56 protein-coding genes (1 of these 56 cut by a window edge) are annotated in these 55,665 nt (G+C 63.4%); 24 read left to right on the forward strand and 32 right to left on the reverse strand.

Going from position 1 to position 55,665, the window contains the following annotated elements; all coding sequences use genetic code 11:
• The 4 genes from IVB29_RS12920 to IVB29_RS12935 all read right to left on the reverse strand — a co-directional run.
• On the reverse strand, positions 1-622 hold a 622-nt coding region (locus tag IVB29_RS12920), incomplete at its 3' end, for an N-acetylmuramoyl-L-alanine amidase (protein ID WP_247503756.1).
• An 89-nt stretch (positions 623-711) separates the two neighbouring features.
• Positions 712-1,923: a GGDEF domain-containing protein gene (locus IVB29_RS12925; RefSeq protein ID WP_247503758.1), complete on the reverse strand. Its 1,212-nt coding sequence runs from the start codon at positions 1,921-1,923 to the stop codon at positions 712-714.
• 586 nt (positions 1,924-2,509) lie between these two features.
• Positions 2,510-3,121 carry a LysE family translocator gene (locus tag IVB29_RS12930; RefSeq protein WP_247503759.1) on the reverse strand — a complete coding sequence of 204 codons (612 nt, stop codon included), beginning with the start codon at positions 3,119-3,121 and terminating at the stop codon, positions 2,510-2,512.
• 54 nt (positions 3,122-3,175) lie between these two features.
• On the reverse strand, positions 3,176-3,550 hold the full coding sequence (locus IVB29_RS12935) for a response regulator (RefSeq protein WP_247503760.1): 375 nt from the start codon (positions 3,548-3,550) through the stop codon (positions 3,176-3,178).
• A 128-nt stretch (positions 3,551-3,678) separates the two neighbouring features.
• Here IVB29_RS12935 and IVB29_RS12940 point away from each other — a divergent pair, with 128 nt between their 5' ends.
• Positions 3,679-4,509, forward strand: coding sequence for an SDR family NAD(P)-dependent oxidoreductase (locus tag IVB29_RS12940; protein WP_247503761.1), 831 nt, complete (start codon positions 3,679-3,681; stop codon positions 4,507-4,509).
• A gap of 130 nt (positions 4,510-4,639) precedes the next feature.
• Here the strand turns inward: IVB29_RS12940 and IVB29_RS12945 are convergent, their stop codons facing one another.
• Entirely contained in the window at positions 4,640-5,446 is an 807-nt protein-coding gene (locus IVB29_RS12945; protein ID WP_247503762.1) for a lytic murein transglycosylase, read from the reverse strand.
• 237 nt (positions 5,447-5,683) lie between these two features.
• Here IVB29_RS12945 and IVB29_RS12950 point away from each other — a divergent pair, with 237 nt between their 5' ends.
• The 3 genes from IVB29_RS12950 to IVB29_RS12960 all read left to right on the forward strand — a co-directional run bounded on the left by IVB29_RS12950 (position 5,684) and on the right by IVB29_RS12960 (position 10,748).
• On the forward strand, positions 5,684-8,926 hold the full coding sequence (locus tag IVB29_RS12950; RefSeq protein ID WP_247503763.1) for a P-loop NTPase fold protein: 3,243 nt from the start codon (positions 5,684-5,686) through the stop codon (positions 8,924-8,926).
• A 72-nt stretch (positions 8,927-8,998) separates the two neighbouring features.
• Positions 8,999-9,946, forward strand: coding sequence for an OmpA family protein (locus IVB29_RS12955; protein ID WP_247503764.1), 948 nt, complete (start codon positions 8,999-9,001; stop codon positions 9,944-9,946).
• 565 nt (positions 9,947-10,511) lie between these two features.
• Positions 10,512-10,748 carry a hypothetical protein gene (locus tag IVB29_RS12960; protein ID WP_092029786.1) on the forward strand — a complete coding sequence of 79 codons (237 nt, stop codon included), beginning with the start codon at positions 10,512-10,514 and terminating at the stop codon, positions 10,746-10,748.
• A 103-nt stretch (positions 10,749-10,851) separates the two neighbouring features.
• On the opposite strand, the gene rpoD is transcribed toward IVB29_RS12960, so the two are convergent.
• On the reverse strand, positions 10,852-13,014 hold the full coding sequence (gene rpoD, locus IVB29_RS12965; protein ID WP_247503765.1) for an RNA polymerase sigma factor RpoD: 2,163 nt from the start codon (positions 13,012-13,014) through the stop codon (positions 10,852-10,854).
• Positions 13,015-13,389: 375 nt separating this feature from the next.
• Positions 13,390-15,405, reverse strand: a complete 2,016-nt coding sequence (gene dnaG / locus IVB29_RS12970) for a DNA primase (protein WP_247504302.1) — start codon at positions 15,403-15,405, stop codon at positions 13,390-13,392.
• Positions 15,406-15,566: 161 nt separating this feature from the next.
• On the opposite strand from dnaG, the gene IVB29_RS12975 reads away from it, so the two are divergent.
• On the forward strand, positions 15,567-16,130 hold the full coding sequence (locus tag IVB29_RS12975) for a chlorite dismutase family protein (RefSeq protein ID WP_247503766.1): 564 nt from the start codon (positions 15,567-15,569) through the stop codon (positions 16,128-16,130).
• Between the two features lie 52 nt (positions 16,131-16,182).
• Here IVB29_RS12975 and IVB29_RS12980 read toward each other — a convergent pair whose 3' ends face one another.
• The 3 genes from IVB29_RS12980 to IVB29_RS12990 all read right to left on the reverse strand — a co-directional run bounded on the left by IVB29_RS12980 (position 16,183) and on the right by IVB29_RS12990 (position 18,409).
• Complete coding sequence (locus IVB29_RS12980; RefSeq protein ID WP_247503767.1) at positions 16,183-16,581, reverse strand: gamma-glutamylcyclotransferase family protein; 399 nt, start codon at positions 16,579-16,581, stop codon at positions 16,183-16,185.
• A gap of 94 nt (positions 16,582-16,675) precedes the next feature.
• Positions 16,676-17,497 (reverse strand): transglutaminase family protein, encoded by an 822-nt coding sequence (locus tag IVB29_RS12985; RefSeq protein WP_247503768.1) that lies wholly within the window; start codon positions 17,495-17,497, stop codon positions 16,676-16,678.
• The gene (locus IVB29_RS12990; RefSeq protein WP_247503769.1) at positions 17,498-18,409 is read right to left on the reverse strand and encodes a transglutaminase family protein; all 912 of its coding nucleotides are present in this window, start codon (positions 18,407-18,409) and stop codon (positions 17,498-17,500) included.
• Positions 18,410-18,501: 92 nt separating this feature from the next.
• Between IVB29_RS12990 and IVB29_RS12995 the strand changes: the two genes are divergently transcribed.
• On the forward strand, positions 18,502-19,308 hold the full coding sequence (locus IVB29_RS12995) for an N-formylglutamate amidohydrolase (RefSeq protein WP_247503771.1): 807 nt from the start codon (positions 18,502-18,504) through the stop codon (positions 19,306-19,308).
• Here the strand turns inward: IVB29_RS12995 and IVB29_RS13000 are convergent.
• The 4 genes from IVB29_RS13000 to IVB29_RS13015 form a co-directional block, all read right to left on the reverse strand.
• Positions 19,305-20,288 carry a DUF3592 domain-containing protein gene (locus tag IVB29_RS13000; RefSeq protein ID WP_247503772.1) on the reverse strand — a complete coding sequence of 328 codons (984 nt, stop codon included), beginning with the start codon at positions 20,286-20,288 and terminating at the stop codon, positions 19,305-19,307. The genes IVB29_RS12995 and IVB29_RS13000 overlap by 4 nt on opposite strands.
• A 79-nt stretch (positions 20,289-20,367) precedes the next feature.
• On the reverse strand, positions 20,368-20,985 hold the full coding sequence (locus tag IVB29_RS13005) for a LysE family translocator (protein ID WP_247504303.1): 618 nt from the start codon (positions 20,983-20,985) through the stop codon (positions 20,368-20,370).
• Between the two features lie 50 nt (positions 20,986-21,035).
• Positions 21,036-21,578, reverse strand: a complete 543-nt coding sequence (locus IVB29_RS13010; protein ID WP_247503773.1) for a hypothetical protein — start codon at positions 21,576-21,578, stop codon at positions 21,036-21,038.
• Between the two features lie 2 nt (positions 21,579-21,580).
• Complete coding sequence (locus IVB29_RS13015) at positions 21,581-23,026, reverse strand: hypothetical protein (protein WP_247503774.1); 1,446 nt, start codon at positions 23,024-23,026, stop codon at positions 21,581-21,583.
• 116 nt (positions 23,027-23,142) lie between these two features.
• On the opposite strand from IVB29_RS13015, the gene IVB29_RS13020 reads away from it, so the two are divergent.
• The 3 genes from IVB29_RS13020 to IVB29_RS13030 are packed head-to-tail and all read left to right on the forward strand — an operon-like array spanning position 23,143 to position 24,429.
• Positions 23,143-23,457: a helix-turn-helix domain-containing protein gene (locus IVB29_RS13020; RefSeq protein ID WP_247504304.1), complete on the forward strand. Its 315-nt coding sequence runs from the start codon at positions 23,143-23,145 to the stop codon at positions 23,455-23,457.
• Positions 23,450-23,920, forward strand: coding sequence for an SRPBCC family protein (locus IVB29_RS13025; protein WP_247503775.1), 471 nt, complete (start codon positions 23,450-23,452; stop codon positions 23,918-23,920). The genes IVB29_RS13020 and IVB29_RS13025 overlap by 8 nt, the downstream gene beginning before the upstream one ends.
• The gene (locus IVB29_RS13030; RefSeq protein WP_247503776.1) at positions 23,917-24,429 is read left to right on the forward strand and encodes an SRPBCC family protein; all 513 of its coding nucleotides are present in this window, start codon (positions 23,917-23,919) and stop codon (positions 24,427-24,429) included. The genes IVB29_RS13025 and IVB29_RS13030 overlap by 4 nt, the downstream gene beginning before the upstream one ends.
• 18 nt (positions 24,430-24,447) lie before the next feature.
• On the opposite strand, the gene IVB29_RS13035 is transcribed toward IVB29_RS13030, so the two are convergent.
• Complete coding sequence (locus IVB29_RS13035; RefSeq protein WP_247503777.1) at positions 24,448-24,627, reverse strand: hypothetical protein; 180 nt, start codon at positions 24,625-24,627, stop codon at positions 24,448-24,450.
• Between the two features lie 370 nt (positions 24,628-24,997).
• Positions 24,998-25,771, reverse strand: a complete 774-nt coding sequence (locus IVB29_RS13040; RefSeq protein ID WP_247503778.1) for a DUF2189 domain-containing protein — start codon at positions 25,769-25,771, stop codon at positions 24,998-25,000.
• Between the two features lie 292 nt (positions 25,772-26,063).
• On the opposite strand from IVB29_RS13040, the gene IVB29_RS13045 reads away from it, so the two are divergent.
• Positions 26,064-28,292, forward strand: coding sequence for an ATP-binding protein (locus IVB29_RS13045; RefSeq protein ID WP_247503779.1), 2,229 nt, complete (start codon positions 26,064-26,066; stop codon positions 28,290-28,292).
• On the opposite strand, the gene IVB29_RS13050 is transcribed toward IVB29_RS13045, so the two are convergent.
• The 7 genes from IVB29_RS13050 to IVB29_RS13080 form a co-directional block, all read right to left on the reverse strand.
• Positions 28,293-28,736, reverse strand: a complete 444-nt coding sequence (locus IVB29_RS13050; RefSeq protein ID WP_247503780.1) for a hypothetical protein — start codon at positions 28,734-28,736, stop codon at positions 28,293-28,295.
• Between the two features lie 2 nt (positions 28,737-28,738).
• The gene (locus tag IVB29_RS13055) at positions 28,739-29,092 is read right to left on the reverse strand and encodes a nuclear transport factor 2 family protein (RefSeq protein WP_247503781.1); all 354 of its coding nucleotides are present in this window, start codon (positions 29,090-29,092) and stop codon (positions 28,739-28,741) included.
• A 111-nt stretch (positions 29,093-29,203) separates the two neighbouring features.
• The gene (locus IVB29_RS13060) at positions 29,204-29,671 is read right to left on the reverse strand and encodes a MarR family winged helix-turn-helix transcriptional regulator (RefSeq protein ID WP_247503783.1); all 468 of its coding nucleotides are present in this window, start codon (positions 29,669-29,671) and stop codon (positions 29,204-29,206) included.
• A 9-nt stretch (positions 29,672-29,680) separates the two neighbouring features.
• Positions 29,681-31,291: an acyl-CoA synthetase gene (locus IVB29_RS13065; RefSeq protein ID WP_247503784.1), complete on the reverse strand. Its 1,611-nt coding sequence runs from the start codon at positions 31,289-31,291 to the stop codon at positions 29,681-29,683.
• 115 nt (positions 31,292-31,406) lie between these two features.
• Positions 31,407-32,543 carry an epoxide hydrolase family protein gene (locus IVB29_RS13070; RefSeq protein WP_247503785.1) on the reverse strand — a complete coding sequence of 379 codons (1,137 nt, stop codon included), beginning with the start codon at positions 32,541-32,543 and terminating at the stop codon, positions 31,407-31,409.
• Positions 32,544-32,631: 88 nt separating this feature from the next.
• Positions 32,632-33,087: a GatB/YqeY domain-containing protein gene (locus tag IVB29_RS13075; RefSeq protein WP_247503786.1), complete on the reverse strand. Its 456-nt coding sequence runs from the start codon at positions 33,085-33,087 to the stop codon at positions 32,632-32,634.
• Positions 33,088-33,120: 33 nt separating this feature from the next.
• The gene (locus tag IVB29_RS13080) at positions 33,121-33,849 is read right to left on the reverse strand and encodes an alpha/beta hydrolase (RefSeq protein ID WP_247503787.1); all 729 of its coding nucleotides are present in this window, start codon (positions 33,847-33,849) and stop codon (positions 33,121-33,123) included.
• 146 nt (positions 33,850-33,995) lie between these two features.
• On the opposite strand from IVB29_RS13080, the gene carA reads away from it, so the two are divergent.
• Positions 33,996-35,186, forward strand: coding sequence for a glutamine-hydrolyzing carbamoyl-phosphate synthase small subunit (gene carA / locus IVB29_RS13085; protein WP_247503788.1), 1,191 nt, complete (start codon positions 33,996-33,998; stop codon positions 35,184-35,186).
• A 123-nt stretch (positions 35,187-35,309) separates the two neighbouring features.
• Positions 35,310-35,831, forward strand: a complete 522-nt coding sequence (locus tag IVB29_RS13090) for a hypothetical protein (protein ID WP_247503789.1) — start codon at positions 35,310-35,312, stop codon at positions 35,829-35,831.
• Between the two features lie 110 nt (positions 35,832-35,941).
• Here IVB29_RS13090 and IVB29_RS13095 read toward each other — a convergent pair whose 3' ends face one another.
• Positions 35,942-36,466 (reverse strand): DNA starvation/stationary phase protection protein, encoded by a 525-nt coding sequence (locus IVB29_RS13095; protein WP_247503790.1) that lies wholly within the window; start codon positions 36,464-36,466, stop codon positions 35,942-35,944.
• Positions 36,467-36,570: 104 nt separating this feature from the next.
• Here IVB29_RS13095 and IVB29_RS13100 point away from each other — a divergent pair, with 104 nt between their 5' ends.
• A complete protein-coding gene (locus IVB29_RS13100) occupies positions 36,571-37,272 on the forward strand; it encodes a class I SAM-dependent methyltransferase (protein ID WP_247503791.1) in 702 nt (233 codons plus the stop codon).
• 243 nt (positions 37,273-37,515) lie between these two features.
• On the opposite strand, the gene IVB29_RS13105 is transcribed toward IVB29_RS13100, so the two are convergent.
• Positions 37,516-37,887, reverse strand: coding sequence for a helix-turn-helix transcriptional regulator (locus IVB29_RS13105; RefSeq protein WP_247503792.1), 372 nt, complete (start codon positions 37,885-37,887; stop codon positions 37,516-37,518).
• A 114-nt stretch (positions 37,888-38,001) separates the two neighbouring features.
• On the opposite strand from IVB29_RS13105, the gene IVB29_RS13110 reads away from it, so the two are divergent.
• The 3 genes from IVB29_RS13110 to greA all read left to right on the forward strand — a co-directional run bounded on the left by IVB29_RS13110 (position 38,002) and on the right by greA (position 43,468).
• Entirely contained in the window at positions 38,002-39,171 is a 1,170-nt protein-coding gene (locus IVB29_RS13110) for an MFS transporter (RefSeq protein ID WP_247503793.1), read from the forward strand.
• Positions 39,172-39,317: 146 nt separating this feature from the next.
• Positions 39,318-42,782, forward strand: coding sequence for a carbamoyl-phosphate synthase large subunit (carB, locus tag IVB29_RS13115; RefSeq protein ID WP_247503794.1), 3,465 nt, complete (start codon positions 39,318-39,320; stop codon positions 42,780-42,782).
• A gap of 212 nt (positions 42,783-42,994) precedes the next feature.
• Positions 42,995-43,468 carry a transcription elongation factor GreA gene (gene greA, locus IVB29_RS13120; protein WP_092029605.1) on the forward strand — a complete coding sequence of 158 codons (474 nt, stop codon included), beginning with the start codon at positions 42,995-42,997 and terminating at the stop codon, positions 43,466-43,468.
• A gap of 245 nt (positions 43,469-43,713) precedes the next feature.
• Here greA and IVB29_RS13125 read toward each other — a convergent pair whose 3' ends face one another.
• On the reverse strand, positions 43,714-44,193 hold the full coding sequence (locus IVB29_RS13125) for an Lrp/AsnC family transcriptional regulator (RefSeq protein ID WP_027547667.1): 480 nt from the start codon (positions 44,191-44,193) through the stop codon (positions 43,714-43,716).
• Between the two features lie 266 nt (positions 44,194-44,459).
• On the opposite strand from IVB29_RS13125, the gene trxB reads away from it, so the two are divergent.
• The 5 genes from trxB (at position 44,460) to IVB29_RS13150 (ending at position 48,321) form a co-directional block, all read left to right on the forward strand.
• Complete coding sequence (trxB, locus tag IVB29_RS13130; RefSeq protein WP_247503795.1) at positions 44,460-45,425, forward strand: thioredoxin-disulfide reductase; 966 nt, start codon at positions 44,460-44,462, stop codon at positions 45,423-45,425.
• Positions 45,426-45,430: 5 nt separating this feature from the next.
• Positions 45,431-46,354: a LysR family transcriptional regulator gene (locus IVB29_RS13135; protein WP_247503796.1), complete on the forward strand. Its 924-nt coding sequence runs from the start codon at positions 45,431-45,433 to the stop codon at positions 46,352-46,354.
• A 451-nt stretch (positions 46,355-46,805) separates the two neighbouring features.
• On the forward strand, positions 46,806-47,714 hold the full coding sequence (locus tag IVB29_RS13140; RefSeq protein ID WP_247503797.1) for a 4-hydroxy-tetrahydrodipicolinate synthase: 909 nt from the start codon (positions 46,806-46,808) through the stop codon (positions 47,712-47,714).
• Positions 47,715-47,877: 163 nt separating this feature from the next.
• Positions 47,878-48,024 (forward strand): hypothetical protein, encoded by a 147-nt coding sequence (locus tag IVB29_RS13145; RefSeq protein WP_008135850.1) that lies wholly within the window; start codon positions 47,878-47,880, stop codon positions 48,022-48,024.
• A 99-nt stretch (positions 48,025-48,123) separates the two neighbouring features.
• Positions 48,124-48,321: a hypothetical protein gene (locus tag IVB29_RS13150; RefSeq protein WP_177196284.1), complete on the forward strand. Its 198-nt coding sequence runs from the start codon at positions 48,124-48,126 to the stop codon at positions 48,319-48,321.
• A gap of 71 nt (positions 48,322-48,392) precedes the next feature.
• On the opposite strand, the gene IVB29_RS13155 is transcribed toward IVB29_RS13150, so the two are convergent.
• Together IVB29_RS13155 and IVB29_RS13160 are read right to left on the reverse strand one after the other, a co-directional pair.
• A complete protein-coding gene (locus IVB29_RS13155; RefSeq protein WP_247503798.1) occupies positions 48,393-49,070 on the reverse strand; it encodes a ParA family protein in 678 nt (225 codons plus the stop codon).
• A 412-nt stretch (positions 49,071-49,482) separates the two neighbouring features.
• Positions 49,483-49,836, reverse strand: coding sequence for a hypothetical protein (locus IVB29_RS13160; RefSeq protein WP_247503799.1), 354 nt, complete (start codon positions 49,834-49,836; stop codon positions 49,483-49,485).
• 422 nt (positions 49,837-50,258) lie between these two features.
• Between IVB29_RS13160 and IVB29_RS13165 the strand changes: the two genes are divergently transcribed.
• On the forward strand, positions 50,259-51,203 hold the full coding sequence (locus tag IVB29_RS13165; protein ID WP_247503800.1) for an AEC family transporter: 945 nt from the start codon (positions 50,259-50,261) through the stop codon (positions 51,201-51,203).
• Positions 51,204-51,245: 42 nt separating this feature from the next.
• Here IVB29_RS13165 and IVB29_RS13170 read toward each other — a convergent pair whose 3' ends face one another.
• Positions 51,246-52,013: an outer membrane beta-barrel protein gene (locus IVB29_RS13170; protein WP_247503801.1), complete on the reverse strand. Its 768-nt coding sequence runs from the start codon at positions 52,011-52,013 to the stop codon at positions 51,246-51,248.
• A 347-nt stretch (positions 52,014-52,360) separates the two neighbouring features.
• On the opposite strand from IVB29_RS13170, the gene IVB29_RS13175 reads away from it, so the two are divergent.
• Both IVB29_RS13175 and IVB29_RS13180 read left to right on the forward strand, forming a co-directional pair.
• Positions 52,361-52,633, forward strand: a complete 273-nt coding sequence (locus IVB29_RS13175) for a hypothetical protein (protein WP_247503803.1) — start codon at positions 52,361-52,363, stop codon at positions 52,631-52,633.
• 130 nt (positions 52,634-52,763) lie between these two features.
• Positions 52,764-53,747 carry an SHOCT domain-containing protein gene (locus IVB29_RS13180; protein WP_247503804.1) on the forward strand — a complete coding sequence of 328 codons (984 nt, stop codon included), beginning with the start codon at positions 52,764-52,766 and terminating at the stop codon, positions 53,745-53,747.
• Between the two features lie 101 nt (positions 53,748-53,848).
• Here IVB29_RS13180 and tenA read toward each other — a convergent pair whose 3' ends face one another.
• From tenA to IVB29_RS13195, 3 genes are all read right to left on the reverse strand, one after another.
• Positions 53,849-54,523 (reverse strand): thiaminase II, encoded by a 675-nt coding sequence (gene tenA, locus IVB29_RS13185; RefSeq protein ID WP_247503805.1) that lies wholly within the window; start codon positions 54,521-54,523, stop codon positions 53,849-53,851.
• A 100-nt stretch (positions 54,524-54,623) separates the two neighbouring features.
• Complete coding sequence (locus tag IVB29_RS13190) at positions 54,624-54,947, reverse strand: hypothetical protein (RefSeq protein ID WP_247503806.1); 324 nt, start codon at positions 54,945-54,947, stop codon at positions 54,624-54,626.
• A gap of 209 nt (positions 54,948-55,156) precedes the next feature.
• Positions 55,157-55,665 carry the 3' portion of a RelA/SpoT domain-containing protein gene (locus IVB29_RS13195; protein ID WP_247503807.1) on the reverse strand. The gene runs 211 nt beyond the window's last position, so only the last 509 of its 720 coding nucleotides appear in the window; its start codon lies beyond the right edge, outside the window; the stop codon is at positions 55,157-55,159.

The raw sequence follows: 55,665 nt of genomic DNA on the forward strand, positions 1-55,665 counted from the left end.
CCCCCCAAGTCCGCGCCAGCGTCGCCAGCCAGCAGCCCTCGCAATAACGCGAATCCTTGTAGTCGATCCAGTTGTGCGCATAGACGTGGTCGAGCGGAATGTCGTAGCGCGCACGCAGCACTTTTACGAGGATCTTCCACGTCGCGACCTGCGCGTCGGTGGGGCCAGCCGTGACATCGGGATAATTGCCGGCGAACTCGACGCCGATCGAATTGTCGCGCACCACCTGACGATAGGTCGAGCGATTGTCGATATACTTGTTATCGTTGCGGTTGGCGCCGTCGCCATGGGTCGGCACCAGGTTTTCGGCGACCGCCCAGTACACCGTGCCGTCGGTCTCGACCCACAGGGTGACGCCGCGTCGCGTCGGGTTCTTCGATTGCTCCGCCGCGCCGCCGCGCGCCGAACCTGCCGGCCCCTCGGTCTGGTGCACGATGATGTTGCGCCAGGCATGAGCCTTGGCCACGTCGCCCCACGGCGCGAGCCAGATGATCTTCAGGCCGGGAATATCGGGCGTACCGGGGCTGCGCGCGAGCTTTGCAAGCTCGGCGTCCGTTGCAGCTGCGGGTGCGATCAGAAAGAGAGCGGCGAGAACAGCCGCAAACAGGCGGGGCATCATCATCAGGATCCAACAGCGGACCCCAGCGTACAGCATGATCCGGAAAAGTGCGCGGCGGTTTTCCGAATAGATCATGCTCAAGCAACAAGGCTTTACGCGAATTTGCGCGTGGCCTCATTGAGCCCGGCCGGCTCGGGCGAGAGCGGCGGCGCCGGATCGTAGACGGCAAGATCGTTCTTGCCGTTCTTCTTGGCGGCATAGAGGGCGTGATCGGCATGCGCGATCAGGCGGTCCGGGAATTGGCCAATGCCGCGGTCCCACTCGGCGACGCCAATCGAGATCGCGATCGGGATGTCCTTAGGCGTGCAGGCGGCGGCGTCCTGGCGGCAGACCTCGAGCACGCGGCGGGCGATTGCAGCGGCCTCGCGCAGCGACGACGACGGCAGCACCACGCAGAACTCGTCGCCGCCGGTGCGGGCGAGCATGTCGCCGGGCCTGAGCCGCGTCTGCGCCATCAGGGTGAAGTGGCGCAGGCACTCGTCGCCCGCGGCGTGGCCATGAGTGTCGTTGATGGTCTTGAAGCCGTCGAGGTCGATCACCAGCAGCGAGAACGGCTCGCCGCTGCGCTCCGAGCGGGCGCATTCCTCGTACAGGCGCTGCAACAGATGCCGCCGGTTGGCGACGCCGGTGAGATCGTCGAGCAGCGCGAGGTCGGCGACCTCGTTGCGCAGCCGGTCCATCGCCATCAGCAGGAAGCCGAAATTGAGCGTCATCGACAGGAACAGCAGCCCGAGCACCATCACGGCATGGGCCTGACCGCCCGCCACCGACGAGAAATCGCCGCCGAGCAGATTGCCCACCGAACGAACCATGAAGATCGCGATGATGGTGAGGATCACGATGCCGGACAGCCGGGCGCCCGGACTGACGCGTCCTTCCGGCGGCGCCAGCAGCAGACGCAGCGACAGCACCAGCGGCAGCGCCTGGCCGAGCGTGTAGCTCGCCATGCGCAGCTGCATATGGTCGACCACGACCATGAAGAAGACCACACCGCCGAGGCTCAGGGCGCCCGTGACGACCATGATGCGCCACGAGACTGGCCGACCATAGAAGCGCTGGATGCCCATGGCGGCGAAGCAGCTCGCCGCGATGACACCGGCGGCGCCGAACAAAAGCGGCAGCGGAGAATCGACGAAGAGACGGACCAGCGCCGTCATCGCGCCCGTGGCGCCGACGAAGGATGATGCCATCCAGAACCGCGCGGCCGCGAATTTCGGATAGGAGCGCGTCACATAGGCCCAGATCAGGCCGAGCGCCAGGAAGTTGACGACGAAGACCGTCCAGAGTGTCGGCACGTTCAGCATGGCGATCGCAACGCGCGCAGCGTCGCGCCCCAAATCTCTGGCAGCCGTTCGTCCATGACCCGTCCCCGTCTTCTTGCGGAGAACAATGCGCGGGTTGCACTTAACGGAATCTCACTGCGATCCGTCAAAGCGCGCCGTTGGTTTTGGATTCATGAACGCCGCGGCGATTGTCGGATCGTTAGGCATATCGTCGGCGACGCAATGCGGGCGCTGTGATGCGGATTCGCGGGCAAAAATCACTCGAAAATGCATCTGAGCTGTGGATAACGCGATGACGCGGATGTGACAGCAGGGGGCAGAGACCTGCGAATCTGCTGAATTTGTCGTCGAGGATGTTGCGAGGCTGGCCCTCCGCCGAGCATCCCTCGTGTCGCGTTTAACCATGAACCCCTAAGAGGATACTATGGCTAAGAAAGCGAAGAAGGCGAAGAAGGCGACGAAGAAAAAGGCCAAGAAGGCAGCGAAGAAGAAGTAGCCAGCCTGTTCTTTTGCCCGGGTGGAGTCTCGCTCCGCCCGGGCTTCGGGTAGCGTTGAGAGAGTTTGAAGGCAGCGGGCACAGGGCCCGCTTTTTTATTGCTTGAAGAACCTACCGCTCCGCGAACGCGAGCTTGGCACCGAGCGCGGCAAACCCGGCCGCAAAACTGCGGCGCAGCCAGGCCATCACGCCGGGACGGGAAATGACGCGCTCGCGCACCGACGCCGCACAGAGGCCGTAGAGCACGAACACGGCAAAGGTCATCGCCATGAAGGCGCCGCTCAACTCCAGCATCCGCGCCAGAACATAGGTTTCGTCCACGGCGATGAACTGCGGCAGGAAGGCGAGAAAGAAGATCGACAGTTTCGGATTGAGGATGTTGATCAGGAAGCCGGTGACGATGACCCGGCCGCTGGAGCGTTCCTTGATCTCGCCCTCGACCGCCAGCGCGCCTGTTTCGCGCAGCGCTTGCCAGGACATGTAGAGCAGATAGAGCACCCCGCCCCATTTCAGTGCGGCGAAGGCGAGCGCGCTGGTGTGGAGCACGGCGGCAAGGCCCAGCATCGCCGCCACCATGTGTGGCACGATCCCGAGCGTGCAGCCGAACGCCGCCGCGACACTGGCGCGCGAGCCGCGGGTCAGCGCCGCGGCCAGCGTGTAGAGCACGCCGGTGCCGGGTGAGGCGACGACGATGAGCGAGGTGAGCAGGAAGGACCAGGACATGACCGGACCCTATCACCCCGCCGCGCGGCGAGAAAGCCAGCGCGGGTCGGTCGTTCAGGACAATTGCGCGATCTCGGCTTCGCGCAGGACATCCAGCGGTGCCCAGGGCTTGGCCCAGAATTTTGCACCGTCAGGCAAGGGCTGCATCAACGGGCGTCCGGAGGTCACGACGACATCGAGCTTCGGATTGCGGTCCTTGGCGACATGGGCAAGCTCGACCCCGTTCATGCGGCCTGCGAGTTGCACGTCGGTCAGCATCAGGCTGAGAGCTCCGGCGTTCTTCTCCAGCACCCGCTCTGCGGCTTCCGCACTCTCGCACTGGATGACCTGGTAGCCGCTCTCTTCCAGCAGGAGACTGAGCATCTCCCGCTGCATGGCGTCGTCTTCAACGATGAGGGCTGTTGCGCGAAGTGGCTTTGATTGTCCCATTGATGGCTCCCAATGCTGCTGCCTCCGTCCAGGTCACTCACGTTAAAGACGCAACTCGGATACAGTTCGGTTCCATTCTGAAAAAATGTAAATCCTCGTTCGCTATCCGGAACTTGACGGGAGGCATCATGACGGTGATTCGCGGCGCCGCCGCTATCACGGGAGCGGCGAGCGGCATCGGCCGTGCGCTCGCCATCGAATTGGCAAGCCGCGGCTGTGATCTCGCGCTCGGCGATCGCGACGAGGCCGGGCTGAAGGCGCTCGCCGGCGAAATCGGCAAGCAACGCAAGGTGACCGTTCATCGCGTCGATGTCAGCGAAGCCGGCGACATCGCACAATTCGCGACCGATGCCGTCGCGGTGCATCCACAGCTCGGCATCGTCATCAACAATGCCGGCGTGGCGCTGATGGGGACGTTCGAGGAGATCGACCAGGCGCAGATGCAGTGGCTGTTCGACATCAATTTCTGGGGCGTGGTGCACGGCACGCGCGCCTTCCTGCCGCATCTGAAGACGAGGGGCGAGGCGCATATCGTCAACGTCTCCTCGATCTTCGGCATCATCGCGCCGCCGGGACAATCAGCCTATGCGGCGGCCAAATTCGCGGTGCGCGGGTTTTCCGAGAGCGTGCGCCATGAGCTCGCGGTGGCGGGCAGTCCCGTCAAACTGTCGGTCGTGCATCCCGGCGGCATCGCCACCGCGATCGCCCGCAATTCGCGCACCGGTGTCGGCGTCACCGACAATGCCCGCCGCTCGCAAATGATCGAGCGGTTCGAGACTGCGGCAAAAACCACGCCGAAGGATGCCGCGCTGCGCATCATCAAGGGCATCGAGAAGAACGAGCCGCGTATCCTGATCGGCAACGACGCTCGCTTCATGGACCTGTTGCAGCGTTTTCGCCCGGGGACCTATTGGGCGCCGTTGCAAAGGAAGCTGGAGAAGATGGCGAAGGGGAAGTGAGGTCAGGGGCGCGATGGCGTGACCCCACGCTCCGCTGTCGTAAGGTGGGCAAAGCGAAGCGTGCCCACCACTTCCGGAATGGTGGGCACGGCGCAAGTGCGCCTTTGCCCACCCTACGAGTTCAGTGCTCTCACTGCCCCGCCAGCCGATCGGCAAAATACCCGATCGTCTTGCGATAGATCACCGCCCTGTTCCACTCCCGCATCGCATCGAAATTGGGGGTGCCTTCGCCGTAGGGCTGGCCCATCTTGAAGCCGTTGGTGTGGAGCAGGTTCGCGGTCGAGGCGAGCACGTCGGGAACGCTGTGGCGGAGGTCGACATGGCCGTCGCCGTCGAAATCAACGCCGTATTTGATGTAGGACGACGGCAGGAACTGGGTCTGGCCGATCTCGCCGGCATAGGCGCCGATGAGGTCACGCAGCGGCAGGTCGCCGCGCTGCACGATCTTGAGGGCGGCGAGCAGCTCGCCCTGAAACAGATCAGTGCGGCGGCAGTCATGCGCGAGCGTGGCGAGCGTGCGGATTACCGGCAGCTTACCGATGTCGCCCTTGCCGAAATCGCTCTCCAGCCCCCAGATCGCGACCAGGATATAGCGTGGCACGCCGAACTGCTGCTCGATCCGCGCCAGCAGCGCGGCGTGACGCTGGAGCAGCGCCTTGCCGCCATTGATACGGCCGGGGCCGACGCGGGTCGAGACATACTGCTCAAAGCTCTTGTTGAAGGTGTAGCGCTGGCGCCGGTCGAAGGTGAGCACGGCGCCGTCAGGGGTCACGCCGCTGAGCGCCGCGTTGGTCGTGCTCGCCGAAACGCCGGCCGCCTGCGCCTCCGAGGCCATGGTGGCGACGAAGCTGTTGAAGTCGCCGCCGCAGCGCGCGGCCTGCGCCGAGCCGCCGGCCAGACCGACGAAGCAAACAGCGGCGAGAGCGTATCTCAGCATAGCAAAAATTCCTCATATCCCTTTACGCGAAGCAGCGCGCGATCATGCCCGGGAACACCAGACCGGTCAAAGCGCTGTGGTGGCGACGCTGCGCGCCCGCACCTCGCGCCATCCTGACGCAGGTTGCAAGACGGATGAACCTGAAGCGTCTCGTCCAGACAAATCATCAAGCGCAGGACGTGTATCGCATGGATGCGCCCACGGGTTGAGTTGCCGTTTCGTTCCGGAAGGCGCGCCATGGATGCTTCAGCGCCGACGTCAACGTCCACCAGCGGTCTGTCCCAGGGCACGTCCCGGATCGACCGACGCATCATGCTGCGCCGACTGTACCTGAAGGCGACCATCACTTTCGCTGTCGGTATCCTCTGCGTCGTCGGCTTCACCGATCGCTCGATCCGCACCGATCCGTTCACGCCCAATCCGGGCTGGGCTGAATGGTTCTTCAAGCCACAACCCGATCCACGTCTGGCCGTCATGCCGGTCGTGCCGATGGGAGCAGCCGGCGTGCTGTCATGGCGGCCGAAATCGACGGCCTGGCTCACCGAGCGTCCGGTCGGGCTGCCGGACCTGGCACCGCAAAAGGCTGCGTCTCATTGGTTGGGGCTCGCGCCCGCCTATGCCGGCGATATCCCCGATCTGAAAGTCGCGCCGAAGCCAAAACCGGGGCCGCCCCCTCAAGCCGAACCGTCGAAGATCCCAAACCAGGCCCAGCAGTCACGGCCGCCGATACCGCCCATCCAACAGCAGCAATTGCTTGATCTGGAGGATTCAAAACAGCCTTCCCGGCCCACGGCTCCAACGGGGCCCATCAGGCTGGTCCCCGACCCGAGCGCCGATCCTAACTTTGCGAACCTCCCTGCCCGCCAGCCTCGATCGGAGGCTGCCTATTGGGCCGGCTGCGATACGGACGGCGTCTTGTGCCTGCGGCTGGAAGGCATCGACGGCTCCTTCAGCCGGGATGGCGGACAAAGCTGGAAAGGGTTTCCGACCGACGGCAATCCCGCGCCATTCGTCGCGACTGGTGGAGAGAAGCTCTTGCTGGTCCCGGCCGGTGATGCGTTGGATGGCGCAGGACCGACCGACATACGCAATCAGGCGCAGCAGTCGGTCATCAACACGCAGGTGCCGTTCGCGTTGTCGGGGTATGCCGTCGATGACGAAATTCGCGGATATCGCGCGTCGCGCGTCAACGCGAAGCTGCAAAGCGGCGTCAGGGAATTCCTGCGCGCAACGTCACCGCGAATGAACTTCTTCGGCCTGCTGCCCCCGGACGACCAAGTCGACCTGCCCAATCGCACCACCAGGATGTTCACGCTGTTCGCGCAGGGCCGTCTCGCCACTACGACATTCAAGCTGTTCACGCCAGCCGGCCAGGTCGAGCACAACACGCAGTTCGTCACCCTTCCGACACAAGCGAACCTCCGCTCGCTTCACTTCCAGCCTGACCAGCGCTTCGGCTGGATCTCGTCGGGCTGGGAGGACGGCAACGAGGAAAGCGCGCTTCCGGCGATTTTCCAGACCTCTGACGGCGGCAAGACCTGGGACCGTCTGTGGTATCGATCGCAATTTGCGCCCTGGATGCTGTTCGGCGCGCTTCCGGGATTGGCACTTGCTTTCTTCTTCACCGGCCTCGCCTGGAAGGATCTCCCCAGCAGCAAAGTCGACGAGGGTATCTCGGCGACCGGCACGTCCGACACGCCGATCGGGTGGAACGACTTCGACGTGCTCGGGATGAAGCCGCTGGCGCTCGCGCTGTCGCGGTTCGTGCGCAACACCAGCACCTCGCCGCCCCTGACGATCGCGATCACCGGTCCGTGGGGCACGGGCAAGAGCTCGCTGATGAATTTGGTGGCGGAAGATTTGCGCCAGCGCGGCTCGAACCCGGTCTGGTTCAACGCATGGCATCACCAGAAGGAAGAGAACATCCTCGCGGCGCTGCTCGAGAACATCCGCGGCCAAGCCATTCCGCCTGTCTGGCGCTGGTCGGGCCTGTGGTTCCGGGCGCGCCTTCTCTACGTGCGTGCGGGACGGGACTTCGTTCCGCTCCTGCTCGTTGCTGCGTTGGTCGTCAGCGTCGCCTGGGCGTTCAAGTGGGCAGCCATCGGCAACTCGGTCGCGGCCTGGATCAAACCCGACGCCGATTGGCCGAAGCTGGCGCAATTGACGGATTCTGCCAGCAACTGGCTCGATCACGCCGCCTTCGTCGGCGCCGGGACGATCTTGCTCGTGATCGTCAAGATCTACGCAACCATGAATCTGAAACCATCGGAGCTGATGGCGACATTGCGTGGCAATTCCAAGCTGGCCGATTTCAGCGCCCAGCTCGGCTTCCGCTACAAATTTGCCAAGGAGTTCGATGTCGCGGGCCGAGCCTTGCGGACCTCGACCAATCCGGGGCTCGTCATCTTCATTGACGATCTCGATCGCTGCTCGCCCGAGAATCTCATGGAGGTGCTGGAATCCATCAACTTCCTGACCACAGCGGGGCCCTGCTTCATTTTTCTCGGCATGGACGAACCCAAGGTGGTCGAGATCATTGCCAAGAAATATGGCGACGATCAGCAGCGCGCCCGGCAATATCTGAAGAAGCTGCTCAACCTCACCATTCCCGTGCCCGACGCGGACGTTCGCAACAGCATCGAGCTGTCCTCGGGACACGATGTGCCGACCGAGGGCAGCTCACCATGGCCGGACCGGATTCGAAAGACGCTTCGTTACGTGCCCGATGTGGGCATCCCCGCGATGGTGCTGCTCTTGATGATCTGGCTTCTGGCTACATGGGCGAACAATTTGCAGAGTGTCGTTTCGCCGCCCGCGGCGAAGCCGCCCCAAGTCGCGGCAACGTCCACGTCCACCGCTGTCGAGACCGCCGCCGCGGTCGCGCCGAACCCAGCGCCCATCCCCGGCGATGCCGCACAGAAGAAAGTGCCGACAGCGACCGCCGATCAGCTCATTCTGCCCCGCGGCGTGCCGCCTTATCTCGGTCTCGCCGTCGCACTGCTGCTGATCGCGATGCTGGGAGCCCGGCGCATCACGATGGTGCGCGAGGACAAGGTGGAGGACTCCAAGAATTTCCGTGCCGCACTGGCGATCTGGCATCCGGCCGTGTTTGAGGCCGATCCCACGCCGCGCGGTGTCAAACGTCATCAGAACCGGCTGCGCCTCCAGGCGATGCGGCTGCGGCCGGCCCACGAGACACCCGATGTTCTGGATCGATGGTTCGCGGTCAAGCCCACGAGCCCTAGCAGCGCCAATATCAGCGAGCCCACGCTGGTTGCGCTCGGCGGCATCGTCGCGCTGTGTGATGATATTCCGGATTGGTCGGTGCAGCCGAACGCGACCGCCACAACCGGAGCGCCCGCGCCCAAGCAATCCATCATCGGGCCATGCGTCAGCGCCTTCGCGATGAGGTTCCCGCAGGATTGGCCACCGACGCCAGAGGCGATTGCGGCCTTCAGGGCGTTACGGCGCTCGCTTTAGGCTTTCTTGGAACCAGCGGCGGCGAGCGCGCGACCAACAGCGGCGCCTCCTTTTCTCCCCCAACCAACAGAGATGCCTATGCCCTTGCGAAACATTTTCGGACTGTCCGTCCTCGCCATCCTGGTTGCAGCTCACGCCATCGCCCCGGCCTCCGCGCAAACGCGCGATGTCGCGGGCGCGCGCGACTATCCCGGCATCGGCCGCTTCAGCGGCAGCGTCATCACCGGCTATGTCATGAAGGATTTTGATGCAACGCGGATGCAGGCCGCCGCCTTCAAGGACGGCCAGCCAACCGATGCGCGGCGGCTCGAGGGTCGCGTCTTCCGCATCGCCTACCGCACCAATCCCGGCCCTTCGATCCTGGAGGTGTCGCGCAATTTCGAGACGCAGCTTGCGAAGGCCGGCTTCGAGACCCTGCTGGCCTGCGACACCGATGCCTGCGGCGCCATCCCCTTTACCGAGGCGATCGACACGCTGCCGGTGCCGCAGATGTGGGTCGACGGCTTCAACTACCGCTATTTCGCCGGCCGCAAGACCGAGGGCGGGCGCGAGACTTTTGCCAGCGTCATCGTCAGCCAGAACAACCAGGACATCACCGCGCAGGTCACCGTCGCCGAGCTCGGCGCCATCGCGAACAAGATGGTCGATGCCGCAGCGATGGCGAAGGGTCTTGGCGAGACCGGCCACATCGCGCTCTACGGCATCTATTTCGACACCGACAAGGCCGTGCTCAAATCCGAGAGCCGCCCGACGCTGGAGCAGATCGCAAAGCTGCTTGCGAGCCAGCCGCAGCTCAACGTCTTCATCGTCGGCCACACCGACAGCCAGGGCGCCTATGAGTACAATCTCGACCTCTCGAAGCGCCGCGCCGATGCGGTCGCAGCCGAGCTGGTGAAGAGTTTTCGCGTCGCGCAGACGCGGCTGCGCAGCGCCGGTGTCGGATTGCTGGCACCTGTCGGCTCCAATGCCACGGATGCCGGGCGAGCGCTGAACCGGCGCGTGGAGCTGGTGGCGCCGTAGGAACTCACTCACGCAGCGCCCGCGCACGCATTGAGATCTGCAACACGAAGTGGAACTCATTTGCGTGCAGCGAATGAGAGTCCATGCAAGCATTTGGAATAGATGCAGCTCTGCGCGCTTCGACACGCCACGCGCGAACTCTCGCTGCATTGCAAGGCGGCCAAAATGAATAAATTGCTTCGACCGTCAAATCATCTGCGGTGAAAGCGCGTTGAAGCAGCATGCACGATCGACGCATGTCTGATGCGCTCGCTGCGACATCAACGCCGCCACGATTTGCCTTGCCATCCCAGGGCGAAGGTATTAACCTTCTATTTTAGGTTGTTGCCCTGCCAGCCCCGGGCGACGCTGAAGACCAAAAATAAACGGCGGGCTTTGCGGCCCGCTGTTTATTGAGGCAAGGCCATTCGAAGGGTCGCGGCAGGCGCTTGGCGCCGCCCCCGACAGACGACCGCGATCAAAACAGCCCTACTGCCGGCCAAAAAGAGCGCTCCGGCCCACCACTGATGTCGACAAGCCGCTGAAGTCATTTGACTGCGGCCCCCTGATCGACGACAAGCCGCCCATGGCCAAAAAACCCGGAACCAATCCCAAGGGCGAATTCGCCTTTTTCAACGTCTTCTATGAAGACGATACCCAGCGCTCCAACCGCCGCGTGCCCGCCGAGCTGCTCGGCGGCCTCGACGGCGACGAGCCCGCGCGCAGTTTCATCATGGAGCAGGACCGCGAGATCGCCGAAAAGGGTGGCCGCCCGGCGCCCGAGATCAAGCGGATCGAGCGGGTCGGGGCGAAGAAGAAGTAAGCGCAGCGACATACGCGCCGCAACGACACGAACAAAAACGGCGGGCCTCGGCCCGCCGTTTTCGTTTGGATGGATGCCCGGATCAAATCCGGGCACATCTGAATCAATTATCCAAAAAGCTCCGCAGCTTCCTGCTCCTCGACGGATGCTTCAGCTTCCGCAGCGCCTTCGCCTCGATCTGGCGAATACGCTCGCGCGTCACGCTGAACTGCTGGCCGACTTCTTCCAGCGTGTGGTCGGTGTTCATGCCGATGCCGAAGCGCATGCGCAGCACGCGCTCTTCGCGCGGGGTGAGCGAGGCGAGGACGCGGGTGGTGGTCTCGCGCAGGTTCGACTGGATCGCGGCGTCGATGGGCAGGATCGCGTTCTTGTCCTCGATGAAATCGCCGAGGTGTGAATCCTCTTCGTCACCGACGGGTGTTTCGAGCGAGAGCGGCTCTTTCGCGATCTTGAGGACCTTGCGGACCTTTTCCAAGGGCATGCCGAGCTTTTCGGCGAGCTCTTCCGGGGTCGGCTCGCGGCCGATCTCGTTGAGCATCTGGCGGGAAGTGCGCACGATCTTGTTGATCGTCTCGATCATGTGCACGGGGATGCGGATGGTGCGGGCCTGGTCCGCAATGCTGCGGGTGATCGCCTGCCGGATCCACCACGTGGCGTAGGTCGAGAACTTGTAGCCGCGGCGATACTCGAACTTGTCGACCGCCTTCATCAGGCCGATGTTGCCTTCCTGGATCAGGTCGAGGAATTGCAGGCCGCGGTTGGTGTACTTCTTCGCAATCGAGATCACGAGACGGAGGTTGGCTTCCACCATCTCCTTCTTGGCCTGGCGTGCTTCGCGCTCGCCCTTCTGCACGGAGTGCACGATCTTGCGGAACTCGACGATCTCGAGGCCGGTCAGCGCTGCAAGCTGATGCACCTCGTGGCGGAGGTCCTTGATGCGGTCCTTCTCGACATGGACGAAATTCTTCCAGCCCTTGGCCGAGAGTTTCGAGACCCGGTTGAGCCAGCGCGGATCGAGCTCGGAACCCTGGTAGTTGCGCAGGAAATCCTCACGCGCGACGCCATGGCTGTCGGCAAGGCGCATCAGGCGGCCCTCGTGCGAGACGAGGCGCTTGTTGATGTCGTAGAGCTGCTCGACGAGTGAGTCGATACGCGCCTGGTTGAGGCGCAGCGACTTCACCTCGACGATGATCTCGTCCTTGAGCTTGCGGTACTTGCGCTCCTGGTGCGGCGACAGCGAGGGCCCATGCGAGGTGCTCTCGAGCTGGTTCTGGATGTCCTGCTCCTGAAGCTTGCGCAGCTTCTTGTAGCTGTCGGCGATCTTGTCGAAGATCTCGACGACCTTCGGCTTGAGCTCGGCCTCGATGGCCGCGAGCGACATCTGGTTCTCGAACTCGTCGTCGTCGTCCATGTCGGATTCGGCGGCGGCTTCGCCCGGATCCTTTTGCTCACCGGCCTGGCTGCCGCCGGGGGCGGGCTGACCAGCGCGGAACGGGGTCGGCGACGGCGGAGCTGCGGGCGGCGCGACATGCGCGGGCGCGCCACCGGCCACTGCGGCCTGGCCGCCTTCGGCCGACGCTTCACCGTTCTCGCCGGTGGGCCCGGCGATCATCGCGTTGTTCATGCCGGCCTTGGCGTCGGGGCCGGCATAGGTTGCTTCGAGATCGATGATGTCGCGAAGGAAGATCTTGCCTTCGTTGAGCTCGTCGCGCCAGATGATGATGGCCTGGAAGGTCAGCGGGCTTTCGCAGAGACCTGCGATCATCGCCTCGCGGCCGGCCTCGATGCGCTTCGCAATCGCGATTTCGCCTTCGCGGGACAGCAGCTCGACGGTGCCCATCTCGCGCAGATACATGCGCACGGGGTCGTCGGTGCGCTCGCCCGGCTCGCTCTTCTTGACCTCGGTGACGGCCTTTTGCGTGACCTCGACGAGCTCGTTGTCGGTCTCGTCCTCGCCGCCCTCGTCCTTTTCCTCTTCGCCTTCGCTATCGTCGGCTTCGGTGACGTTGATGCCCATGTCCGAGAGCATGGACATGATGTCCTCGATCTGCTCGGGCGAGGTCTGGTCGGACGGCAAAACTTCGTTGAGCTGATCGAAGGTCACGAAGCCGCGCTTCTTGGCCTGCTTGATCATCTTCTTCACTGCCGCGTCGGACAGATCGAGCAACGGCGACGGCGCGTCCTGGGAGTCCTTCTCCGGCGCGTCCGCTGCCTTGTCGTCTTTTTCCTTGTCCTTCGCCTGCAGCGTCTTTGCCTTGGTGGCCATCCATTGCTCCTAAACGCGCTTCATGCAGACGGCTCGCTCCGCCCGCGTGAAATCACTTGAACCTGTTGTTCGACGCTCTCGCTTCGTCAGATCTCGACACGGAAAGGGCGGCGCGCACATCTCTCGCCACCCCCAACCTTCTCTGGCCGGAATTGCCTAACGCTTCGTGAGCCTCTTTGTCGCGGCGGATGCAGGTGTAGTGCCAACAGCGATTGCGCGGATTCATTCCTGACGCGTCTGTTCTGCCTGCGGCCGCCTGGTGGCCAAAGTGCTCCAAGACCGTTAAGTCTCGATTAACCCTGTTTTTGCCGCCAAATCATGGATTTGGCGAGTCTTTTAGCGGTGCCTAGCCCGGCCGTCCGCATGATTCTTTCATCACACGCTCTTCTGGAACCGACCCGACAGCTCGCCAAAACCCTCGATCAGGGCCTCGGTGCCGTCGACTTCGCCTATCCGAGCCTTGACGTCACGCAGCCACGCCAAATTGGCCTCGCTGGGGTCCTCCCCCAAGGCCAGCTCGGCGTCCTTCAACTCCCTAAGTAGTGAATGGTATTGCCGATGCAAGGCAACGAGCTGGTGCCAGGTGGAGAGAACGTCGTCCCTCGCCGCGCCCTCGCGGGCACCCCACACCGCCGCGGTGGTGATGCCGTTCTCAACCCTTTGAAGGAGCTGCGAAAATCCGCCCTTCTCGATGTCGGATCGCATTTTCTCGGCCAGCTCGCCTGGGTCCGGCGAGTGGTGATGGTCGTTGGCGAAAGCGGCGATGATGCCGGCCCGGAGCTTATGGGCCTCGGGATGGGCCAGCTCCAGGGCGGCGACCTCCTCGAGATGGTCGTGCAGCAGCCAGGGGTGGTTGATCAGAATTTGCAGGATCAGGGCTTCGCGCCTGGAGATGGCGCTGCGCTGGCCGCGCATGATCGGGCTCGCCGCGAGCTGGGGGCTCGCCGCCTGGTAAGGGCCCGAGGGCAGCGGGGCCGGACCGGACGGGCCACGGCGTCCCTGGTTGCCAAAGCCCTGGCCACCGAATCGATTCGGCTGTCCCCCGCCCCTCGGCTGGAACTGGCGGCCGGCCTGACCGGGACGGAAATTGCCCCGGCCGGCAAAGCCGCCGCGTCCGCCTTCCGGTGCAAAGGTGCGCTGAAGCCGCTCGGCGAGATCCTGGCGATAATAACGCCGCACCACCTCGTCGCGGATGCCGTTGGACAATTCCTTGATGCGCGCTTCCAGTGCGGCGCGGCGCTCGGGGGTGGCAAAATTGCCGCCTTCGAGCTCGCGCGCCCAGATCATGTCGGCGAGCGGACGCGCCGCGGCGATCACCTCCTCGATCGCGCCGCGACCGCCGGAGCGCGCGAGATCGTCGGGGTCCTGCCCTTCCGGCAACAGTGCAAAGCGCAGGCTTTTGCCCGGCGCGAGCAAGGGCAACGCAAGATCCGCAGCACGATACGCCGCTTTCTGCCCGGCCTTGTCGCCGTCGAAACAGAGGATCGGCTCGTCCGCCATCTTCCAGATCAGCGCAAGCTGGTTTTCGGTCAACGCAGTTCCGAGCGGCGCGACGCTACCTGCAAAGCCTGATGTGACCATCGCAATGACGTCGACATAGCCTTCGACCACGATCAGGGGGCTGCCGTCATACGTGGCTTTGCGCGCGGTCTGGTGATTGTAGAGATTGTCGCCCTTGTGGAAGAGCGGCGTCTCCGGCGAGTTCAGATATTTGGCCGGAACGTCCTTCTCCAGCGCGCGCCCGCCGAAGGCGATGACGCGGCCGCGCATGTCTGCGATCGGGAACATCACGCGATCGCGGAAGCGGTCGTAGGGCACGGGGATGTCGTCGCCTGCGACGAGCAGCCCGGTCTCGACCATGTCGGCGACGGAAACGCCGAGCTTGCCGAGATGCTCCTTCAGCGCGAAGCGATCGGGCGAGGCATAGCCGAGGCCGAACTGCAATTGCGTCGCCGGCGAGATGGCGCGGTCGGCGAGATAGCCGCGCGCCTTGGCACCGACGCGGGAGGCCAGGGTCTCCGCAAAATACTTCGCGGCGAGATCCATCACGTCATGCAGCGAGCGGCGCCGCTGCTCCTGCCGCGCCGCATCCGGCGTCACCGCTGGCAGCGGCAGGCCGGCCATGCTGGCCAGCCGCTCCACGGCCTCCGCGAACGGCAGGCCGTCGGTCTCCATCACGAAGGTGATGATGTCGCCGTGCTTGCCGGAGGAGAAGTCGTGGTAAAATCCCTTCTGGTCATTGACGTAGAAGGACGGCGTCTTCTCCTGCTGGAACGGCGACAGCCCCTTCCACTCCCGCCCCGCCTTCTTCAGCTTGACGCGCTTGCCCACGACTTCGGAAACCGAAAGCCGGGCACGCAGCTCGTCGAGGAATTGGGGCGTGAAGCGGATCATGCTGATTTCTGGGGTGAGTCGGGCGTTAAGCCAATCGGATAGGCATATAAGGATGGCCTTGGGAAATACGAAGCACGTGGGGCTTCTCCCGGCTATTCACAGGCCAAAAGATTCGACGGCAGGCTTGAACCCCGCCCGGTTCCACGCTTCCATGGGCCATGTTCAGGACCTTTCGGGGTGGCCAGAGCGGGGGCTGGCGCATCATCTCGGTGTCGCCCGTGACGGGCGAGCCCCTCGCCTTCATGCCGGCGCTGTCGGTCACCGACAGCGAGGCGATCTCATTGCCGCTGGTGCCCTCGCGCAATGCGTGGCGGCTGGTCGGCGTGCCCAGCAGCTTGCGCTACACCGAGCGGCCTGAGAAGCAGCAGCTCACAGCCGTGCAGGCCGGGCTCGGCCGGCTGGAAGCAACGAGCGCAGCGCTGATCCCGATCCGCAAGTCACAGGCCTGGTGGGATCTGACGCAGGAAGAGCGGCGCAGGATTTTCGAGGACAAGTCGCACCACATCGCGAGCAGTCTTCGTTTCCTGCCCGCCATCGCGCGGCAGCTCTATCACTGCCGCGACCTCGGCGGCCCCTTCGACTTCCTGACCTGGTTCGAATTCGCCCCCGCGCACGCCTCGCTGTTCGAGGAGCTGGTGGCAATGCTCAGGCGGACCGAGGAATGGACCTACGTCGAGCGCGAGGTGGACGTGCGCGTGGTGAAGGAAGTGCTGTCGGCTTAGAGCCGCGATGACGGTACGCTCCCTCGCCCCGTTCTTACGGGGCGAGGTGAAGTCAGTGCTCCAGGAAGCGGCCGGACTCGATACGCGGCAGATCGGCGACGGGCCAGTTGTAGATGTAGGTCCAGGCCTTCTCAGCGGAGCCATCAGGCAGCGTGACGTCGATCAGCCGGCGCAGATATTCGGTCGGCTCGGGAAAGCCTTCCCCGCAGGCCTCGTACATGTCGAGCTCGCCCAAGAGTTCGTCGGGCACGCGCAGGTGAAAGAGCTCACCGTGCACGATATCGGAGGCCGCATCCGACAACAACAGGCCCGGATAGTGCTTCACAAGAACGAGCCGGCCGCGACAGGTCGCTTCACCGACGAAGTCGGCGTGGCCAGCAAGCAGCCGCGCCATCGGATGGTCGAAGCCGCGCATCAGGGTGCCATAGACGAACAAACGATCGGGGGTCATGGGCGCTCTATAGACTCTCAACGCGGTCATTGCGAGGAGCTCTTGCGACGAGGCAATCCAGACAGCCGCCGCGGAAATAGTCTGGATTGCTTCGCTAAGCCGCCTTGTCGCTTGCGACCTCGTCGCTCACCACCACGAATTTTTTCAGCTCCATCCGACCAAAGCTCGTCGAGAGCGCGACGTCGGCGGCGTCGCGTCCCGTCCCCATCAGGATGCGGCCCCTGCGGGGGATGTTATGCCTGGCGTCGAAGGTGAACCATTTGCCCGACAGCCAGACCTGAAACCAGCCGGAAAAGTCCATCGGCGCCGGGTCCGGCGGAATGCCGATGTCGCCCATATAGCCGGTGCAGTAGCGCGCGGGAATGCCCATGCAGCGGCAGAAGGTCAACGCCAGATGCGCGAAGTCGCGACAGACGCCGGTCTTCTGCTCGTAGACGTCGTGCGCCGACTTCATGTAATGGGCGTGCTCGTAGCCGAAGGTGACGTGGCCGTGCACGAACTTGGTGATGGCTGCGACGCGCTTCCAACCGGGCTTGGTCTTGCCGAACAGCGACCAGGCGATGTCGGTGAGCTTGTCGGTCTCGCAATAGCGGCTCGGCATCAGATAGAGCATCAGCTCGTTCGGCAGCTGCTCGATCGGGAGTTGTTGCGCGGTCGGCATCACCTCGTCGGGCAGGCCGGTATCGCGCACCAGCGCGCGGCCCCTCAGCGTCACGCCGCCGGCGGGCGTAACGAGACGGCCGCACACATTGCCAAAACTGTCGTGATAGAAACGGATGGGAACGTCGGGCTCAGCGACCACCGTCTCCTTGCCGATGATGTCGGCTTGTCGCGAGGGGTGGATGTTGAGCATGATCACCATCGGTGTCGGCTGCGCTGCCGCGTAGGTGATCTCGAAGCCGACCTTGATCTGCATCTATGAAACTTCCGCCTCCAACTCTTCGTCGCTGTTTTGGTCGTCCGAGACCACCCTGATGTTCACGTCCATGGCCTCGAAAGCGTCGTCGGAGCCGATATAGACCCCGTGGAGCGGGATCGCCTGACGCGGATCGCGGGCGACCGCGACACGAATGAGGTCGCGGGTGCCGATGATGCCGTTGGTCGGATCGAACTCGATCCAGCCTGCGCTCGGCAGATAGACCTGCACCCAGGCGTGCGTCGAACCACCGCCCTCATGCCGCTGCTCGATATCCTCCGGCACGAAGATGTAGCCGGAGACAAATCGTGCAGCGAAGCCGAGATGGCGCAGCGCCTCGATCATAAACAGCGCATAGTCCCGACAAGTTCCCGTCCCCGAATGTAAAGTGTCGAGCGGATGCTGCGTGCCGGGCTCATGGCGCTTGCGGTATTTGAACTGCTCGCGGATGCCGTGCGTCATGCCGCTCAGGATCTTGAAGGTCGGCGACGGCGAATCCTCGTCGAGGAAGCCGCGCGCCCATTCCGAAATCTCGCCATCGGGATCGGCATATTGCGGCGTGGTGTATTGCACGAGGTCGGCAAACTCCTCGTCGTCATAGACGAAGGGATAGAAATAGGCGGCATCGTCCGGCGTCAGCGCGAACTCGTCCACCGGATTGTGCTCGACGGTGACGTGCCAGTCGAAGGTCAGTGTTTCCGCGCGTTCGTCGAAACTCGCGATCGCAACCGAATTGCCGAACACGTCGTGAATCCAGCGTAGCGACATCGGTGTGGGCGAGATATCGAGCTGACTGTCGAGCACACGCAAATCGTGCCCGTCACGCGGACGGAGCATGATCCTGTGTTCGCCGAACGCCACGGGGCGGTTGTAGCGATATTCGGTCTTGTGATGAATCGTCAGCAGCGGCATCGTGAGGCAATCATGGTGATTTTGGGCCGATCATTCTATAGCGATTCCTGCCCAATTCTTGGGGTCGACTGCTTTTTCCATAGGCAATCAGGATGGCTTTAGACACAGCCCGCGCGACCGATCAACTCCTCGGCGAGGGTGATATACCGCCAGTGCATGAGGTGAATGCGCAGGCGACATCGCCGTTTCTGCTCACCTCGGATCATTACGGACGGGTTTTGCCGCATGCGCTCGGCGATCTCGGCGTCGCGGAAAGCGAGCTAACGCGGCACATCGCCTGGGACATCGGCATTGCCGGCGTGGCCGACCGGCTGGCGGAGATGCTGGATGCGCATCTGATCGCGCAGCGCTATTCGCGGCTGGTGATCGACTGCAACCGCCCGGCGGCCGCCGTGAGCTCGATCCCCGTGATGTCAGAGGCGACGGCAATCCCCGGCAATGAGGCAATCTCCGACAGCGAGCGCTTGGCGCGGCGGCGCGAGATTTTCGAGCCCTATCATCATCGCATCGATGCCGCGATCGACCGCCGCCTCCATACGAAGCAACCGACCGTGCTGGTGTCGCTGCACAGCTTCACGCCGGTTTATGCCGGCGTCGCACGGCCCTGGCACATCGGTGCGCTCTACAATCGCGACGCCGTGCTGCCGAAGTTGCTGCTGAAACATTTGCGCGCCGAGGGCGATCTGGTCGTCGGCGACAACGAGCCCTATGCGGTGAACGACCTCACCGACTACACCATTCCCGTGCACGGCGAAGCCCGCGGCCTCGTCAACACCGGCATCGAGATCCGTCAGGATTTGATCGCGGACCAGTTCGGCCAGCAGCAATGGGCCGAACGGCTGGCGAGGGTCTTTGCGGAGATCGAGGTGGAGTTGAGGGCGGAGAGGCTGGTCGACTAGCCGCCGCGCGTCGCGACGAATATCGCGAGCGCGGCAAAGATTGCGGCGATCCCCCACAGCACATAGGCGATGCGGACGGGGCCGTTTGTATCGAGCGTTGCCTCGGCCGGGTTGTCGGGATTGACGCGCACCTCGACGTTCGCGCCATCTCGATAGCGCGACATCAGTTTCTCCAGCATCTTGCCGGAGGCCTCGGGCGTGCCGGCCGCGACCCGCGCGCATTCATTGGTGTAGCTGACGTTCTGATAGCGATAGGTGTAGGTCACGCGCTTGCCGAACATCTCGGTGCCACGGCGCTCGCCCGGCTCGCTGGCCTCGTAATATTGCTCGGTTCCCGACAGCTTGATCGTGCCCCGCACGACAGGCCAGCGCGTCGCCATCGACGCCTGCCGCCGCACCGCATACCCCATCAGCGCGATGACGAGGCCGAACGCGCCTAAGCCGACGACGAGGCCCGCGAGATCAGGCCGCGCGATGTGATGGGTGAGGTAGGCGTAACTCTGGTTGAGCCCGAACGCCGAGCCGAAGATGATCGCGAGGACGATCACCGTGCCGATGCCGAGGCAGCCCCACAGGCCCTTGGGCAGGTCGCGCTCCAGCACGGCCTGATCGGGATGGCGCGGATTGTAATAGACGGTGACGATGCTGCCGGCGGGATACTTTGCGAGCTGCTCGGCGACCTCGAAATTGCCGAGGTCCTCGCCGATCGAGATGCGGTTACAGCGCAGCTTGCGGCTGCCGACCGCATATTCGTAGGTCACGTTCGCGAAATTGCGTTTCTCGAGGCGATAACCTTCCTCGCGGTCGCTGTCGGAGACCCTGACCTCGCGCACCTCTGCAACCGAGGTGACGACCTTGCCCGGCGCCCGCGGCCAGTTGCGCGCCTCGCGCACCTGCCAGGTCTTGACGATTGCGGCGATCAGGAGGAGTCCGAGCGGTGCGAGCAGCATCGCGTAGACGAACCAGGGCAGATCGGGCACGGCCAAATTCCTTCGTCAGCGGCAATGCCTCCTTGGACGCACTGCCGCGGACGAAGGTTCAACCGGCAGGCTCGCTTACTTATTTGGCCCGGATCAACGCCAGCCAGATGCCGCCGCCGATCATGAAGCCGCCGGACACGCGCGACACCATGCGGGTGCGGCGCGCCGAGAAAAAGCCGCGGACCTGACCGGCAAGCAGCGCGTAGATTCCGTCCGTCAAGCCGGCAAGCACCATGAAGGTGATTCCGAGCACCAGGACCTGCGACAGGTGATCCTTGCTCATGTCCATGAATTGCGGAATGAACGCGCCGAAGAACACCAGCAGCTTCGGGTTCGACAACGCCACGACAAAGCCCTGTAAAAGAAAGCCACCGCGAGGGGGAGGTGGTGGCGCGTCGGCGTCGACGCCCTCGACCGGGGAACGGATCAGCTTGATGCCGAGCCAGACCAGATAGGCCGCGCCCGCAAAGCGCACCCAGTTGAACCAATAGCCCATCGTCGCCATCAGCGTGGTGAGGCCGACCGCAAGAATCCCAATCACGATCAACAGCCCCACCTGCACGCCGAGAATGTTGGTCAGCGCGGCGCGGGTGCCGTGACGCAGGCCGTTGGCGATGACGAGGGTGACGATCGGCCCCGGCAGCAGCGCCAGCGCAATGCAGGCGGCGACGAAGGCGAGATAGGCTTGCATGGACATCATGGGAGGGACTCGGCTGAGGTCGGGTTTGGGGTATTAATGCATGGCAGTCACTGTCCGTCCAGCGTAGCGAGTACCCAGCCCCTCATCTCCTGAGTCTCCAGGAATGCCAACATTGCGCGTTGCATCCCGCTCGCTTCGCCGCGCCCCTGCGCCGCCGCAACGAAGAGATCGCAGCGACGTGAGACCGCAACGCCGATCGCGGCGTGACCGACACCGTCGGACATATCGAGATCATACCGCCTCGCCCGTCCGCGTAACTCGTTAAAGCTCACCTCCTCGCCCGGCGCGACGGCCGCAAACCGCGGACTGATCAGATCGATATCGGCGACGCGATCGACCTCATCGTCATCGGCGACACCGCTGTCGCAATTGCAGAAGCCGCGTTTTGCGCGCACGTAAAGCTCGGCGCCCGCGCAGGTGCCATCGCAACGAAACGCGCGCCCCGCAGGCCAGCCATCGCGCGGGAACGGCCAGGCGATCTCGCGCCAATGCACGACCTCCTCCACCGGCGACGGCACACGCTGATAGGCCCAGACGCCGGACACACCGAGCGCGATCACCGCCACAGCTATCATCGTCCCGCGCCGCATCGTCAGTTCCTCGGCAGGCCGGCGGCGGCGCGCGCGGGGCCGGTCAGTTCGAGGATGTGCAAACCGGTATTGGCGCGGTCGACGATGTAGATGTAGCCGCGATCGTCGGTCTCGACATTGTTGGTCTGGATCGCGACCTTGCAGCGCGCGCCGCCCTCGATCGGGATGCAGCGCTTGTCGGTCGCGCTCGTGATCGACGGAATGAAATAGCCGACCTCCCGGGGGTGATAGGGATCTCGGATGTCGAGCGCACGGACGCCGGCATTGAAGAAGGCAATGAAGGCCATCTTCTTGTAATAGACCGGCGCCATGCTCTCGTTGGACGAATGCGAGCCGAAACGGCCGCCGCGCTGGCAGAACTGCCCGCTCGCCTCCGGCACTGTGTAGCTCGAGATCATCATCGGCCGCGTCTCGGTGGTGACGTCGGCGAACCACACCATCTGCCGCGCCTCGCCGCATTCGTTCAAGATCGCCTCGTCCACGATCATGACGATGTCGCGCGTCTTGCCGTCCTTGTCCTCGGCAAATTCCGCAACGGGCATATCGAGCATCGGGAACGTCGTGTGCGCGCCGTTGAAGGCGGACATCGGCATGCGCGATATCTCGGGATAGCGCAGATTGTCCGGCGTCGGCTCCTTCGGCCCGTTCAGCAGCTTGTCGCGATCGACGATCTGCAAAATGCCGCCCTTGTTGGTGCCGTAGCCGAAAAAGACGCGGTTGCCATTCGGCCCGGTCGAGATCGGCCCGTGCAGCTCGGTCGGCACCGCGCCGGTCGCGCCCGGCTCCTGGCCGGGCAGGCCGAAGTCGCGGATCTTTTGCGGATGCGCGGGATCGCTGAAATCATAGATTTGCGTCATCCGCCGCGTGCGCCAGTCCGGCGCGCCCGAGACGAGGAAGGCGATGCCGGTGTCGCATTCCCACCAGCTCTTGTGCGTGTCCTTCAGGCCGGCAATGCGCGTGATCAGCACGGGATTTGCGGGATCGGCGACATTCCAGATCTCATGTGCCTCGCTGCCGAAGGTGCGGAGCATGTAGACCGCATTGGGATCGCCCTTCGGCAACGACTTGCCGTCACAGACCCGCACCATCTGCGCGCCGCCGGATTCATACTTGCCTTCCTGCCCCGGCAGATGCCGCAGATATTTGGGATGCGCGGGATCGGTGACGTCGACGATCGAGGTGCCGTTCGGCTCCTCTTTTCCCGTCATCGGATTGACGGGAACGGGCACGTCGTCGGTGCCGCCGTGATGGCCGATATAGGCGATCCAGCGATCGCCCTGGTGGTGGATGGTCGGCTGATAGGCGCTGCGGGCCTGAAGGTCGTTGGTGCCGACCAGCTTCATGTTGGAAGCCTCGGGCGGCGCGCCGATGGTCTGCTTCTGTGCGTGAACGAAGGTGCTGCTGGCGAAAAGGACGAGGCCGGCAGCAGTCAAGACGCAACGGAACATCGAAGTCCTCCCGGAACCAATCTACGTTGGCTGAGCTTCAACGCTATCACGACCGAATGCGCCCGCCCAAGACACCATCTTGACATGCAACCATTTGGTTGCCTAATATGCCTGCCATGGATGAGGTCTTCAAAGCGCTCGCCGACGCGTCACGGCGCTCGCTGCTGGACAGGCTTCACGCCAACAACGGCCAGACGCTGAACGAGCTCTGCGACGGCCTTGCGATGACGCGCCAGGCCGTCACAAAACACCTTGTCATTCTCGAAGAGGCCAATCTGGTCACGACGATCCGGCATGGCCGCGAGAAGCTGCATTACCTCAACCCGGTGCCGATCCATCAAATCGGCGAACGCTGGATCAAAAAATTCGAGCGCGGCAAGCTGGTCGCACTCAGCGAGTTGAAACGTCAGTTGGAGAAGCGCGATGAGTAAGCCGCAATTCGTCTATGTGAGCTATATCGAGACCACTCCGGAGAAGCTGTGGGAGGCGCTGACGTCGAGCGCATTCACCAGGCAATATTGGTTTGGCGCCGAGGTCCAGTCGGACTGGAAGGTCGGCTCTCCCTTCGCGCTCACGCTGGACGGCGAGGTCACTGATTCCGGCGAGATTTTGGAGGCCGATGCGCCGCGACGCCTGTCCTACAGCTTCAAGCACCAGAAGTTCGAAGAGCTGCGCGGCGAGCCGATCTCACGCGTCGTCTTCACCATTGAACCATTCGGCTCGCTCGTGCGTTTGACCGTGCTGCACGACGGCTTCGTCGAGGGCGGCAAATATCTCGGCGCCGTCTCCAATGGCTGGCCGGCGATCCTGTCCCAGCTCAAGAGCCTGCTCGAGACCGGCAAGCTGCTCGGCATCCCGCGCGCGGCCCTCAACAAGGGATTCGACGCAAAATGAACCTCGATCAGTTCAAGCCACTCACGGTCTACACCATCTACATCGCCTCGACGCCTGAGAAGGTGTGGGAGGCGCTGACCTCGGCCGAGTTCAGCCGCAAATATTTCTCCGGCTTCGCGGTGGAGATGCAGCCGAAGCTTGGCGGCAGCTTCATCGTGCGCGCGCCCGACGATTCGGAGCACATCTCCGGCGAGGTGTTCGAATACGATCCGGCGAAGAAGCTGACGGTGAGTTGGAACGTCAACTGGCCCGACCTCGTCGCAAAGCTCGGCACCACGCTCGTCACCTACGAGATCGAGCCCGCCGGCGAAGCCGTTCGCCTCACCATGAGCGAACGCCACGACCGCGATCTCAGCGACGACATCCTCTCCGGCGGCCGCACCGGCTGGCCCGCGATCCTGTCGGGGCTGAAGAGTTTGCTGGAAACGGGCACGGCGCCACAGATCAAGATGGCACCGCCCGCGCAGATGCTGGCGGCGTTAAAGGCGATGGGGATCAAGGTGCCGTAGTGGCCGCAATCTGCGCCCTCATCGCTTCTTCTTCACCAGCGGCGGATGAATCTCGTCGATCTTGCGACGGCAATCCCCTTCTGAGTCGTGCGGGCCCGAGACAAAGGTCCCGCTGACCTTGATCGCGTACCAGCCTGACTCCACGCCGAGCCGGAGCGCTTCGTCTGTCTTGACGTGCCGTGGGGAGAGAGCTTGCATTAGCTGCTTTCGGTTGGCGTTCGATCTCATATCGAACCGCGCTGGAATCTTTCAAGCATCCGCAGCACGAGTTTGCCGCATCCGACTCAACCGCCGGAACGGGCAACATGCGCAACGATCGCCGTTGCGACGTCGTGATGATTCGGCTCCGCGGGCGCGAGGAATGAGCAGTTTCGGGTCGCGCGTGCCACCGTGTGCGCAGAGACGACCGCTCTTTCCGACATTGGCGGACCGTGCGCGCAATCACTGCAATTAGCTACCGTTTTCTCGCCCGCACCATGCTTTTGAAGCGCGAAATCGCTTTCGATCGAATAAGACCGTCGAAGCCTTGTGTTCGACCGCTTCGTAGCCGTTGCGTCCGGCTCCCCTCTTACGCCACCGGCACCACCAGCCGCCGATACAGATGCCACGTCGCGTGCCCGAGCACCGGCAGCGTCACGACCAGCCCGAGAAAGTAAGGCAGCGCCGAAACGATCAGCAGCATCACGATGACGGTCGCCCAGCCGATCATCGGCAGCGGGCTGGTCACCACCGCGCGCACGCTCGTCACCATGGCGGTGACGAAATCGACATCGCGGTCGAGCAGCAGCGGAAACGACACCACGGTCAGCGAAAACAGAATCAGCGACAGCGCCGCGCCGACCGCGTTGCCGATGGCGAGGAACAGCAGACCCTCATTAGTCGTCAGCACCACTGTCATGAATTCCTGGAGGCTCGAGAACGAGGCATGCAGGCCGAGCAGCAGCGCGATCGAGAGCCGCACCTGGTACATCCAGATCACGAACACGAACAGCGTGACAAACGCCATCCAGCCGATCTCGCTGCGCGAGCGTATCGCCGACCAGATCGCGCTAGAGGAAACCGGCTCGCCGCGCTCGCGGCGGCGGCTGACCTCGTAAAGACCGATCGCCACGAACGGGCCGATCAGCGCGAAGCCCGCGGCCAGCGGATAGACCAGATAGAGCATGCCGAAGGCGGTGAGGCAGAGCATGATGGCGATGCCGCCGGCCGCATAGAGCGCGCCGAAGGCGAGCCCGTAGAGCGGCAGCGCCTGGAAATCGCGCAGGCCCTCGACCAGCGCCTCGGCGATGTCAGTCGCCGCCACCGGACGCACCACCGGATCGACCTTGCCCGAGATGGACATCAGCTTCCTCCTGATCTGCCGGCACGATCTTCGCCGCACGCGGCCTCGATATTAGCGCCCGGTGCTGCCGCGTGCACGCGCAAGTTGATCACCCGATGACGGTATCGCAGGACGCCCGGCCCCGAGCTTCGCCAGCGCCCCCTTTCGGGGCTCGTCCGCGATGCGTGCCACCTCAGAATCTTTCCCCATCGGGAGCTTTTCGGCACGATGCCTATGGACTGAGCGGAGGCAGGTGCCGCAAATTGTACCTTCGAACCAGCACACGCAGCGACCACAGCGGACCACCCGACCGATGAGCTTGCGTACCCGGCTACTGATACTTGTCATCGCGGCCATGCTGGTGCCGGCGAGCCTCGTCGGCCTGCGTTTCGTGCAAAACCGCAGCAGCGAGATCAACGCAGCGCTGGCCAATCTGGCGGCGACGGCCGACGACATTGCAAGCGATCTCGACGAAAAGATCCAGGGCACCGCCCAGCTTCACTATGGTCTGTCCCGTGCACGCGACCTCGACACGCGCGACAAGGCGGCGTGCTCGGCGTTTCTATCTGATGTCCGCGAGGAATACCCGCAGTTCACCGGGATATTGACCATCGATCCGGACGGCAGCCTGTTCTGCGATTCGCTGCGGACCAACCGCACCCTCGATCTCCGGGACCGCGCCTATTTCAAGCAGGCCCTGGTCTCGCGCGGCGTCGTGATCGAGCCGGTGTTCGGCCGTCTGACTGGGCTATCCGTGCTCCAGATCGCCTATCCGGTGCGATCGGAGACGGGCGCGCTGAAGCTGATTTTGCTTGCGTCGTTCAACTTGCCCAAATTCGCGGAGTTTCACGACAAGCGGCTGCTTGCCGAGAAGGAGATCCTGCTCATCGACAGCAAGGGAACGGTTCTGGTCGCCCCCTCCGGCGGAGGCTGGACCGAGCCGGTCGGCACGTCGATCGCAGGGTCCGAACTCCTGCGCTTCGCTGCAGCTCCAGATCGGAAGGCGTTTCAGGAGGTGACCGATCGCGACGGCCGCACGCATGTCTGGGCTGTCGCCGCCCACTCGCCCTCGACCCGTGATGCCGGCCTCTACATCCTGGTCGGACGGTCCAAGGACGGACTGGTCGCGGCGGCGAACCGCCGGCTTTACGAGGACATGGCGATCCTCGCGGTGGCCTCGCTGCTGCTGCTGGCGGGTGTCTGGATTCTTGCGACTGTAAGTGTGGGGCGCCAGGTCGGACGGCTCGCCGCAATGGCGAAGAAGCTCGGGCTCGGCGACCTCAGCGCGCGAATTCCGCCGCCCCATCCGGGCGGCGAGCTCGGCGGGTTGATGAGGTTGCTCAACGACACCGCCGAGTCACTCCAGCAACAACGCGCCGCCATCGCCGACCTCGACCAGAAGCTCAGCCAATCCCAGAAGATGGAGGCCATGGGCCAGCTCACCGGCGGCGTGGCGCATGATTTCAACAATCTCCTGACCGTCATTCTCGGCAATTCGGAACATCTTGCCGACAGGCTGGCGGGAAACCGGGAATTGCACCGGATCGCCGGTGATATCGCGATTGCAGCCGAGCGCGGCTCCGACCTGACGCGGAGCCTGCTCGCCTTCGCGCGCAAGCAGCCGCTGCGGCCGCGCGACATCGACATCGCCGGGAAGATTCACGACATGGAGCCGTTGCTGCGTCGGTCCCTGGGCGAGCACATCGAGTCCGCCTTCGTGCTCGAACCGGATCTGTGGTTGACCAGTGTCGATCCCGGCCAGCTGGCTACGGCGCTGCTCAATCTCGTGCTCAACGCGCGCGACGTCATGCCCGATGGCGGCAAGTTGACCGTCGAGGCGCGCAACACCTCGCTCGGCGAATCCGACCTGGACGTCAATGGCGAGCCGCGGCCCGGCGACTATGTCATGGTCGCCGTGACCGACACCGGCAGCGGCATGACCGCCGAGGTGGCGAGCCGGGCGTTCGAGCCGTTCTTCACCACCAAGGAGGTCGGCCAGGGGACCGGGCTCGGGCTGAGCATGGTCTACGGGTTTGTTCGGCAGTCCGGCGGGCTGGTGCAGATGCAGTCCCAACCGGGACAGGGCAGCGTCGTCAGGCTGTTCTTTCCCCGCCTTGCAACGCCACCGATCGAGGATCAGGTACCAGCGGAGCGGATCACCACACCCAATGGCAGCGAGACTATTCTCGTCGTCGAAGACGACGACATGGTGCGCGCCTATATCGAGAACGAGCTGAAGGCGCTCGGCTACAACGTCATCACGCGGTCGAATGGACCTGCGGCGCTGGAATTGCTGCGCCAGCCCGGGAACATCGACCTGCTGCTCACTGACGTCGTGATGCCCGGCGGCATGTTCGGGCCGGAGCTTGCGCGGCAGGCAACCGGCTTTCGGCCCGGGCTCAAGGTGCTCTTCACCTCCGGCTACACCCAAGATCCCGTCAAGACGCCCGATGGGGTCGATGCCCGTATCCTGACCAAACCGTTCAAGCGGCAGGATCTTGCCGCGATGCTGCGGTCCGCGCTGTCGGCAACAACACGCTAATCAAGGACGCGACACGAGCAGGAGCGCGACCCCGAGATTAGCCGCGAACAGGGCCGCGTCGATGACGAAGATCCTGAGCATCGGACCTTTCAACACGGGCCAATAGGCAACACCGACGCGTCCGCCGCGCATCAAGACCGGAACGTTGTAGATAAACTGGCTGAAATGGCAGGCGGCAAAGAACAGGAACAACGCAAGCTGCGCCTCAACCGGCTGGAAGAACAGCGGACGCGCGGCCAGAAGATAGAACGACAACAGCCCAATCGGAAGATTCATCCCGCCCAGGAACGCCACGCTGGCCGCAAGCGTCGGCGCGATCGGATTGCCGCGCTCTTCCCGCGGCAAAAGTATCTTCAGCGTATTGGCTTGCGCAACGCTGAACTGGATGAAGGCGCCGCCGAACCAGAGCGCATTGAGAAGCAGGACGAAATCCGAAAGGTGCATGGTCATTTTCCGTAAAAGGCTTCGCTGCGCGCTACGCGGCCCGCATCGTCGAAATCCATGAACTCGCTGGCGCGGGTGTCGCCGAGTTGCCACCACACCGTCAGGCGCGCGATCACCTCGTCCCAGCTCCAGCTCAGGATCTGCAGATCGGCGCTTTCGATGTGGCCATAGGCTTTCCGCCAATAGGCGCGGATGTTCTCGGCGCCGGTGACAACAGGTGAACCGGTCAGTGTCAGTGCCAGAGGGCTGCGCATCTGCGCATTGTCGGCAAAATGCGCGACCACAGCGTCGATATCGACCCGGCACCAGCTCGCGCACCATGCCGCGACAAAGTGTTCGGCAGCTGCGCGATTCATCTTCTCTACGCTCACGGCTTCTGCCCGCACATGACGCGGCCCTCCCTGGCTCGTTGCCAGGAAAGTGGCAAAGCTCGCGCTTCATGTCAACTATGTTGACTTGAGATGCCGTCAGTTGCTGTCGGCGATCGCCCCCATGACGGCCATCCACGCCGCCGCGCCTGACGCTCCGGCGCGATCAAACGCCGCGCGCATGACTTTGCGCTCGTGGTCCGATGCCTTTTGCTCGATGCGCTGCCCCGCAACCGTCAGGCGCAACAGTTTGGAGCGATGCTGCTCGGGCGAACGCTTCGATGTCAGGAGCTTGCGCTCCAGCAGCAGGCCGAGCGGCCGGTTCAGGGCCTGCTTGGAAATGCCGAGGATTTCGATCAGCGCTCCGATCGCGATATCGGGCCGGCGCGCCACCACGTAGAGGATGCGGTGGTGCGGACGCGACAGGCCTTGCCTCGCAAGATAATCGTCGGCCTCCAGCGTCATCCCGCGCCAGCCGTAATACATCAGCTCCAGCGCTGCATCGAGATCGTGCAGCTTGTCGAGCGAGGCGCGGTGGAGCCCCGCGGCTTGAGAGGTCTTTGGCATTGTCGGATGCTAACCTCTCGCCCGGAGCTCGCGCCGCAACACCTTGCCCGTGGCGGTCATCGGCAACGTCTCGGCGAACTCCACGAAGCGCGGATATTCGTGCGCGGCGAGCTGCACCTTCACGAATTCCTGGATCTCGCGGGCAAGCCCATCGCCTGGTGAAAAACCGGGGCGCAACACGATCCACGCCTTGATCGATTCCGTGCGGATCGGGTCGGGAATGCCGACCACCGCCGCCATCGCGACCGACGGATGCTTCATCAGCGTATGCTCGATCTCGGACGGGCCGACGCGATAGCCGGCAGTGGTGATGACGTCGTCCTCGCGGCTGACATACCAGAAATAACCGTCCTCATCCTGCACGCCGAGATCACCGGTGAGCAGGAATTCGCCGGCATATTTTTTGGCCGTCGCGTCTGGATTGCGCCAGTACTCGATCATCGTGCACGGACACGGCTGGCGCACACCGATGATGCCGCGCTGTCCGCGCGGTTGCTCCTCGCCCTTGTCGTTGACGATCCGGACGTCGAAGCCGGGCGTCGCCTTGCCCATCGAACCTGGGCGGATCGGAAACAGGTTGGAGTTGCTGCCAATCACGAGATTGCATTCGGTCTGGCCGAACACCTCATGCGCGTCGATGCCGAAAGTTTCGCGCACCCAGCCCAGGAGTTCGCCGCCGAGGGATTCGCCGCCGGTAAAGATGCTGCGGAGCTCGACGCCGGAATGTTTTGCGCCGGCCTGCCGCATCAGCTTCAGCGCGGTCGGCGGCAGGAAGACGTTGCGCACGCCGAGATCGGCCATCATCTGCATCGCCGCCTGCGGCTCGAATTTTCGCGCACGGTGGCCGACCAGGGGAATGCCGTGATACCAGAACGCGAACAGGCCGTTGACGAGCCCGCCGATCCACGCCCAGTCCGCCGGCGTCCACATGAGATCGCCGGGGCGCGGCAGGAAGTTGTGGCACATCTCGACATTGGGCAGATGCCCGAGCACGACGCGGTGCGCATGCAGGGCGCCTTTTGGATTGCCTGTCGTACCCGACGTGTAGATGATCAGCGCGGGATCATCGACGGAGGTATCAACGCGGGTGAAATCGGGCGATGCAGCCTTCACCGCATCCCAGAATGATTTCGCGCCTGATGGCACGCGCTCGCCGACGACATAGACGTTCTTCAAGTCCGGCAGCCTGTCGCGAATTTTTGCGAGCTTCTCCCAGCCGCCTTCGTCGGTGACGATCGCCTTGGCCTGCGAATTCGACAGACGGAATTCCAGCGCGTCCTCGCCGAACAGCGCGAACAGCGGGATCGAGATCATCGCCGAGCGGAACGCCGCCATATGCACGATCGGCAATTCCAGCGACTGCGACAAAAACACCGCGACACGGTCGCCGCGGCCGAGTCCATCCGCCTTCAGCACATTGGCGAAGCGGCGCGACGCCTCGGCGACCTCGTCGAAGGAGGTGCGCGTGGTGGCGCCGTTCTCGTCGACATAGACCAGGGCGAGGCGGCCGGTCCCGTCGGCATGGCGGTCGCAGCACGCCTCCGCCATGTTGAAGCGCGCCGGAACGTCCCAGCGGAAGTTGCGAGTGAGCTCGTCGTAGGTTGCGGCTTCGGTCAGCATGGTCGTTTCCCAGCAGCGTCATGGCCGGGCTGTCCCGGCTATCCACGTTCTTGTTTGGCCCTGAGTTTAAGGGCGTGGATGTCCGGGACAAGCCCGGCATGACGGAGAGTGCAGCTTACCGCACCGTCGCGAAGAACTTGCGGACATCCCGCACGAACAGCTCCGGCTGCTCGAATGCGGCGAAATGGCCGCCCTTCTCCATCTCGCTCCAATGCGTGATGCGGGAAAAATTCGGCTCCATCCAGCGCCGCACCGGCGTGATGATCTCCTTGGGGAACACCGCGACTCCGGCCGGCACGGTGACCTTAGGCGTGGTCCGGCGCTTGCCAAAGCTTTCCCAATAGAGCCGCGCCGACGAGGTCGCTGTCTCCGTCGCCCAATAGAGCATGACGTTGTCGAGCAACTCGTCCCTGGTGAAGATATTCTCGGGATGGCCGTTGCAATCGGTCCAGGCCCAGAACTTTTCCAAAATCCACGCCGCCTGCCCGCTCGGCGAATCCGTCAGGCCGTAGCCGAGCGTCTGCGGCCGTGTCGATTGCTGTTTTGAGTAGCCGGAGTCGAGATCGACATAATGCTTGAGGCCGGCGAGTGCGCGCTTCTCCTCGGCCGTCGGCTCGCCCTCGACCTTCGGCGCCGAATTGAAGGCGAGCGTGATGTGGATGCCAGCGCAATGCTGCGGATCTTGCCCGCCGAGCGATGTCGTCACCGCCGAGCCCCAGTCGCCGCCTTGCGCGCCGTAACGCGCGTAGCCAAGCCGGTCCATCAGCTTCGCCCAGGTCGCGGCGATGCGGTCGACGCCCCAACCGGTGGTCTTTGGCTTGGCGGAGAAGCCGAAGCCCGGCAGCGAGGGACAGATCACGTGAAACGCATCCGCGGGATCGCCGCCATGCGCGGCGGGATCGACCAGTGGCGCGATCACCTTCTGGAATTCCACGATCGAGCCGGGCCAGCCATGCGTGATGATCAGCGGCAGCGCGTTTGGCTCTTTCGAGCGCGCATGGATGAAGTGAATGTCGAGCCCGTCGATCTCGGTGGTGAACTGCTCGAAGCGATTGAGCTTGGCCTCACGGGCGCGCCAGTCGTAGCCATCAGCCCAGTAGGCGCAGACCTCCCGGATCCATTTCAGCGGCGCGCCCTGGCTCCAGTCGTCGACCAGCTCCGCCTCCGGCCAGCGCGTGCGCGCCAGCCGCGATTTGAGGTCGGTGAGGATGTCGTCGCTGATGGCGATGCGAAACGGTTTGATCGCGGTCATCGGTTGCCTCCCGATTGTTTTTGCTGGGAGAGAGTAGACCGGATTGCAGCAGCAACAAAGGTGCCACCCTCCCTTGGAGGGTAAGAAGCTAGCCCGACAGCGCCGCTTTCACCAAACCGCTGGCCTTGCCGAAATCCATCTGTCCCGCGTACTTCGCGCGCAACACCGCGATCACCTTGCCCATGTCCTTCATGCCGGCGGCGCCGGTCTCGGCGACGGCGTCTGCGATCGCCTTCTTGACCTCGTCGTCCGCCATCTGCTTCGGCAGATAGGCCGAGATGATCGCGATCTCCTCACGCTCCTGCGCTGCGAGCTCGGCGCGGCCGCCCTTGTCGTAGAGCTCGACCGATTCCTGACGCTGCTTGATCATCTTCTGAAACACGCCGAGCAGATCGGCATCGCTCAGCGGCGGCTTGCCACTGCCGCGCGCCTCGATGTCGGCGTTCTTGATGGTCGAGTTGACCATACGCAGCGTGGAGAGCTTGCGCTCCTCCTTGGCCTTCATGGCCTCCTTGACCGCATTGTTGATGTCGTCGCGCAACATGATCGCAATCCCTTCGAATATCCGACGCCTGATCTAGGCCGTTCGCGGCCCTGAGACAACCGGGGTTGCCAGCCATTCGACCAGTGCCCGCACTGTCGCCTCAGGCTGCTCCGGCTGCGGCAAATGTCCACAACGCTCCAGAATCACCAGCTTCGCGCCGGCGATGCCCTCCGCCATTTCCTTGGAGAACGCATTGGGAATCGTGTTGTCCTGATCGCCGGTCAGCACCAGCGTCGGGCATTTGATCGTGGCCAGCGTCGGCCGCGAATCCACTCGCGCGATGATCGCGGTCTGCTGCCGAAGATAGCCTTCGACACCGACGTCCTCGCCCTGCTCATGCACGAGTTGGCGGATCGACGCGTCATCGCGGCGCGAGGGATGCACCAGCTCGGGAAACATCTCCTCGCGCGCTACGCAAAGCTCGCCGCGTTTCGCCCGTTCCATCAGGCCGCGGCGGCGCGCGGTCGCCTCCGGCGTATCGGGCCGGGCCTGGGTGTTGATCAGCGCGAGCTTCAAAACCCGCTTGGGCGCCTGACGCATGATCTCGAGCGCGATGTAGCCGCCCATGGAATGGCCGGCGAGCGCCAACCGCGGCGGCGCCTCGCTCAGCACCCGCCGGGCGATCGCCGCCATACTGTCATCGCGGATATGGTTGGCGACCATGACCGGGCCGAACCGCCACAGCGCCGGGATGACAGGGGCATAGATCCGGGCCGAGGAGGCCAGCCCCGGAACCAGCAGAATCGGGGTGGTCTGGTCCATTATTGCCTCGCAAGTCCAGGAAATTGCCGGAAATTGTGCCGCCAAGCTGAAGTGCCCGAGGCGACCTGTCAAATATGCAAAAACGCATGTGAATCCGCGCTTCTCCGCTTTGACGGCAGCGCCCGCGGGGACTATGAACCGGGCTTATGACACAATCCGAAAACGATACCGCCTGGCCGGACCATAAACCGACCGCGCTCCTCGTGCTCGCCGATGGCACGGTGCTCGAAGGCTTTGGTCTCGGCGCCGAAGGCCACGCCGTCGGTGAGGTCTGCTTCAACACCGCGATGACCGGCTATGAAGAGATCCTCACCGATCCCTCCTATGCCGGCCAGCTCATCACCTTCACCTTCCCGCATATCGGCAATGTCGGTACCAACGAGGAAGACATCGAGACGGTGAACATGGCCGCGACACCCGGCGCACGCGGCGTGATCCTGCGCACCGCGATCACCGATCCCTCGAACTACCGCGCCACCAAGCATCTCGACGCCTGGCTGAAGGCCCGCGGCATCATCGGCCTGTCCGGCATCGATACCCGCGCACTGACCGCGCTGATCCGCAGCAAGGGCATGCCCAATGCGGTGATCGTGCATTCCAAGACCGGCGAGTTCGATCTGCATGGCCTCAAGGAAGAGGCACGCGAATGGCCGGGCCTCGAGGGCATGGACCTCGTGCCGATGGTCACCTCCGGCCAGCGCTTCACCTGGGACGAGACGCCCTGGCTCTGGGAAAAGGGTTTCGGCCGGCAGGAGAATCCTGAATTCAACGTCGTCGCCATCGACTACGGCATCAAGCGCAACATTTTGCGCCTGCTCGCCGGCGTCGGCTGCAAGGTGACGGTGGTGCCGGCGACGACCTCATCCGAAGACATTCTGGCGATGAAGCCCGACGGCGTGTTCCTGTCGAACGGCCCCGGCGATCCGGCCGCGACCGGCAAATACGCGGTGCCTGTGATCCAGGACGTCATCAAGTCGGGCACGCCGACCTTCGGGATTTGTCTGGGCCACCAGATGCTCGGCCTCGCTGTCGGCGCCAAGACCAAGAAGATGCATCAGGGCCATCACGGCGCCAATCATCCCGTCAAGGACGAGACCACCGGCAAGGTCGAGATCACCTCGATGAACCACGGCTTTGCGGTGGACGAGAACACGCTGCCGAAGGGCGCAACGCAGACCCACATCTCGCTGTTCGACGGCTCCAATTGCGGCATTCGGCTCGACGGCAAGCCGGTGTTCTCGGTGCAGTATCATCCCGAGGCCTCGCCGGGCCCGCGCGACTCGCACTATCTGTTCCAGCGCTTTGCCGATTTGATGCGGCAGAAGAAGAGGGCGTAAGGGCTACCGCTCTTGCCACTGCTGTCATGACAAAAGCCCGGGCCTGGTCTCGGGCTTATTCGTCAAAGGAACGCTGCCTGACGCCCTTCCTTGAACCCTGCTACGCTCACGCAGGAGCCCACCATGTCTGTCGTCCGCGACAATGCCGAGCCGCTCGCCATCGTGTTTGAGGATGACGGGCTTGTGCCCAATAACATCCTCCCTTTCCTGGTCTACCAGGGCGCGATGCAGCTCGATCCGAAGCGCCCCGAGGAAACCATCGAAAATCTGTTCGAGGAGAATAGCTGGGGCGGCACGTGGCGGAACGGCGTCTATGACTATCTGCATTATCACGCGACGGTGCATGAGGTGCTCGGCGTTGCGCGTGGCGGTGCGCGCGTCCGCTTCGGCGGCGATCACGGCCAGGAGCTGGAGATCAAAGCCGGCGACGTCGCGATTCTCCCGGCCGGCACCGGACACCAATGCATCATGGCCAGCGCCGATTTCTGCGTGATCGGCGCCTATCCGCCCGGCGCGAAGATGGAGGTCACCCGCGCCACGCCGGAGAACCACGCGAAGGCGCTGAAGACGATTCCAAAGGTCGCGCTGCCGCCGTCCGATCCCGTGACCGGCAAAAGCGGTGCGTTGATGCGGCTGTGGCGGTAGCCAAGACACGAACGTCGTAGGGTGGGTTAGCGAAGCGTAACCACCACTGTCTATCTCCGCGGAAGCAGAAGAGGTGGGTTACGCTACGCTAACCCACCCTACGCGATAGCCTACGCCTCGTTGCCGCCTTCCTGGCGGGTGGCTTCGAACAGGAACCACGTCCGGCGCTCGGTCTCATCGATGAAGTTTTCCAGGATACTGGCGCTGGCGACGTCGCCGGCCTTGTCGCAGACCTCGTGCGCTTTGCGCATCGCGGCCGTGACGTGCTTGTTGTCCTGCATCAGCTCGCGCAGCATCTCGCGCGGCGGGACGTAATCCTCGTTGTTGTCCTTGATGGTCTGGAGCTTTGCGACCTGGCCGATCGACTTCAGCGTCGTGCCGCCGATCTTGCGGACGCGCTCGGCGAGCTGGTCGGTGGTGGCGAAGATCTGGTCCGACTGCTCGTCGAGCAGCAGGTGGTAGTCGCGGAAATGCCGGCCGCTGATGTGCCAGTGGAAATTCTTGGTCTTCAGATACAGCGCAAATGCATCGGCCAGAAGCACGTTGAGCGCCTCGGAGACCTTCTTGACCCCATCTGGCTGCAGATCGGTGGGGGTGTCGAGATCGGGCGAGACCTTATTGTTGGTTTTGCTCACGGGAGACCTTCCTGTTAGGACGCGGACATTGACGGCGCGCCGTCGCACCCTTAACGCAAGGCGGGCAGCGCGGTTCCTAGATAGGAACCGCTGGGCGGGATACCATGGACGATTGGATCGATTATTACGACTCCACGCATACGATCTATGTCAGCAAGCTGCATCGCGATTTGCACTTCCAGATCATCGCGCGGGACATCATCGGCTACATCTCCTCGCCCGAGGCGACGGTGCTGGACTATGCCTGCGGCGAGGCGCTGTCGGCGAGCCAGGTGGCATCGGCCTGCGGCAAGCTGATCCTCGCCGAGCCCGCCCCCGGCGTGCGCGGCCGGCTGATCGCGCGGTTCGCGCCGAACACGAAAATCCGCGTCCGCTCACTCGACGACGTCCGCAAGATGCAGGACCAGTCGATCGACCTCGTCGTCATGAACTCGGTGGCGCAATACATGACGCCGGCGGAACTCGATGCCGCCCTGCTCAACATCCGCCGCCTCCTGACGCCGTCCGGCAAGCTGGTGCTCGGAGATATTCTGCAGCCTGATGTCGGCATGGGCCGCGACGTGATGGCGCTGCTCAGCTTCGGCCTGCGTCACGGCTTCCTGAAAGATGCACTGATCGGGCTGATCAGCACTGCGTTGTCGGACTACCGTCATCTGCGCACGCGGATCGGACTGCAGCGCTACAGCGAGGACGAGATCGTCGCAAAACTCACCGCGGCCGGCTTCGCGGCCCAGCGCGCCCACACCAATATCGGCCATAATCGGTGGCGCATGACCTTTATCGCGCGGCCCCCGCTGGTGCGTTAAGCATAACAATTAGCTGAGGTGGCTTGTCGCACCTCGATCGGCAATGATCGGCGCGGCCCGGTGGCGGAAGCGTCTACGCGAGAGCAGTGCATCGCTCTTCATCCTGGTTCAAATCCAGGCCGGGTCTCCACGCTTCGCCCTGTCGGGCTACGCGTGGCGCAGCCACGCTAGACCGGCAGAGCGAAGCGTGTCCGGCGTAGCTGGAGCGAAGCGCAAGCGAAGACGGACTGCCCGCCCCACGCCTCAATCCGCTTCGACCACTTCACATTCAGATAGCAGCTGAAGCCGGTCGGCATCCTTTGCCGCTGAGCTGAGGACTGCGTCGAGCAGGCCCGGAAAGCGCGTGTCCAGATCCTCGCGGCGTAGCCGCATGAAGCGATTGGTGCCGGCCACGCGCGTCTGCATGACGCCGCATTCGCGCAGTTTTGCGAAGTGATAGGTCAGGTTGGACTTGCCGCTGAGGCCATTGAAGTCGCCGCAGCAGAGTTCGCTGCTGACACGTTCCTGCTGGGCCAGCTGGTACACGATCGCCAACCGGATCGGATCGCTCAGACAATCTAGAACCAGCGGCAGCTCGATCTGCTCGCGGGTGGGGTGGGGAGGTGTGCGGCTCATGACGGCTGGAATCATAGCGAAGCGGCCGTAATGTTCAATAGTTCTTGAACCAATTGACTCCTTTGTCTGCGCATTCAATAGTTCAATAAACGTTGAACATAGGGATTTTGTCTGATGAGCGTGTTCTGGCTGGCCCTGGCGGCCTTCGCGATCGGCACGGAAAGCTTTGTCATTGCAGGGCTTTTGCCCTCGATCGCCGCTGACCTTTCGATTTCCGTCCCGGCCGCCGGGCAACTCGTCACCGCCTACGCCCTCACCTATGCCGTGGGCTCGCCAATCCTGGCGGTGACGCTGAACAACATCGATCGCCGCACTGTGTTGGCGCTGGCGCTGACCACCTTCATCGCCGGCAACCTCGCGGCCATGGTGGCCTCCAACTATGCACTGCTGCTGGCCTCGCGCATGCTGATGGCGCTGGGCTCCGGGCTTTGCATGCCGACCGCGCTCGCGGTGTCCGTGGCGGTCGCCTCGCCCGAGCGGCGCGGCCGCGCGGTGGCGCTGGTCACCTCGGGCCTCACGGTTGCGACCGTCATCGGTGTTCCCCTCGGCAATCTCATCGGCAGCCTGTTCGGCTGGCGCGCGACCTTCGCTATGGTCGCCCTGATCGGCGCCGTCGCGCTGGCCGGCCTACTATTGGGCCTGCCCCGCGGCCTGCCACGGAATACGGCCTCGCTCAGCGAAAGGCTGGCGGTGGCCCGTCACAGCAATGTCTTGATCGCGCTCGTCATCACCGTCCTGTGGGCGCTCGGCGGCTTCACCGTGTTCACCTATTTCGCGGTCCCGCTGCACGGCCTGGGCTTCGATGCCTCGCAGATCAGCCTGGCGCTGCTGGTGTTCGGCGGCGCGGCCGCGATCGGGAACATGCTCGGCGGCGTCCTCGCCGACCGGCTTGGCACGCTCGCAACAGCAGCCCTCGGGCTCGCCGGCATGGCCAGCGCCTTGATCCTGCATTCGCTCGTCCTGAAGCTGATGCCCGGACAAGCCCATTACGCGCTGCTGGGCACGATCTTCCTCTGGGGCATCTCGGGCTGGGCGTTCTATCCGGCGCAGATCGCCAGCATCATCCGGATCGAACCGCAGGCCTCGATGATTGCGCTGTCGCTCAATGCCTCCTCGATGTATCTCGGCTTCGCCATCGGCGGTGCCTTAGGGGGTGCCGTGCTGGCCACCATGTCGCCAAACGACCTCGGCTGGATCGGCGGAACGAGCGTTGCGGCCTCGCTTCTGGTGCACCTCGCGCGTGGCTGGCAGGCGCGGCCAAAACCCGTCAAAATTGCCGGTTGATGGGCGTTTTTCGGGGTTTCGCCGCCCCGGTATCTGGTCTATGACCCACCCGCGCGCGAGAGGGAGACCACCGCGCTCTCGGCTCAAGGGGACGCGCGGCAAGCGCGCCCTTTTTTTGTGCCCAAATTCCACTTCGGCGAGAGTTGATGCCCAAACGTACAGACATCACCACCATCCTGATCATCGGCGCCGGCCCTATCGTGATCGGCCAGGCCTGCGAGTTCGACTATTCCGGCACCCAGGCGGTGAAGACGCTGAAGGAAGAGGGCTATCGCATCGTCCTCGTCAATTCCAATCCGGCGACCATCATGACCGATCCGGAATTGGCCGATGCGACCTATATCGAGCCGATCACGCCCGAGATCGTCGCCAAGATCATCGAGAAGGAACGTCACGTCATTCCCGGCGGCTTCGCGCTGCTGCCGACCATGGGCGGCCAGACCGCGCTGAACTGCGCACTGTCGCTGCGTCAGCAAGGCACGCTCGACAAATTTGACGTCGAGATGATCGGCGCCACCGCGGACGCGATCGACAAGGCCGAGGACCGCCAGCTGTTCCGCGAGGCCATGACCAAGATCGGGCTCGAGACGCCGAAGTCGCGGCTCGCCAACGCCTCCGCCCTGAAGAAATCCTTCCGCGACAAGCGTCAAGCTGAACGCGAAAAGCTCTCGGGCGCAGCGCTCGAAGAGCACGATCGGCAGTGGACGCTCGGCGAAAGCGACCGCCGCAAACGCTACCAGGAATATGCGCTGGGCCAGGCGCTGATGGCGCTGTCCGAGATCGGCCTGCCCGCGATCATCCGCCCCTCCTTCACCATGGGCGGCACCGGCGGCGGCATCGCCTACAACAAGGAAGAGTTCCTCGACATCATCGAGCGCGGCCTCGATGCATCTCCGACCAACGAAGTCCTGATCGAAGAATCCGTGCTCGGCTGGAAAGAGTACGAGATGGAGGTGGTGCGCGACAAGAAGGACAATTGCATCATCGTCTGCTCGATCGAGAACCTCGATCCGATGGGCGTGCACACCGGCGATTCCATCACGGTGGCGCCGGCGCTGACGCTGACCGACAAGGAATACCAGATCATGCGCGACGCCTCGCTGGCGGTGCTGCGCGAGATCGGCGTCGAGACCGGCGGTTCCAACGTGCAGTTCGGCGTCAATCCCGAAGACGGCCGCATGGTCGTCATCGAGATGAACCCGCGCGTGTCGCGCTCCTCTGCGCTGGCGTCGAAGGCGACCGGTTTTCCGATCGCCAAGGTCGCCGCCAAGCTTGCGGTCGGCTACACGCTGGACGAAATCGCCAACGACATCACCGGCGGCGCCACGCCGGCCTCGTTCGAGCCGACCATCGACTACGTCGTCACCAAGGTGCCGCGCTTCGCCTTCGAGAAATTCCCCGGCGCCTCCACCACGCTGACCACGTCGATGAAGTCGGTCGGCGAGGTCATGGCGATCGGCCGCACCTTCCAGGAAAGCCTTCAGAAGGCGCTGCGCGGGCTCGAGACCGGGCTGACCGGCCTCGACGAGATCGAGATCGAAGGGCTCGGCCAGCACGACGACAAGAATGCCGTGCGCGCCGCGCTCGGCACGCCGACGCCAAACCGTCTGCTGCAAGTCGCGCAGGCCATGCGGCTCGGCTGGTCGAACGAAGAGATCTTCAACTCCTGCAAGATCGACCCGTGGTTCCTCAGCGAGATGCGCGGCATCGTCGACATGGAGGAGAAGGTCCGCAAGAATGGCCTGCCGGGCAATGCCTTCGGCATGCGCACGCTCAAGGCCATGGGCTTCTCCGACGCGCGGCTTGCCGTGATCGCGCAGACGACCGAGGCCGAGGTGACGGCGAAGCGCCACGCGCTCGACGTTCGCCCGGTCTACAAGCGCATCGACACCTGCGCGGCTGAATTCGCTTCGCCCACCGCCTACATGTATTCGACCTACGAGTCGCCGTTTGCGGGTCAGGTCGCCGACGAGAGCGCGCCGTCCGACAAGAAGAAGGTCATCATTCTCGGCGGCGGCCCGAACCGCATCGGCCAGGGCATCGAGTTCGACTATTGCTGCTGTCACGCCTGCTTCGCGCTGCATGACGCCGGCTACGAATCCATCATGGTCAACTGCAACCCGGAAACGGTGTCGACCGACTACGACACCGCCGACCGGCTCTATTTCGAGCCGCTCACCGCCGAGGACGTGCTGGAGATCATCGCGAAGGAGCGCACCAACGGCACGCTGCACGGCGTGATCGTGCAGTTCGGCGGCCAGACCCCGCTGAAGCTCGCGCGTGCGCTGGAGGCCGCCGACGTGCCGATCCTCGGCACCTCGCCCGACGCGATCGATCTGGCTGAAGATCGCGACCGCTTCAAGCGCGTGCTCGACAAGCTGCGGCTGAAGCAGCCGAAGAACGGCATCGCCTATTCGGTCGAGCAGGCGCGGCTCGTCTGCGCCGATCTCGGCCTGCCGCTGGTGGTGCGCCCGTCCTACGTGCTCGGCGGCCGCGCGATGCAGATCATCCGCGAGGAGAACCAACTCAACGATTATTTGCTCGGCACGCTGCCGGAGCTGGTGCCGTCCGACGTCAAGGCGCGCTATCCGAACGACAAGACCGGGCAGATCAACACCGTGCTCGGCAAGAACCCGCTGCTGTTCGACCGCTATCTTTCTGATGCGACCGAGATCGACGTCGACTGCCTCTGCGACGGCAAGGACACCTTCATCGTCGGCATCATGGAGCATATCGAGGAAGCCGGCATCCATTCCGGCGACAGCGCCTGCTCGCTGCCGCCGCACTCCCTCGATGCCAAGATGATCGGGGAGCTGGAGCGGCAGACGCGCGAGCTCGCGCTCGGCCTCGACGTCGTCGGCCTGATGAACGTGCAGTACGCGATCAAGGACGGCGATATCTACGTGCTCGAAGTCAACCCGCGCGCCTCGCGCACGGTCCCCTTCGTCGCCAAAGTGGTCGGCACGCCGGTCGCCAAGATCGCCGCGCGCATCATGGCCGGCGAAAAGCTCGCCGACTTCAATTTGAAGAAGGCCGACCTCAAACATGTCGGCGTCAAGGAATCGGTGTTTCCGTTCGCGCGCTTCCCCGGCGTCGACACGGTGCTCGGGCCGGAGATGCGCTCGACCGGCGAGGTCATGGGCATCGATCGCTCTTTTGCCGTTGCCTTTGCCAAGAGCCAGCTCGGCGGCGGCACGCGGGTGCCGCGCAAGGGCACGGTGTTCGTCTCGGTACGCGAGAGCGACAAGGTACGAATCGCCGATGCCGTGCGCCAACTGCACTCTCTTGGCTTCAAGGTGCTGGCGACCTCGGGCACGGCGCGCTTCCTGACCGATCAGGGTATCCCGGCCGAGAAGGTGAACAAGGTGCTGGAGGGACGGCCGCATATCGTCGACGCCATCACCAATGGCGACGTCCAGCTCGTCCTCAACACCACTGAAGGCCCGCAAGCGCTCGCCGACAGCCGTTCGCTGCGTCGCGCGGCCCTCTTGCATAAAGTGCCGTATTACACCACTCTTTCCGGGGCCGTGGCGGCCGCGCAGGGCATCCGCGCCTATCTGGGCGGGGACCTTGAGGTTCGGACCCTGCAGAGCTACTTTTCGGAAACCTGATCGCTAGCGGCGGCGAAGCTTCCGCTAAGTGACTGGCAATGAAGCCACAATGGCCGGAGGAACTGTCCGGCCATGCGGTTGTTCTGTTCCGGCGCCAGACCCACATAACGCTCCGGCGGCGGCGTGTTCAGCCCTCGGAACAGACTGACGAATCAAGGCTGCCGCGCCCTGTGTTTTCGTAGGGCGCGCGCAATCGAAGAACGAGAGAAGAGATGGAAAAGGTTCCGATGACTGCGAGCGGCTTTGCCGCGCTCGGGGAAGAATTGAAGAAGCGCCAGTCCGAGGACCGCCCGCGCATCATCGAGCATATTGCAGAAGCGCGCTCGCACGGCGATCTGTCGGAGAACGCGGAATATCACGCCGCGAAGGAAGAGCAGTCCCACAATGAAGGCCGCATCGCCGAGCTCGAGGACAAGCTCGCGCGCGCCGACATCATCGACATCTCGAAGCTCTCCGGCGATACCATCAAGTTCGGCGCTACCGTGACGCTGGTCGACGAGGACACCGAGAAGAAGACGGTGTGGCAGCTCGTCGGCGAGGTCGAGGCCGACGCCAAGAAGGGCCGCATCTCCATCACCTCGCCGCTCGCCCGCGCGCTGATCGGCAAGAAGAAGGGCTCGACCGTCGAGGTCGTCGCCCCCGGCGGCGCCAAGGCGTATGAGATCACCAAGGTGGAGTGGCGGTAAGGATTTGCCGCTGCGTGTGAGGTTTTGAAAAGGCCGCGCTGAGCGCGGCTTTTTTGTTTCGGCGTGTTGCTGTGAGGTGAACACTCGCTCCCCACTCGTGTCCCGGACAAGCTGCAACGCCTCAGCGTTGCGGCGCAGAGCCGGGACCCAGAAAGCAACCCGGGTACACGCGGTGAGATGGGCCCCGGCTCTGCAGCGCACCGCTGAAGGAGCGCTGCGCTGCGTCCGGGGCACGAGATCAGGTCTTACCTTCGCCCCTTCACGTCCAGCGGCACCGCCGCTTCATACTTCGAGTTATGCAGCACCAGTGACGTCCGCACATTCCGCACATGCGGCGCGGCGGTCAGATGCGTCACGAAATCCTGGAAGGTCGCCATGTCCGGGGCGACGCATTTGAGGATGAAGTCCACCTCGCCCGACAGCATCCAGCATTCCCGCACCAGGGGCTCGGCGCGGACGAACTCCTCGAAGGCGCGCAGATCGGCCTCGGCCTGGCTCGACAGGTGCACAGCCGCAAACACGGTGACGTCGAAACCGAGCTTGCGGGCGTCCAGGAGCCCGCGGTAGCCGTGGATGTAGCCCTCCTCCTCCAGCGCCCGGACCCGGCGCAGGCAGGGGGGCGGTGAGATTCCGACGCGCTTGGCCAGCTCGACATTGGTGATTCGACCATCGGCCTGGATCTCGGTGAGAATCTTCAGGTCGATCTCGTCTAGGTTCCGCGACACGTGAATGGAACTCCTGGCCTTGCAACGGTATTGGGCGGGTTTTTCGCAATCCTCATAACCCAGTCCGCACCGTTAGCGCAATTTTATTGCGCGTGCAGCGCAATCGACTTTTGTTCCCTGTTGGAAAAATCCGCCGACAGGGAATGCAATTCTTGCATAGCTCATCAGAAGGCTTAGATTAGCTCTGATATTTCAGCGCCTCCGCGAGGCCTCCCGGCACGTTCCGCGCCCGCGCTGCAAATCCCCCGTGAAAGGCGTCCATCGAAATGTCCGCTCCTGTTCATGCAAAGGTCGTGATTATTGGCTCCGGCCCCGCGGGCTACACGGCGGCGATCTACGCCGCGCGCGCGATGCTCGAGCCGATCCTGATCCAGGGCATCCAGGCCGGCGGCCAGCTCACCATCACCACCGACGTCGAGAACTATCCGGGGTTCGCCGACGTGATCCAGGGCCCCTGGCTGATGGAGCAGATGGAGAAGCAGGCGGTCCATGTCGGCACCAAAATCGTCTCCGACCTGGTCATCAAGCTCGACACCTCGCAGCGGCCGTTCCGCCTCACCTGCGACAGCGGTGATGTCTATCTCGCCGAAACCGTGATCCTCGCCACCGGCGCCCAAGCGCGCTGGCTCGGGCTGCCGTCCGAGGCGAAATTCCAGGGCGGCGGCGTGTCGGCCTGCGCCACCTGCGACGGCTTCTTCTACCGCAACAAGGACGTCGTGGTGGTCGGCGGCGGCAATACCGCGGTCGAGGAAGCGCTGTACCTCACCAACCATGCCTCGCAGGTCACCATCGTGCATCGTCGCGATCACTTCCGCGCCGAACGCATCCTGCAAGAGCGTCTGTTCAAGCACCCGAAGATCAAGGTGGTCTGGGACTCAGCCATCGACGAGATCTGCGGCACCGAGAATCCGAACAAGGTCACCCATGTGCGCCTGAAGAACGTCAAGACCGGCACGCTCACGGATGTGAAGACCGACGGCGTGTTCGTCGCCATCGGTCACGCGCCAGCGACCGAGCTCGTGAAGGATCAGATCAAGCTGAAACCATCCGGCTATGTCGAGGTCGCCCCGAATTCGACCGCGACCTCCGTGCCCGGCCTGTTCGCCGCCGGCGATGTCGCCGACGAAACCTATCGCCAGGCCGTGACGGCCGCCGGCCTCGGCTGCATGGCAGCGCTAGAGGCCGAACGTTTCTTGGCCCTGCGCGCCAGCGAGCGCGCGGCAGCGGAATAAAGATCATGGCTCGAACACGCGACGGATTTACGGATATGGACTGGGACAAGCTGAAGGTGTTTCACGCGGCGGCGGAAGCGGGCAGCTTCACGCATGCAGGCGAGCAGCTCGGCCTGTCGCAATCGGCGGTGTCACGCCAGGTCTCGGCGCTGGAGCAGGAGCTCTCGGTCTCGCTGTTTCACCGCCATGCCCGCGGCCTGATCCTCACCGAACAGGGCGACCTCTTGTTCCGCACAGCGCATGACGTGTTCATGCAGCTCCAGGCGGCGCGCGCGAAACTGACCGACAGCCGCGAGCGGCCGAGCGGCGACCTCAAGATCACCACCACGCCCGGCGTCGGCATCAACTGGCTGATCCCGCGGCTCGGCGAATTCACCGCGCTCTATCCGGAGATCCGGATCTCGCTGATCGTCACCGACGAGGAGCTGGATCTGTCCATGCGCGAAGCGGACGTTGCGATCCGTACCCGCAAACCGACGCAGCCGGATCTCATCCAGCGCAAGCTTTTCGCGATGGGCTTCCACGCCTATTGCTCGCCGGAATACATCAAGCGCTTCGGCACGCCGCGCACACTGGAAGAGCTCGACGCCCACCGCATCATCACGCTCTCCGACGGCAACTTCGCGCCGCATCTTCAGAACCGCAACTGGCTGGTCGAAGCCGGCCGCAACGGCTCGGGTCCGCGCGAAGCCTATTTCAGGGTCAACAACATCCTCGGCCTCGTGCGCGCCTGTCAGCAGGGCCTCGGTATCGCGGCGCTTCCCGACTACCTCGTCGAGGAGCAGAGCAAGCTCGTGCAGCTGTTCGGCGAATCGGATTCGATCCAGCTCGACACGTATTTCGTCTATCCCGAGGAGTTGAAGACGGTCGCGCGCGTGCAGGTGTTCCGCGACTTCGTGGTGAGCAAGGCGCAGCGCTGGCCGTCCTGATTTCCGCATGTCTGACATGCGACCTGAACGGTTGCTGCATGGCGCTTGGCAAGCCCATAATGTTTTCACGCTGAGCCTTCGCGTTGCGCATTTGTCCCCCTCCTCCAGTGGCGCGGGAGTTCAGTAATCCCTCTTGGAAGGTGATTGTGTCGGCCTCACGTGGCCAATACCTTAAGCCGGGCCCTCTGGGTCCGGCTTTTTTTCTGTCCCATTCGGCTTTCACCTTCCGCGTGTATTGACAGTTCCACGTATCGCCCGCATCATTTGCAAATGATCACGAAGTCGTGCGCAATCGTCTCGAAAAAAGGCCACCATCCCGGGGCCTCGGATTTTTGCGCGCGCTAATACTCATTTCGTCATCGCGAGCCAAATCCCGAAAACCCCGCCACCTGGACGGGGTTTTTTCATGTGCCCTCCGTCTCAGGTTTTTTTCCCGAGAAGGAGATGGAACATGACTGACCTGCGAACACATCTGCACGGACTCTGGCTGCCGCTGGTGACACCGTTTCGCGACGGCAAGCTCGACGAGACCTCGCTACGGCGGCTGACGCGGCACTACAGCGCACACGCCGTCGACGGTTTTGTCCTCGGGGCGACTTCGGGCGAAGGCATGACGCTGCGCGATGCCGAACTCGAGCGCCTGGTCGCCATCGTGCGCGACGAGATGGCGGCCGGGTGCCGCAGCGTCCCGATCTGCCTCGGCCTGTCGGGCGCGGACACCTCGCGGCTGAGGGATCGCCTCGATGAAACCGCGGACTGGCCGATCGACGGCTATCTGATCGCGAGCCCCTATTATTTGCGGCCGTCGCAGCGCGGGCTGCTGGCGCATTTCGAAGCACTCGCCGATCACGCCGCCTGGCCGCTGGCGCTCTACAACATCCCCTATCGCACCTCGGTCAACATCACGAACCAGACCATGCTGCGGCTCGCCGAGCATCAAAACATCGTCGGCCTGAAAGATTGCGGCGCGAGCCGCGAGCAGTCGATCGCGCTGCTGCGCGACAGGCCGGAGGGCTTTCGCGTGCTGACCGGAGAGGACGCCAACTATCTCGAGGCGCTCACCGACGGCGCCGACGGCGGCATCGTGCTCTCGGCCCATGTCGAGACCGCGACGTTCGCGGCCGTGTACGCCGAGATGAAGCGCGGCAACCATGATGCTGCGCAGGCGCGCTGGCACGAGGTCGCCGAGCTGACGCGCCTGCTGTTCGCTGAGCCCAGTCCTGCGCCGGCAAAATACTGGCTGTGGCGCAGCGGCCTGATCGACAGCCCCGAAGTGCGCCTGCCGATGGTGGAAGTGAGCAGCGAGCTTGCCGCGACGATCGATCGCGAGATCGAGCGGCGGATGAAAGTCGCGGCGTAGGTCATCTTACCCTCCCCTGGAGGGTCCCTCCAGGGGAGGGTAAGCGGAGTCCGTGGTTAACCGCACCCCAACGGCCTTCGCAGTCGCCGCATGGCGCATCCACGTCTCGTTTACGCATCCGCCCCTATCGTTTTCTCAAAGCCTGACCAAAGGGGAAATAACCATGGGGCATCGCACCCGGCCTACGGCCGCGAGCCAATTCGCGCCCGCCGATCTCTTGCAGGGAATTTTGGTCGTATCGTCATTCGGGTTCTGGGCGGTGATGCTCGGCCTGATGCCGGTGCTGCTGTTTCGGGTCTGGCTCGCCTGAGGCGGATCCTCGCGCGGGATGGTTAAACCGAGGTCACAAATGCGCTCGAAATGCGAGCGGGATTGCGAGCCGGAATTTTAAAACATCCCGTGTAGCGTGATGCCCATAAGCGAAGAAATCGCGGGGGCGTTTGTGAATAGTCAGAACGAAGTGGCGTCGCATTACGACGCCGGACAACAAGGCTTGTCCACCGAGCAGAACTTCACCACCGAAGACATTCTCTGGGCCGCCGGCATCTGGTCGGTGATCCTGACGCTGTCGCCGGTGATCGTGTTCTACATGCTGATGGTGGCCTGACGTCATCAGCATCCCAGAAACGCAAAACGCGCGGACAGCCGCGCGTTTTCGTCCGGGGAATGATTTTTGAATTATGCTGCTTGCTTGTGCATTGCGCCGGATGCCGACGCCGTGCCGCGAATGGCCTTCACTGAACGCTCGATCGCCGCCCACAGCCTTGCAATTTCCTGAGCTGCACGGCTCTCGGCCTGATACTCACGCGCGCCTTCGCCGTGGCTGAGTGCCATCAACAAATCCGAACGATTGGTGATCTGACCGCCCCACACCGGAGCGCGGAATTTGGCCAGCGCCTCGCGGGCGATGGTGACGATCGGGCTTTCGGATTCGTCACGACGGGCCGGCGCACCGTTGAGCACGACCGCGTAGGGCTTGCGCGCCGCGCGGCACATCTGAATCGTTTCCTGCACCGCGTTGACGTCGAACACGCCGGGACGGGCGGGAATGACAACCATCGTGGCGTTCTTGATCGCGTCGTCGACGACGGCCGACAAGTTCGGCGGCGTGTCGATCAACACCCATTCATAACCGTCGCGCTTGGCAGCGGAGACGATGCCGCTGACGGAATTCACCGCAGACTTGATCGGCGGCTCGTTGGTGCCACGCAGCTTGTGCCACAGCGTGAGAGATCCTTGCGGATCGGCATCGACGAGCAGGATAGGCTTCGTCGCCTTGATCTGCGCGGCGAGATGCGCGGCAAGGGTACTCTTGCCCGACCCGCCTTTACGCGATGCGAAAACAATAACGTTCATGCCCTTGGCCTCCAGATTGACCCCGTGGCATGAAAATGAATCAGCGCGCTGATTCGTGAAAGAAAAATTATCACAAGTTACTCGGCAGCCATGAAATAACGAGACGCGATGGCTTTTGAGTCACACTGTTTCGCGCGACGACGGATGCGAACCGCGCCCCAACGCCTTTCACGCCCGCATTCGTGCGTTTTTTGAGCAGCCGTGCGGGAAAAATCGGAACGCAACCTCGCCGCGCAAACTCTGCGCGATGATCAGCCCATCAGCCGATGCCCGAATTGTCGCAGGCGTCCGCGCACGCAGGCGAACAAAAGGAGTCCGGTGGCTTTCGCGTGGCTGGTGAGTCCTCAGGCCGGAAACGCGAATGCCCGGGACGGGCCCCGGCATGACGCAGTTTCAAAAAAGGAACGCGCGCTCAGCCTTCGCTGGACTTCTTTTTCTTGGTGGCAGGCTTGGTGCTCTTCTTCGCGCTCCTGGGCGCGATGTTGACCGGCTTGCCGGCACGCGGCACGGCCGCCTCGCCGGGCTCGGGTCCCCGACGGAAGAACACCTTGCACTGCGGCGACAGCTGCGCCTTCTTCTGGATCATGCAGGCGGTGATGGCGTCGACGTTCGGCACGAAATCGCCGCACAGCCGCATCGCGTCGGGCGTGCAGGCCTGCTGCTCCTCCTGGCTGTAGGCCAGGGCAGCGCCGGGCTGGATCAGCACGGCCAAGGCAATCCCGGCCATGGCAGCAAGAACGGACTTCCGAAGGTGAAACGCCGGCATCGATACCCCCAAATTTCGAGTCGGCGCGGAGTGTGGGTGAACGGCGGTTCGTTGGCAACGAGGGCGAAGGCGAAACCCTGCAGCTGTGCGGTCTCGGCAACAGGCGGGCCGCTCGCTTCTCCCTGTCGTCGCCCGGCTTGACCGGGCAACCCGGTATTCCAGTGACCTTCCCCGAGGGGCCGGGGCGTACTGGATCCCCCGCTTGCGCGGAGGATGACAGCTGTGTGTGGAGGCGCCGCGGCAACAAAACCGCGAAAACAACCCCATGCACAGTAGCCATGTGCAAGCGAACGCTGTGGATTTCCAAACGCCTCTTACGGATTTTACGAAATCGATTTGACACGTCGGGCAAAACAGGAGCATGATGGCATCGTCGAGAGTGCGTGGGGTGGTCGGCCGCTCCCCGGGAGGTTGAGGGGCGCATGGCCACCGTGTTGATCGTCGCGCCGGTATTCGCCCTGATCGCGGCCGGCTATGCCGCGGTGCTGTTTCGCTTCGTCTCGGAGGGCGCACACAAGGGCATCTCCGAATTCGCCTTCAGCATCGCAATTCCCGCGTTGCTGTTCCGCACCATCGTCGTCTCGGAATTCCCCGACGTCAGCCCCTACCGGATGTGGGGCGCCTATTACGGCGCGCTCGCGATCATTTGGATCGCGGCGCTGGCGATCTCGGCATGCTTGCGCGAACGGCGCGAGGATCGCGAGGACGGCGTCGTGTTCGCGATCGGCTCGGTCTACGGCAACATCGTGATGCTCGGCATTCCCCTCGTGCTCTCGGCGCTCGGCAACGAGGCCGCGGGCCCGATGTCGCTGATCCTGTCGGTGAACACGCCGCTGCTCTGGCTCTGCGGCATTTTGCAGATGGAGCTTGTCAGCCGCAAGCGGACGGGCTCGGTGCTGTCGGTGATCCGGCCCGTGCTCGCGGATCTCGCGCGCAATCCGCTGATGCTCGGCATCGGCTTCGGCGTGGTCTGGCGCTTCACCGGTCTCGGCCTCAATCCCGTCGTCGACCGGACGATCGAGCTGCTCGCGCAAGCGGGATCGCCGGCCGCGCTGATCGCGCTCGGCATCACTCTTTTTCGTTTCGAGGTGAAGGGCGAAATGCTGAGCGTCGTCGTGATGAGCGCGCTCAAATTGCTGGCGATGCCGGCGGTGGCGTTCATGCTGGCCAGGCTGTTGAACCTGCCGCCGGTCGTGACAGGCGTCGTCGTGCTGTTCGCGGCCATGCCCACCGGCGCGAACGCCTACATCTTCGCGGTTCAGTATCAGCGGCTGGTGAACCCGGTATCGGGCGCGGTGGCGCTGGGGACGCTGCTGGCTGCGGTGACGTTGCCGGTGGTGGTGATGGTGGTGGCGGGGGCGAGGTAGTTCGGCTCGCCCCCGTCCGAATAAATCGGCCGATAGCGGCGACTACTGGAACTTGTAGCTGAACCTGACGCGCGCAACGTCGGTCGTGAGTTGGTTGCGGATGGCGCAAGCGTCAACGGGTCTGCCCGAGCAGACCCCGCTGCCGTCAGCACGGCGAATGGTCGCATCGCTATCCTGATACATCGTATGCAGGAATTCGCCGCCGACAATCCAGTTCGAGTCCAGCGCATACTCGACGCCTATGCCGACCACGCCACCCCAGAGAACGCCGCTGCCATTGGCCGTAATTCCGGTGGGGCTTCCAAAGGTCGGGCTTCCGAAGAAATTGTCGAACTCTACCCCGGTCTGCCTGACATTGGCCCAGGCTGCACCAGCCGTCACATAAGCCAGGACGTTGTCGACGACGAGGCCTGCGCGCGCCCGGATCGTGCCGCTGGTATCCGCCTTGACACCAACCTTCATGGCTCTGGAGTCATCACCGCCAATCTGGGAGCCCTTGAAGCCGCTGTTGCCGTTGACGTCGGCCTCGATGCCGACCAGGCCGTGACCGAACTGGTAGTTGTAACCGACCTGTGCGCCGCCGGTGAAAAAGCCTCCCGCGGGGGTCGCGGAGGAGCAATAGAAGCAGGGATCGTCGAAACGGGATGAAGCCATGCCGCCACCGACATTGCCGCCGATGTAGAAGCCCGTCCAGCTATACACGGTGGCCGCAGGCGCAGCCTTGAACCTGATAGCGCCGATATCGGCCGCAGAGCTCGCGGCCGTGGCAGCCAGCAACAGCGCGACTGCAGCTACGAAAGTGTTTCTCATCGCAAGTCTCCAAATGGATATGTGTTTGGCTCTGGCAGCCGACGCCTGGACTTCGACCGCGCGTCCGATGCATCGGGAGGAAGCCGAAAAATCGCGCCACGCGCGTCATGCGAACACAGGAGGCCGCAGCAATCTTCGGTGGCGTTGCAGAATTGACACGGCGCCTCTTGCCGCCCGCAGACCGCGCCCGGGCTCCAGCTTTCTGGACTGCTCCGATCATTCGTTCAGATGACGCGTGCGCGATCGTCGGGGATTACGGCGAGAGTGCACTCATTGATCTTGCCGGGGTCGCTGAGTGCCTCGCCTCAAGAGCAGGGCCGGCAGCTTGACGACGAGCGCGTCCTCGCTTGACCAAGCAATGGTTCGCGCTGGGCAAACGAGAAATCTCGAAACGGCCAGCCCAGCCGGCGGCACGCGACTTTCGTGCACTGTCGCAGCAATTCCGCGCAGCCGGCGTGATCGTGCTGTTCGCGGCGATGCCGACCGGCGCGAATGCGTACATCTTCGCGGTCCAGTATCGGCGGCTGGTGAACCCGGTGTCGGGCGTGGTGGCGCTGGGGACGCTGCTGGCGGCGTTGACGCTGCCGGTGGTGGTGACGATCGTGGCGGGGCTCAAATAGTCGGGCGGCGACGGTGCCGCGTAATCGGGCAATCCGAGTGGTTATGTTCCTATCGGAGGTGTCTGGGGTGTGATAGGTCCTGCAACTCTCCCAGTTCGGCGACGAACGCGCGTCCAGGTAAGGGTCGATCATGCAGCAGTTGACGGACGAAGGTCGGCGGATCGTCGATGATGTGGCGCGTCGGCACGGATTTTCGAGTGACGCTGTGCTGTGCATGCTTCTGGCGGTTTCGGCCGGATACGGCAACCAGGCCCAATTCAATCATCCAGAATTCGGCGGCATGGGCCAATGGTCGATGGGCGGGATGATCATGATCGGCGACATGTTCAACAACTACCTCAAGGGCCGCGTTGATTCACTGTGCCAGGAGTTGTCCAGCCTGATCCAGGGACAACCGCTGTTCCAGATGCCCGCCCAAAGCCAGAGCCAATCCCAGGGCGGTGGCGGCGGCTGGCAAGGCCAGAGCGGAGGCAGCCACCAGCAGCAGAGCAACGGCTACGGCAACACTGGCTACGGCGGCAGCGGCTCGAGCCTTTTCGTGCCCGCTGCATCGAGCAATTGGTGGCCCGCCGATCTCGGCATGCCCGGTTCGACCGGCGGTCAAAACAATCTGCGCTATGCCTACTTTCCCGCGGCGCGACGGCTGGCCGTCGACATCAATGGTCAGGTATCGGTTTACGATACCGGCCAGCACCAGATCGGCGGCTTTTCGCAACAGCAAAGTGGCGATCAGTCGATTACCTTCACCAGTCAGTTCGGGCTGGTGCGGGTGGCCGACCTGCCACGGATCAACCCTGTGAACACGGGCGCCGCGCCGCAGCAGCAGCCCTATGCCAGCCAACCCGAGCCTTCGGTTCAGCCTTCGGTTCAGCCTTGGGTGCAACCCGAGCCTTCAGTGCAGCCGGCGCCTTGGCTGCAGCCCGCGCAGAGTGCGCCGGCGCCGATGCCGCCGCCGCCAATGGCGAGTTCGCCACCGAACCAGTTCGGCGCGCCGCAGGCTCAGCATGACGAGATCGTTGCGCTGCTCGAAAAGCTCGCCGACCTGCACAAGAAATGCATCCTGACGGACAGCGAATTCGAGTCGAAGAAGGCCGAATTGCTCAGCCGGCTCTAGCCGCTTTTGCGCCGACCTCAGAGTTTTGTGCGCCGTCGTCATCCGGGATACGGACCAGGGCGATGACCTTCAGGTCATCAGCCTGACGATTGCCGTAAGGATCATTCAACAGGCTGGCCCGCACGCCAGGCCATCTCCCAGAAGTCTGCCTCGAGCCGGGTGGCTTCCTTGAAGATCGCAATCAGTTCTGCCTCGCGGGCCGGCGTGGCATAGAGATCGGCGAGATGCTCCATGTGCGCCCGCGCCTTGGCAGCGACCTCCTGGTACGGCGCGCCGGCATACTCGGCGATCCAGACGCGATAGGGGTTCGTCGCAGCGTCCGCGAGCGGGAGCGAGGCGAGCCGCGTTGCGATCTCGGCGTAGCCGATCACGCAGGGGGCAAGCGCCACCTTGAGAGCCAGCAGATCGCCGCGCATTCCCGCGTCGAGCACGTAGCGCGTATAGGCCAGCATCTCGGCCGCCGGAGGGGCCTGTTCAAGGTCGGCCGGGGATAGACCCCAATCGGCACAGAGCCTCACATGCAGGTCCATCTCGACATCGAGGATGGCCGAAAGGCCGACTGCTGCTTCACGCATGTCGGCAAGTCTGGGCGACTTGTAGACCGCGAGCGCGTAGGCGCGCGCAAACTCGATGAGGAACAAATAGTCCTGAACGAGGTAGTGACGAAACGCCGCTTCGGGGAGCGAGCCGTCTGCCAATCCGTTCGTGAAGGGATGCTCGGTGTAGGCCCGCCACTCAACGGATGCTTTTGTCTTGAGACGCTCGAAGAAACTCACGATCTTTTTCGCCCGGCTTGGTTTTCCATGAACGCCTTTTGGCTCGCTACCGATAGCGCATTGCGAACCGGGGAGCTACGGGGACAGTGTCACCGCAATCCTAGTTGAGCGAATTCGCGTCATAAAGGTAGCCTTCAATGCACATCTTGATAGATCCGCCACGAACAAAAATATAGGCATCCGGTCTATAGGCATATTCGTAATTGTACTCTGCACAACGTACGCCGGTGTTGTCATCGAACACTAAGATGCGCCCATAGGTGCAACCTGAAAATCCATCTTCGCGCTTGCCGTCATCGATGTGGGCGACGACCGTTTTAGCGGCTACCAAGGTATACCCGATCACCCGCTCCAATTTGCATTGTGCAGCGACAGACTCTGTAATGGTCAGAAGGAAGTACGCAGAAATAATCAGATAACGCACAGCCCCTCCATATCTCCAGTGGGCATCTTGCACGATCGGTAAGCTGTGAGAAACAGGCAGGCCTTGAACACACCTGTAAGCTGCCTATGTTCTGCACCCGATGTAGAGACCCAAGTAAGAAATTTTAAAACGCGTCGCGGATTGTCACCGTAATTCTGTTGGTAGCGATGCCGACCGGCGCAACAACGGGGAAACTCATTCCATTGAGCTTATTGCTTCGCTTTCGTATCTTCGATGTCTGCAACAGTAGCGAAGATTGCATCGACGAGACGCGTTGCGCTAGAGGTTTGGCGAGCCAACGCCCTGATCTGCTCACGGCATGGCACGCTTTCACTTTTGTGCGGATAATTGATGGTGTGATCAACCTCGCCCCAAACCTCCTCCATCAACGTTCTCACCTGGATTTCGCAGGTCACTGTCGTGCGTGACTGCGAGGCAACTACATAATGAACGCTGGTGTACATATTTTCGCTACTCTGGGTCTCGATACCAACCGACTTAAAGTAAGATCGGTATTCGTCGTCCCATGTTCGCGCGGACGGGCCCTCTTTCATCTCAATGCCCTGCTCATCAATCAAGGCTTTGAGCGCTTTGTTGATCTGATCGATCTGCGTAGTGTGAAGATGTAAAATTCGAATTCCTGCGAGATCATTCACGCGAAGAAAAAGATTCTCCTTGGAAATGTCGAACTGCATGCCTTTCAGTTTCGCATCTCTGA

Source organism: Bradyrhizobium sp. 1 (assembly GCF_023073315.1).
Classification (GTDB): domain Bacteria; phylum Pseudomonadota; class Alphaproteobacteria; order Rhizobiales; family Xanthobacteraceae; genus Bradyrhizobium.

Excerpts from the sequence above, each read along its gene's own strand:
- IVB29_RS13020 (WP_247504304.1), top strand. The coding sequence starts at position 23,143 with ATGGATGAGGTCTTCAAAGCGCTCGCCGACGCGTCACGGCGCTCGCTG.
- IVB29_RS12990 (WP_247503769.1), bottom strand. The coding sequence starts at position 18,409 with ATGCCGCTGCTGACGATTCATCACAAGACCGAATATCGCTACAACCGC.
- IVB29_RS13090 (WP_247503789.1), top strand. The coding sequence starts at position 35,310 with ATGTCTGTCGTCCGCGACAATGCCGAGCCGCTCGCCATCGTGTTTGAG.
- IVB29_RS13180 (WP_247503804.1), top strand. The coding sequence starts at position 52,764 with ATGCAGCAGTTGACGGACGAAGGTCGGCGGATCGTCGATGATGTGGCG.
- IVB29_RS13100 (WP_247503791.1), top strand. The coding sequence starts at position 36,571 with ATGGACGATTGGATCGATTATTACGACTCCACGCATACGATCTATGTC.
- IVB29_RS13045 (WP_247503779.1), top strand. The coding sequence starts at position 26,064 with ATGAGCTTGCGTACCCGGCTACTGATACTTGTCATCGCGGCCATGCTG.
- IVB29_RS13140 (WP_247503797.1), top strand. The coding sequence starts at position 46,806 with ATGACTGACCTGCGAACACATCTGCACGGACTCTGGCTGCCGCTGGTG.
- IVB29_RS13165 (WP_247503800.1), top strand. The coding sequence starts at position 50,259 with ATGGCCACCGTGTTGATCGTCGCGCCGGTATTCGCCCTGATCGCGGCC.
- greA (WP_092029605.1), top strand. The coding sequence starts at position 42,995 with ATGGAAAAGGTTCCGATGACTGCGAGCGGCTTTGCCGCGCTCGGGGAA.
- IVB29_RS13150 (WP_177196284.1), top strand. The coding sequence starts at position 48,124 with ATGCCCATAAGCGAAGAAATCGCGGGGGCGTTTGTGAATAGTCAGAAC.
- IVB29_RS13015 (WP_247503774.1), bottom strand. The coding sequence starts at position 23,026 with ATGTTCCGTTGCGTCTTGACTGCTGCCGGCCTCGTCCTTTTCGCCAGC.
- IVB29_RS13040 (WP_247503778.1), bottom strand. The coding sequence starts at position 25,771 with ATGTCCATCTCGGGCAAGGTCGATCCGGTGGTGCGTCCGGTGGCGGCG.
- IVB29_RS12985 (WP_247503768.1), bottom strand. The coding sequence starts at position 17,497 with ATGCAGATCAAGGTCGGCTTCGAGATCACCTACGCGGCAGCGCAGCCG.
- IVB29_RS13170 (WP_247503801.1), bottom strand. The coding sequence starts at position 52,013 with ATGAGAAACACTTTCGTAGCTGCAGTCGCGCTGTTGCTGGCTGCCACG.
- carB (WP_247503794.1), top strand. The coding sequence starts at position 39,318 with ATGCCCAAACGTACAGACATCACCACCATCCTGATCATCGGCGCCGGC.
- IVB29_RS13110 (WP_247503793.1), top strand. The coding sequence starts at position 38,002 with ATGAGCGTGTTCTGGCTGGCCCTGGCGGCCTTCGCGATCGGCACGGAA.
- IVB29_RS13030 (WP_247503776.1), top strand. The coding sequence starts at position 23,917 with ATGAACCTCGATCAGTTCAAGCCACTCACGGTCTACACCATCTACATC.
- IVB29_RS13025 (WP_247503775.1), top strand. The coding sequence starts at position 23,450 with ATGAGTAAGCCGCAATTCGTCTATGTGAGCTATATCGAGACCACTCCG.
- IVB29_RS13065 (WP_247503784.1), bottom strand. The coding sequence starts at position 31,291 with ATGCTGACCGAAGCCGCAACCTACGACGAGCTCACTCGCAACTTCCGC.
- IVB29_RS12945 (WP_247503762.1), bottom strand. The coding sequence starts at position 5,446 with ATGCTGAGATACGCTCTCGCCGCTGTTTGCTTCGTCGGTCTGGCCGGC.
- IVB29_RS12975 (WP_247503766.1), top strand. The coding sequence starts at position 15,567 with ATGTTCAGGACCTTTCGGGGTGGCCAGAGCGGGGGCTGGCGCATCATC.
- IVB29_RS13160 (WP_247503799.1), bottom strand. The coding sequence starts at position 49,836 with ATGCCGGCGTTTCACCTTCGGAAGTCCGTTCTTGCTGCCATGGCCGGG.
- IVB29_RS12925 (WP_247503758.1), bottom strand. The coding sequence starts at position 1,923 with ATGCTGAACGTGCCGACACTCTGGACGGTCTTCGTCGTCAACTTCCTG.
- IVB29_RS13145 (WP_008135850.1), top strand. The coding sequence starts at position 47,878 with ATGGGGCATCGCACCCGGCCTACGGCCGCGAGCCAATTCGCGCCCGCC.
- IVB29_RS13070 (WP_247503785.1), bottom strand. The coding sequence starts at position 32,543 with ATGACCGCGATCAAACCGTTTCGCATCGCCATCAGCGACGACATCCTC.
- IVB29_RS12930 (WP_247503759.1), bottom strand. The coding sequence starts at position 3,121 with ATGTCCTGGTCCTTCCTGCTCACCTCGCTCATCGTCGTCGCCTCACCC.
- IVB29_RS13155 (WP_247503798.1), bottom strand. The coding sequence starts at position 49,070 with ATGAACGTTATTGTTTTCGCATCGCGTAAAGGCGGGTCGGGCAAGAGT.
- IVB29_RS13035 (WP_247503777.1), bottom strand. The coding sequence starts at position 24,627 with ATGCAAGCTCTCTCCCCACGGCACGTCAAGACAGACGAAGCGCTCCGG.
- IVB29_RS13005 (WP_247504303.1), bottom strand. The coding sequence starts at position 20,985 with ATGTCCATGCAAGCCTATCTCGCCTTCGTCGCCGCCTGCATTGCGCTG.
- IVB29_RS13050 (WP_247503780.1), bottom strand. The coding sequence starts at position 28,736 with ATGCACCTTTCGGATTTCGTCCTGCTTCTCAATGCGCTCTGGTTCGGC.
- IVB29_RS12940 (WP_247503761.1), top strand. The coding sequence starts at position 3,679 with ATGACGGTGATTCGCGGCGCCGCCGCTATCACGGGAGCGGCGAGCGGC.
- IVB29_RS13105 (WP_247503792.1), bottom strand. The coding sequence starts at position 37,887 with ATGAGCCGCACACCTCCCCACCCCACCCGCGAGCAGATCGAGCTGCCG.
- IVB29_RS12955 (WP_247503764.1), top strand. The coding sequence starts at position 8,999 with ATGCCTATGCCCTTGCGAAACATTTTCGGACTGTCCGTCCTCGCCATC.
- IVB29_RS12950 (WP_247503763.1), top strand. The coding sequence starts at position 5,684 with ATGGATGCTTCAGCGCCGACGTCAACGTCCACCAGCGGTCTGTCCCAG.
- IVB29_RS13075 (WP_247503786.1), bottom strand. The coding sequence starts at position 33,087 with ATGTTGCGCGACGACATCAACAATGCGGTCAAGGAGGCCATGAAGGCC.
- trxB (WP_247503795.1), top strand. The coding sequence starts at position 44,460 with ATGTCCGCTCCTGTTCATGCAAAGGTCGTGATTATTGGCTCCGGCCCC.
- IVB29_RS12935 (WP_247503760.1), bottom strand. The coding sequence starts at position 3,550 with ATGGGACAATCAAAGCCACTTCGCGCAACAGCCCTCATCGTTGAAGAC.
- IVB29_RS13055 (WP_247503781.1), bottom strand. The coding sequence starts at position 29,092 with ATGAATCGCGCAGCTGCCGAACACTTTGTCGCGGCATGGTGCGCGAGC.
- IVB29_RS12995 (WP_247503771.1), top strand. The coding sequence starts at position 18,502 with ATGGCTTTAGACACAGCCCGCGCGACCGATCAACTCCTCGGCGAGGGT.
- IVB29_RS13135 (WP_247503796.1), top strand. The coding sequence starts at position 45,431 with ATGGCTCGAACACGCGACGGATTTACGGATATGGACTGGGACAAGCTG.
- IVB29_RS13080 (WP_247503787.1), bottom strand. The coding sequence starts at position 33,849 with ATGGACCAGACCACCCCGATTCTGCTGGTTCCGGGGCTGGCCTCCTCG.
- IVB29_RS13060 (WP_247503783.1), bottom strand. The coding sequence starts at position 29,671 with ATGCCAAAGACCTCTCAAGCCGCGGGGCTCCACCGCGCCTCGCTCGAC.
- IVB29_RS12960 (WP_092029786.1), top strand. The coding sequence starts at position 10,512 with ATGGCCAAAAAACCCGGAACCAATCCCAAGGGCGAATTCGCCTTTTTC.
- IVB29_RS13010 (WP_247503773.1), bottom strand. The coding sequence starts at position 21,578 with ATGCGGCGCGGGACGATGATAGCTGTGGCGGTGATCGCGCTCGGTGTG.
- rpoD (WP_247503765.1), bottom strand. The coding sequence starts at position 13,014 with ATGGCCACCAAGGCAAAGACGCTGCAGGCGAAGGACAAGGAAAAAGAC.
- IVB29_RS12980 (WP_247503767.1), bottom strand. The coding sequence starts at position 16,581 with ATGACCCCCGATCGTTTGTTCGTCTATGGCACCCTGATGCGCGGCTTC.
- carA (WP_247503788.1), top strand. The coding sequence starts at position 33,996 with ATGACACAATCCGAAAACGATACCGCCTGGCCGGACCATAAACCGACC.